We start from the raw sequence: 57,671 nt of genomic DNA, 5'->3' as shown, positions 1-57,671 counted from the left end.
AATACTAGTTTGATGGGGTAACAAACCTTCTTCCATTCCAACCATAAATACAATGGGAAACTCTAGGCCTTTGGAGGCATGAAAGGTCATTAATTGAACCTGATCTGCTTCCTCTTCATCTTCTCCTCGCTCCATCATGTCTCTCAAAATGAAACGATTAACAACTTCCTGAAGACTCATTGGCGGCTCTAATTCGTTGCCTTCTAGCATATCGCTCATCCACCCAAACAAGGTACTGATATTGGCCATAGCCATTTCTGCCGCTTTGGGGCTAGTGCTTGATTCATATAACCACTCTTCATACCCCATAGATTTTATCATTTCACGAATGGTTGCTATTCCATCGCCACGAACCACCCTATCTGATAGCTCAACAATCCAGCGACTAAACTGCTCAACAGCAACTAGGGCCTTTCCTGATAAAACATCTTGTAGGTGGGGAGAAAAAGCAGCTTCAAAAATAGATGTCTTATTGAGATTCGCTAAATTCCCTAGTTTTTCTAGGCTAACCCTGCCAATGCCTCTGGTTGGAGTATTGATCACCCTAAGCAAGGCATTGTCATCATCTTGATTTACCAACAAGCGTAAATAGGCCATGATGTCTTTAATTTCTGTGCGCCCAAAGAAAGACATACCGCCACTTATTTTGTAGGGAATACGGTTATTCGTTAGGGATTTTTCAAATACCCTGGATTGAAAATTCCCACGATACAAGATTGCATAGTCTTTGAAGTTTGTTCTATTCATAAACTTATGAGCCATTAGTTCAGCTACAACGCGTTCTGCTTCATGGTCTTCATTTTTAGCAGTAATAACCTGAATAGGCTCACCATATCCCAACTCCGAAAACAACTTTTTCTCGAATACATGGGGGTTATTTTGAATAAGAATATTGGCGCAATGCAATATACGGCCAGATGAACGGTAGTTTTGTTCTAACTTGATAACTCTCAATTTAGGAAAATCTTTTTGTAGCAATACTAGGTTTTGAGGTCTAGCTCCTCGCCAAGAATAAATAGATTGATCATCATCACCTACCACTGTAAATCTGGCACGTTCCCCTACCAACAAGCGAACCAACTCATACTGACTAGTGTTGGTATCTTGATACTCATCGACTAATAAATAGCGGATTTTACTTTGCCATTTTTGTCTAACCGCTTCATTGGTTTTAAGTAGTAAGGTTGGCAATAAAATTAAATCATCAAAATCCAAGGCGTTATACGCTCGCAGATGATTATGGTAACGCTGATAAAACTCTGCAAACTCCACTTCACCGGGTGACATAGCTTGACGCTTTAAGTGTTCAGGTAAAATTAAATCGTTTTTCCAATTTGAGATACAAGTTTGCAATAAAGACAATTGCTCTTTATCTCCATCTAGTTCTACTTCGGTCAAATCTTTTAGCAAAGACATACTATCTTTGTCATCAAACAAAGAAAAACCTGGCTTAATGCCTAAAGATTTCACTTCAGATTTAATAATCGTTAGCCCTAGTGTGTGAAAAGTAGCTACCTTCAACCCTCTGGCTTCTTTTTTACCCAGAGTTTGGCCCACTCGCTCTTTCATCTCACGGGCCGCTTTATTGGTAAAAGTTACGGCTGCAATATATCTGGCAGGTATTTCACATTGTTGAACTAGGTAGGCAATTTTATTTGTAATGACTCGGGTTTTTCCGCTGCCCGCGCCAGCTAGAACCAAACAAGGTCCAGAAATAAAATTAACGGCTTCATTCTGACCGGGATTAAGTTTCATGCTAAATTAAATGCCTAAAAGAAGGTTTCGAGTTAAAAGATGATGTTTATTTAAAACAAACTGATTAGCGCTTATTATATTGTTTTTTAGACTCGCGCCCCAATTATTTTTATTAATGCACCTATTACTCAACAACAGCAACGAGAATCGCCATGTTAAACCCCAAAAAGTTAGAAGAGCTCGCTAAACAAATTACAGAAGCTGTCCCACCAGGAGTTAAGACCATGGCTGAAGGGGCAGAGTCAAAGGTAAAACAAGTGTTACAAACACAATTAAGTCGCCTTGATTTTGTTAGCAGAGAAGAATTTGATATACAGAGTCAGGTATTAATACGTACCCGTAAAAAGCTGGAAGCCTTAGAAGCTAGAATTACAGCTTTAGAAAAATCAGAATAGGCCTATTCTATTGGCCGTTTATTAGTACCAACACGCCATAATGACAGGGCGCTGAGGCTTTAAGATATCTGCAGGTATCAATCTTAAATACCATAGTGCCCAATAATTCCAAGCGTAATTGCCATTCCCACATAGTTGTTGTGCAAAAACCCTTTAAAGCACAAATTTCTGTCTCTGTGCCTAATAATCCATTGCTGATATCCAAACAGAACTAAAGCTACTCCACAGGCCAAATAAAATGGCCATGTAAACGCTAATGCTTTCGCAACTATCAGCAGCAAGACTAATGTGAGTATCTGTAACAAACCAATTGCAAGCTTATCGTATTTTCCAAAAAAGATAGCCGTAGACTTAATACCTACTTTGACATCATCATTCTTATCAACCATGGCATACTGGGTATCGTAAGCCACTGTCCAACACAAATTTGCAAGGTAAATCCCCCACACTGTCCAAGTTAACGGTTGCTCTGAAGCGACAAACGCCATAGGTATCGACCAGCCAAATGCAGCCCCTAAAACGACTTGTGGAAAATAAGTATAACGCTTCATAAATGGATACAAAGTGGTAAGCAATAAAGCGCCACAGGACATAAACACTGTGTTCCAACTTAAGGTCAATACCAGTATTAAAGCCACTAGCAGCAGCAATACAAACAAAGTTAAAGCTTGTTTACTTGTGACTTCACCTGTCACCAATGGCCTTGTAGATGTACGTGCAACGGCACCATCCACTTTACGGTCAGCGTAATCGTTAATGACGCATCCAGCAGAACGCATCACAACAACACCTAATACAAATACCACGAATAAGTGTAAGCTAGGTAAGCCCTCGGCAGCCATCCATAACGCCCATAAACAAGGCCATAACAATAAATAGATACCAATCGGTTTATCAGCTCGCATCAGTCGCCAATAAGCACTAAATTTAGCCATTGTTAGTTGTGTTCCGTTTTAAATACTCAGGTTATTGAATGATCATAACAAGGGCAGCACCTAGACTGAAGTAAATACCAGCTTATATAACCCTGGATTTTAAAATTTTACTATTATGCTTTCTCTTAAAAGTTGGTAGACTTTGCTTAATATTGTTACCTAAAGAAAACTACATATCATGAAAAAAACATTGCTGTTAATCGCCAGTTTATTAGTTCTTTTGGGTCATCAAAACGCTGTTTTTGCACAAGATCAAGCCCGTAAAACCTATGCTTATTTCAGTTTAGAACCAGATATAGTCACTAACTTTTTAAATGGAGGCTCAGGTTCAAGAAAGCTCGGCTATATCAGAGTATCAATAGAGTTAATGTTAAACGATCCAGAGTACCTAGAAGCCACAGAACACCACTCTCCATTACTAAAGGCAGCTATAATTGATATATTTGGCCGCCAACATGAAGAAAAAGTAAAATCACTGACTGGACGTGAAGACATACGTCGTACTTGTTTAGAAAAGCTAAAAGAATTGATGCTAAAAGAAACAGGCACAGAAATGATAAAAGATGTGATCTTTACTAAATATATTTATCACCAAGGTTAGCGCGAAATACTGTTATTCGCCCTTGAGACTAACAACCAAGCAAACACACATCCACAGATTAAACCAGCGGTGTGGGCTGTGTTTGCCATATTGACCGGTAATACATCCAAATAACCGACCAATAACCAAACTAGTAAAAACCCTACCATAGGTTTAGGCAACGAAATTCCCCAAGAGGGCTTCAACCAGCCTAACCACCAAACACAGCCAACTAAAGCATATACGACCCCGGATAAGCCACCAAAACTAGGCCCAGTAATTAAGAGTTGCGCCACATTAGATATAAGAGCCGAAAACCCAAACAGTAACACTAAGCAGCTAGTCCCAAAGGTATGCTCTAGTTGCTTACCTAACATCCACCACCACAACAAGTTAAAGGCTATATGCATAGCCGAAAAATGTATCAAAGCAGGTCCTAGCAAACGCCACCATTGCCAATTTTTGGCTAAATCTGCTAGTGGTTCGATTTGCAACCAAGAATACGGTCCATTGATACCAATCATGGCTAAACAATAAATAACAATACAGGTTACAAGTATGCCAGCAGTGAAAGGGGTACGTATTAGTGCCAATAAAAAGTTATCAACTGCAAAAGAAGAATCAGAAGCAAGCTGAACACTTTCACCAGAGTCCCAGGCAGCAGATTGATACTTTGCGTTATTAGGGTCCAAAACAAACTCTTCAGCGATTGCTTTAGCTTTTTCTAAATCCGCTGAATCAAATAACATCACCCCATGAGCATAATCGCTTTCAAGTTTACTGTACTCAACTTGAATCCCTTGGGCATTTAAATACAAGCTCAATAATCTAGCTGGCTGCTCTTTAGAAAAAGCGACAAGTTTGGTGTGTGTATTCAAAGAGACTAAGGTTCCTTGGATGTTTCAAATGGTTGCACTTGACGCCAAGCTTCAAAGCCACCGTCCATACTGTAGACCTCTTCAAAACCCTGATGAATCAAAAATTGTGCGGCTTGTTGGCTACTATGGCCATGGTAACAACATACTATTACAGGGGTTTCAAACTCAACATTAGACATAAAGCTATTTAATGAGCCATTGGTTAAATGCACTGAATTTTTTATGTGCCCGGCCGCAAAAGACGCTTCATCTCGTATATCTACACATTCAGCCCCACCATTTGCCAACATCTGTTGCGCGTCTTGCACAGAAATATGAGCGAATTGCTCCATTACCTTTACTCCAATAAATAATAACTTAGGGCGTCTAGCACCCTACCAATTTAAGATCACCTTACCCGAATGCCCTGACCCCATAACATCAAACCCATTTTGAAAATCATCAATAGAAAACTCATGGGTAATAATTGGGGCCAAATTCAAACCACTTTGAATTAGACTTGCCATTTTATACCATGTTTCAAACATTTCACGGCCATAAATACCTTTAATAATTAACCCTTTAAAAATAACTTGTCCCCAATCTATGGCTACATTCTCTGGAGGGATACCGAGTATCGCAATTTTTCCGCCATGATTCATATTTTCTAACATAGCGTGTAAAGCATTAGGTGCACCTGAAATTTCTAAACCAACGTCAAATCCTTCTGTCATACCTAACTCTTTTGTCACCTCTGATAATGACTCAGAAGTTACGTTCACCGCTCTTGTCACCCCCATTTTTTTAGCCAAGTCTAAGCGATAAGGGTTAATATCTGTGATCACAACATTTCGCGCCCCGACATGCCTAGCAACCGCAGCAGCCATAATGCCAATAGGTCCGGCCCCCGTTATTAATACATCTTCACCCACTAAATCAAAAGACAAAGCTGTATGTACGGCGTTTCCAAAGGGGTCAAAAATTGCGGCTAAATCACTGGAGATATTATCTGGAATTTTAAACGCATTAAAAGCAGGAATAGCCAGATACTCGGCAAATGCGCCCTGCCTATTTACCCCAACTCCTGTTGTGTTTCTACATAAATGCCGACGGCCAGCTCTACAATTACGACAGTGGCCACAGGTAATGTGCCCTTCCCCCGACACCCTGTCGCCTACCGCAAACCCTCGTACTTCTTGGCCCATATCGACCACTTCACCCACATATTCATGCCCAACTATCATAGGTAAAGGAATCGTTTTTTGGGACCATTTGTCCCAATTGTAAATATGCATATCGGTACCGCAAATAGCGGTTTTATGAATTTTTATTAATAGGTCGTTATGACCAAAATTAGGGATCTCAGCGTCGGTTAGCCAAATACCTTGTTTTGGATGCAATTTCGCTAAAGCTTTCACGCAATCACTCCTAACTCTTTTCCGACTTTTATAAAGGCTTCTACTGCAAAATCGACTTGCTCTAGCGTGTGAGCCGCAGACATTTGGGTACGGATCCGCGCTTCTCCTTTAGGCACCACAGGGAAAGAAAAACCAACAACATATACGCCTTGCTGAAGCATTTTATCAGCCATTTCACTTGCGAGTTTAGCATCGCCTAACATGACCGGAATGATGGCATGATCTTTACCAGATAAAACAAATCCTGCCTCAGACATTCGCTTTCTAAAATGTTCGCTATTTAGCTGTAATTGCCTACGTAAAGCTTCGCCCTTAGCCATCATTTCGAATACTTTGATTGATGCAGATACAATAGGAGGTGCAACAGAGTTAGAGAACAAATAAGGCCTAGAACGCTGCCTTAGCCATTCGATAACTTCTTTTTTACCAGATGTATAACCACCAGATGCACCGCCGAGAGCCTTTCCTAATGTACCTGTTAGAATATCTACACGCCCCATAACATTACAATATTCATGGCTACCTCTGCCTTGCTCTCCAACAAAACCTGTAGCGTGGCAATCATCTACCATAACTAAAGCTTGATATTTATCAGCCAGATCACAAATTGCACCCAAGTCAGCAATCACCCCATCCATAGAAAAAACACCATCTGTGGCAATGATTTTTGTGCGTACGCCATCATGCTCAGCTTGCTTAAGTTGCTCTTCTAAAGCGGCCATATCATTGTTTGCATAACGGTAGCGTTTTGCTTTTGATAAACGCACTCCATCAATAATACTTGCATGATTAAGGGCATCTGAAATTATTCCGTCATTAGCATCTAGGATTGTTTCAAATAACCCCCCATTTGCGTCAAAGCAAGAAGGATAAAGTATGGTGTCTTCTGTGCCTAAAAAGCTTGATATCTGGGCTTCTAGTTTTTTGTGAATGTCCTGAGTACCACATATAAAACGTACAGATGCCATACCAAACCCATGATCATCTAAGCCCTGTTTTGCAGCCTCGATAAGCTCGGAATTATTAGCAAGGCCAAGGTAGTTATTGGCGCAAAAGTTTAGTACCTCTTGATGGTTAGACACCATTATGTCTGCCTTTTGACTTGAAGTTATAACTCGCTCGCTCTTGTATAACCCCTGCTCTTTAACTTCAGATAATTGCGCAGATAAACGCTGATAAAACTCGGACTTCATGAAACACCTTGAAAACGAAAACAATGAGGCGGCAATAATATATAGTCAGAACTAAAAATGGAATTTCACGACCAAATGAACTCAAATCACATAGCAAAGATTCGTGTACAGAAGAAAGATTACTAAAAGCTTTCGTGATGACGTGGTCGCTACTTAAACGCTAAAGGTAAACTGTTTAATTGATATCTCCTAAGTTGTCCCATACATCGAGCTTTAGCTTATCTGATAGCGATGAATAAACCTCCTTCTCTGGTATGGGGCGTGATATAAAATACCCCTGTCCAATTTCACATTGTAGCTCTCGTAGTAATTTAAATTGTGCAGACGTTTCTATACCTTCTGCTACAACTTGCATGCCTAGCTTCTGTACCATAGCAATGGTTGATGAGACTATTTGCATATCTGCACTGCTATCATTCATGCCAGAAACAAAGCTTCGGTCAATTTTTATAATATCCACAGGCATTTGTCTCAAATAAGCCAAAGACGAATATCCCGTACCAAAGTCATCAATAGAAAAAATGAAACCCATCTCTTTTAGCTGTTTCATAATATCTAAAGTATGGTCAATATCTGCCACCACTGTGCGCTCGGTTATCTCTAGCTCTATTTGTGAAGGGCTACGCCTAAATACTCTTACTTGCTCCCGTAAAAAGGGCAACAAGTCGGGATCTAAAAATTGGCTAGCTGACAAGTTAATCGCGACTTTTAGGCCTGAATGTCCTAATTCATCAAACCTCTCTAAAATTTCAAATGCCTTTTTTAAGCCCCAGTATCCAATTTTCAGCATGTTCTCTGTGTTTTCAATCAAAGGTATAAATTCGTCCGGCGGAACAAAACCTCGCTCTGGGTGAACCCACCTTAGTAAGGCTTCAAAACCTATTAATTTACCTGAATCAATTCGTACCTGAGGTTGTAACGCAAAACTAAACTGGTCTTGCTCCAAGGCGTTACGTACTTCGTTTTCTAACTCGACTTTGCGGATCACGGCAGTCAGCATATTACTGGTGAAAACGCCGTATTGATCCCCACCCTTATCTTTTGATGAATACATGGCAATATCCGATTGCCTAACTAAATCATCCACAGATATGGTGGCATCATTTGTGGTCGTTATTCCTATGCTGCAAGAGGTGTAGAACAAAAGTTCATCTATCGCTATGGGCTCTCTAAAACTATCAATTATTTTAGACGCCAATATAGGGGCACCATCTATTATTGCTTTTTCAACAAACACAACAATGAACTCATCACCACCGAATCGAAACAACATATCGGACTCTCGTAAGCAACTTCTAATTCGTCGTGCAGCTTGAGCTAAAAAGCTATCTCCCATTTGATGACCGTAGCTATCGTTAACTTTTCTGAACTTGTCAAAATCAAGCAGCATCACAGTAATTTTATTACCATCCCGTTTCAATGATGCCAGTTGTTTTTTAAGTTGATGATTTAACATGTTACGGTTAGGTAAACCTGTTAACCTGTCGTACATAGCGATGTTTTCTAACTCTCGAGTATTCAGCTCTATCTTTCGGTCCATTGACTCTAACTCATCTGCCAACAAACAGGCTGAGTCTTGCAATAACTCAATTTCGTCTATGAAAAATCGCGATTTAGCAAACTTGAAAGTACGAAATTGACGGTATTTTTTGCTCGCTAGTAAGGGTAATTGCCCTGCTAGTAACAACAAACGTCTACGAAATTGCATACTCAATAGAATTAAGGTCATAGAGCATAACAACACCACTACAATAGAAATTAAAAAGACTTTATTTTGATACTGAACATGTGCCAAAGATTGCTCACTGATGTCATGGACAAATAAAAGATAAGTTTGATTACCAAGTTCTGGATCAACTGGCATTAAACTCAACAAGTAAACACCTTGCTCATTTTTGAAACGATAACCATTTTCCAACAGCTCTTTTATGGTCAACTCAGCAGGTAGCTGCTCAAGAATGCTCTGCATATATTTTTGATTACTATAGCTAATAGGCATTTTAACTTTAAGGTTTGCTAACCCTTTCGTGTTCTCTATACCGGGGTCTGCACTCAAAATAGCAAGTTTTGCAAAAGTTGAACGATTAAGGGCCGCAAAGGTTTCCATTAATGAGCTACCAATAGATAAGATAAGCATATCCCCATCTTGGGTTAAAATTGGCATGCTAATAAGTTGTTGGCATTCTTGGGCGCAACGAATATGAGAAAACGAAGATTGTGTTTTAGAGGCTTTTATTGCGTCTTCATATATATAATTTGGAGTCTGTGTAGAGGTAGTAAAATAAAGCTTATCTTTTCCATCAAGTAACCATAAATTATTTATATGCCACTCAAATTGTAAATATTCGAATTCTTGCTCCATAAATGCAGCTATGCCGCCAGAGTTTTGCGAATGTTCAGCCTGAAAATGTAAAAAGGACTCAAACCAAGACTCTACCCGGGTACGTAATAAATCCCTTATGAGTTGGAATTGTTGCTGGTCCTTTTCCCTTAACATTTTCTGTTGGAATGCATAGTCTTGATTATTTTCTTCCATCCATAAAGTCGTGAGTGAAATACTCGCAATCAACAGGAAGGCCATAAACAAGCCCATAATTTTAAAGGGTAAACTTAAATATCGACGCATTATTTAAAACCAATACATAGCTTGTACGGCCCAAATATTCCAATACTCACTATTGTTCACGAGTGTATTAGGAGTGAAAATAGGCGCTAACCTTGCGGCACCTTTAACTCTGTGAAACTCCGTTTGTATTTGAAAACTCTTTGAATAATTCCATGATAGCCCTAGGGTAGCTTGATCTGCATACCCAAAATAACTAGGCACAGTACCCTGGCTAGTTGCGTTAAGTAAGTTACCGTTTCTATCTTCTATATCACGATCGTAGACATCTAACCGTGCCATCCAAGTAAACTTATTAGATGAAAAATACCGCCATTGGATAAAGCCGCCTTCACCAAAGGTGTCACTATAAAAGTTTGAAGATAATACATCTTGTATAATGACCCTCTCTCGCATAACTTCAAAAGCCAGCTCATAATTAGACTCTTGATACAGGGTATTGAAGGTAATGCGTTGTGATGTCTCTTGTCCATCGACTAAGGTATCGTTCTCCCCTTGAAAATAACTAAAATCAGCATCTAGCAAAGATACACCAAACTGCAGTCCATTTAAGTTCGGACGCCAATAAACACTGAACTGCTTTTCAAAGTCATGCTTGAGCTTGCCCTTTGCTCCATGACCTAAGAGATTCACTTTTTGTTCGGCGCTAATAGGGGACTTTCCGTAGCTTAAGTTAATATCCCACTCACCCAAGTTATTGTTCCCTTGCCCAATAAGCGCTATACCATCAACACCCAGAGCGACGTCTCTAAACACATCAATGTATAAAGACTGAGGTAAAATAATAGATGGCCTAGTATGGGGCACATCTCTTGTTGCTGAATATAACCAATGATAATTTTTGTTGCGGCCCAATTGAGCTTTAATACTCCATTGATCACTATCGTAAAACTGAGATTCTAGAAACAGATAATCAACCCTGGCTCCCTGCTGGTATCTGTTACCACCATCAAGATATACAAGTTGACCTGCAACCCTAAACTTGGAGTTAAACCGATAAGAAGAATTCAGCCCCACTTCAGTCAACTTAAGTGACAGCCCTCCATCATCTTCTACATAATTAGAATCTTCAGCTTTAATCACTCCCTGAGCCACAAACCCATTGATTTTTATTTCTTGTGCAACTGAAGTACTGCAAAACACACAAGCCATAAGAAAAATAGTTAGTTGTAAAGGTAAGCCATGCATATTCAATTACCCCTTTACAACTTGTAAAATTTTTACGTTGGCAGTATCAATTTCTTCAAAATTCATAAAGTAGCCAATTGCCCCTGGGGTGGAGCTTATCTTTTCGAGCATTTCTTGTTCAGTGCTAACTTTAATAGGTTCTTCTCCTAAGCCTGAATATACTAATTTATTCCAAATTCGATCTAACTGGTAAGGAAACAAGCCTAATACTTGGGTACTAAAAGTAATGTGGGTTTTATGGGTATCTTCCATTACATACACTGTAATAATGGCGTCATCAGGCCAGGAAGCTTGGCGCATAGAAAATATTCTTCTAGCTTGAGCTTGGGTGATATTATGAGTTGCGACAGAAGGGTTAACGATAACTTGCACAAAAGCGTCCTGACTATGTGCCGATGGCATTATCAAAAGGACAAATATATAAAACATACTCAGTGCACAATACTTAAACAAACAACACTCCTTATTCAGGTATGTTTTTTATACTAAGCTACCTTGGCTAAAAGTCTATAGTTTATGAAAAATAAAGACGACTCAAACAGTTAGTCATTGTCTAAATATGGCAGCGAGATGCTTTGCCACTTTATACTGCAGCAAAAGCTGTTAAAATTGACATTGCTTTAAATATTCAAAGTACCACACCATAATGACGCCAATTGCCCCTTTTAACGCTAGACAAAAACTTACTTTGGTTTTTTATTCTTTATTGTGGCTAATACTTACTCCCTTCACATTTATCCACTTTGGCTGGAAGTATCTGACCAGAAAGCCTGGATATAATCGCTCAAGGCTTTCTCGATATGGTTTACTATTTGGCAAAAAAATTCGCAAAGACGGATTACTGCTACATTGCGCTTCAGTTGGTGAAGTGGTGGCAACTCAGACACTGGTTGAGCGCATACTCAAAGCCAACCCAGAACAAGTCATTACTATTTCAACCACTACAACTACTGGTGCTGAGCGAGTAACACTGCTTTTTGCAGACAGGGTAAATCATGTCTACTTTCCTTACGACTTCCCAATATTTATTAACGCTTTTCTAAAGAAGATACGGCCTAATAAAGTGCTTATTAATGAGATGGAGCTTTGGCCAAACTTCTGCAAAGCTTGCTCAACAAGGGGCATTCCTGCGTATTTAATCAATGGCAGAATGAGCGACAAATCCAAGGCAACCTATAAAAAGTTTCCTAATCTATTTTTGCCTATGTTTAACTGCTTTGAAACAATATGTGCCCAAGGGCAAAGAGATTATGATAACTATCTAGAGTTGGGAATCGCCCCAAACAGAGTCATTCTCACCAATAACATCAAGTTTGACTTGAGCTTTAGTGATACAGATTTACACACCGCAAATACAATAAAAGAGACCTTTGATATTGGGAAAAAAGTTATTTTAGTAGGGGCTAGCACCCATGATCCTGAAGAACAATTACTCCTAGACGCTTACTTACAACTATCACAACATTACCCTAATCTTTTGTTAATCCTAGTACCTAGGCACCCACAACGTTTTGAAAAAGTACACCAGCTACTAACAAGCCAAAAAATACAAGTGAACTTGATGAGTGAAGCAAAGGCATGCAGCAACTCCACCCAAGTTCTACTTTGTAACCAAATGGGAAAATTAAGATCTATCTACGCCCTTGCGGATATCGCTTTTGTAGGTGGTAGCTTGGCGGAAAAAGGTGGCCACAATGCATTGGAGCCTGCCGCAGTTGGGGTACCCATCATTATGGGACCCTCTAGATATAATAACCCTGCCATCTGCGCTGCGTTAGAATCTGCTAAGGCTCTGGTCAATGTAGAAGGTTCAGCAGATATAGTAGCGGCCTGTCACGAATGGTTAACGCACCCCAAACAACGAATAGCCGCTGGTAAGGCAGGAGAAAATGTACTTCAAGAAAATGGTGGCGCAATTGATAAGACCCTTGAAATAATCAAGTAAGCACACCCTTTAGGCTCATTGTATGGAGCGAAAGAAGTCCACCAGCCTTTTAGCCTCATCTTCAACACGATAAGCTTGTTCAACTCTCATCCTACCGTTTTTGCCCATCAAGGTGAGTTTATTGAGATCAGACAATAATAAACCCAATTTTTCAGTCACAGCACTTTGATCGTTAACAGGGACTATGTAGCCATCTGTACCAGGTCGAATAATTTCTTCCCACGCCCCTGCCTCTGTAGCCAAAACAGCCGCTTCACAACTCATAGCTTCTAATACGGTTAACCCGAATCCTTCGTTCTCACTCAAGGCGGCCACTAAAGACAAGGCACTAAAAATTTTAGGGATCTCTTCAAAGGGCAATTCACCTGTAAAAGTCACTCTGTCAGACATGCCAGCATCAGCGAGTTTTTGCTTCAGCTCTTCTACAAATGCTGTATTGCTATTAGAAATGGCCCCTACTACCACCCCATTAACATCGGGGTATTTATTAAGTTGTTCAATACAAGCTTGAACAAATAAATGCACACCTTTTTGCTTTCTAACTCGCCCTAAAATGCCAATACCAACTTTGCCACCATACCCTAAGGCCTGCCAGGCTTTTTCTTTATCAGCGGCAGCTTGATAATCGTTAATTTGCACACCATGTGGGCTTATCATAGTGGGAGGGTCTGACAAAAAAGTAGCTGAGCGTTTGCTCATAGCTAGTACCGCATCCATTTTGCGACTTAGCCAAACCGTCGAGCCAGAACGCTTACGCTGTGCTGCAGAGCTAAACACTAATTTAATCTTTGCTCTAAACAGGTATTTTAAAATAACCCCTTGAATCATTTCATCTACTCGCCTGGCATGGAATACACGCCACTTGCCATTTTTAAGGGGCTTACGGCACATCTTAACTGTATCCCAAAATGAAATAGCCAGAGACGGATCAGGCAAAAAGTGCTTCCCCATAACCCTTAAAGAAATTAAATCTTTTTGATAAGACATCACCTGCAACATGGTAGAAGTCACACCTGAAAAGTTCGAATTAGAGTTGGCTATAATCAATTCTATTTCATTGTTCAAAGCGTCATTAGTCATGGAGTCATTCATAATTTATAGCGAGGTTACCTTAGGTCAATTCAAACATAGATGTTGAAACTTTAACTATCTGGGTATACGTATACAATACACCCAATATTCATTTTCTGATTGTAACATGCCAGATATCCAGCTAAACACAAACCACAACCAAACTATACTTTTTGATTGTAGCCATTTTGAAAATCCCAATCAGGACATATTTACCAAAGGCTATTGGCAATCTAAAGATGCTCTTATAGGAAAAGCCTCCGGCCGTGGTACCACTTACTTTTTTAAACACAACAGCAAGAGTTACGTTTTACGCAGATATCGCAGAGGAGGCCTAATAGGTAAGCTTCTGTCTGACCAATACTTTTACACAGGTTTAAAAAATACCAGAGCTTGGTTAGAGTTTTCATTATTACAAAGCATGCATACACAAAACCTTCATTGCCCTGCTCCAATAGCAGCAAGGGTGGTTAAGCACGGGCTATATTACTGTGCCGATATAATTTTAGAGAAAATTCCAGAAGCACAAGACCTGCACCATATTTTGTTGGAGCATTCTCTCCCAAGCGAAACTTGGCAAGATATAGGAAAAACCATAGCTGATTTTCACAACAATCAGGTGTACCACCATGACTTAAACATACGAAACATCATGTTAGATAACACCCGCAAAGCTTGGCTAATTGATTTTGATAAGTGTGCTATAAAAGCCGGCGACAACTGGAAAAAAGCAAATATCGAGAGACTAAAACGCTCTTTCCACAAAGAAGCATCTCTAGCGAACATTCACTGGCAGCCGTCAGACTGGGAGTTACTATTAAATGCCTATTTGCAGCACACCTAACCAAGTCACTTATTCGAAGTGATAATCTAACAAGTCAATATCTTGCTGATAATGCTTAGCTACGGCGTCTACTGAGCGACTATTGTAGTACTCGCGGTAGTCTTTTTTACGATCGTTTGCCTTACGCTTATGGGGGATAGATACATCTTTTAACCCTAAGGTTTTTTTAATGGTCTGAAAGTCATCATGCAAAGTTTCGTACCTACCCACAAAATCGACAATAATGTTACCTTTAAGGTCAATTAGATGCTCAGATTGTAACTTGGTGGCAATATCAAAATGAAAAATGTAGGGTCTGTTTGGATCAAACTTGTATTCTATAAACTCATTAAAATCTTTTATATGGGCCAATAACTCTGGCCTTTCACGTTGAATGTGATGATAAGAAGAAACCTGTAAATCCCAAGGGTTACGTACAAACGCAAACTTGTATAGCTTATTGAAAAATTCATCGGGTAACATTTCTTTTGCAGCGATAACCCCTGCATGACGGGGGAACTTGCTTGCTGTGGTATGCCCACACATATTACTAATTTTATGGCCCGGGAACATTAAATAATACATAGGGCAGCGCCAGCGTAATTTATTCAACACCGAACGAATGCTAGTTCCGCCAGTCTTGGCAATGTGTACGTATAAAAAATTATATTTATGATTTAGTAGCACGACAGCTTTCCCAGACTAAATTTTAAAGTGAGTTTTATCGATTATATTGAAGTGTAATCCAGAGTCGACATTCAGGTGTTAGGATAATTTACAACAAAATCAGTTCCTAATAAGGATGAATCTATCAAAAATTAGGGCCGATAGTAAATTTTATGATGCCAATACCTTACTTTAGTTCCCCAGCTTGATAAACCTGTTGTACATGTAAGCTTTTATCTATTACTAAAAAGTCAGCTTTTGCCCCCTCTTTTAAATGGCCCACATCACTTAAACCAATAAACTCAGCTGGAGTCGCTGATGCACAATATAAAGCGTCTTTTAACTCAACCCCCACGTTTTGATGAAAGCGTCTTACCGCCCCCATCATATCTAAACATGAACCGGCAAGCGTGCCATCAGGTGTACTGAGCTTGTCACCATCACGGGTAATCACTGTATCTAACCAAGGCAACTCATTTAAATCGCTTCCCACATGCGCCATTGCATCGGTCACCAACATAATACCTTTTGCCGACTTTGCATTAAATGCCACTTGGCAGTTGGTCCTATGTACATGGAGTAAGTCCACAATTAAACCTGCGGTAATACGCTCATCTGCAAGCACAGCTCCGATAAGACCAGGAGCTCTAGCTTGTAACCCAGACATGGCATTAAACAAGTGGGTTGCCCCCCTAGCTCCTCCATCAATGGCGGCAGCTACTGTGTCAAAATCGGCATTAGAATGACCCAAAGCCACAATCACCCCATGGTTAACTAAATCTTTTATTACATCTGGGGCTATATTTTCAGGGGCTATGGTAAGTAGTACCTTGCCTAAATCTTTGCGAGTAATAAGTTTGAACTCAGCATCAGACATGGGGCGAACTTGATTAGATGGGTGAATGCCGCGTTTAGCTACACTTAGGTGCGGCCCCTCAAAGTGCACACCCGCTATACCTTGCATGTTTTCGGCTATAGCTTGTGCTATTGCATCAGATGCTTGGCGCATCACGTTTAGATTATCTGTAATTAAAGTAGGCAACATAGTAGTCGTGCCGAATTGGCGATGGGCAATAAAGATTTTTTCTAATGAGCTAAGGCTTGGGGCTTGATTAAACAACACTCCACCTCCGCCATTGACTTGGGTATCTACAAATCCAGGGGTTACCAAACCATCTAAATATACATCGCAACTAGTTGCGCTAGTTGAAACCGCAGTCACTAGGCCATTTTCAACTTTAAAATGATAGTCAGAGTGAAACTGACTGCCATCAAATACTTGCTTTGCAGAAAACCATGTCATACTCAAAATCTCACTATAAGGTTTGCGTCACTTTATTAAGACCCGTTGGCTCATCTGGATTTAGGCCCATTTGCTGGGCAATACTCTCTATATCAAGATAAAAACGCAGCATGATGGCCAATGGTATCAAGCGCTGGTGAATTTGTTCTTGGGGCATATCAAGCCTTACATATTGTAAGCTCAATACTTTACCTCCCCTGCGGATAACCTCATCAACCTGTTTTTTATGATGTTCAAAGGTCTCATCTTCAATTTCGATATTCACTAAAGTAAGCTTTTTGGCGACCAAAGTAATCGGCCCATGTAAAAACTCAGCACTGCTAAACGCTTCAGCATGAATACTACACACTTCTTTTAGCTTAAGGGCTAACTCTCGACTTATTGCGTAACCAAAGCCTCGACCGAGTACTACGCAATGCCTTAAATCTTTAAGATCACCTAACTTTAACTGTGACTCTTGCCCTACGACACTCTCTAACTGCTTAGGTAAAGCTTGTAGACCGTCCCATAACGGCTGAGAGTCAGACCAAACAGCTACCAAAGATGCAATTGCACTTAAGGTACACAAAAAGCTTTTCGTTGCAGCAACCGCTTTTTCAGGGCCTGCCTTTAAAGGTATAACATGGTCAACCAAGTCAGCTAAGGGTGATGACTCATCGTTTACTAAAGCCAAGCACATTGCGCCCACTTGCTTGGCTTGTGTTACTTGATGCAATATATCTGGGCTTCTACCTGACTGAGAGATACATATCACCAAAGCATGCTGTAGCTGCAGCGCTTTCCCAAACAAGGTACTAACTGAAGGTGCTGCAGCACAAACCGGAATACCCAGCTCTGTCTCAATTAAATACTTAGCATAAACACCACTATGGTCTGACGATCCCCTACCAATCAAATACACCATTTTTGGGGCAAAAGCCTTTACTGCTTCAACCACATTTTTAACCCTATCTTGGTTCTCATGCAGCTGGCGTCTGATTTGCTCTGGAGTCTGTAAAGCCTCTTTCGCCATGAGTGATTGTGCCACTATTACTTCCTCTTAATAAAACTGGATTAAATTATTTTTTTCTAGACAAACAAACTAAGGTAGATATCGCAGTGCCTATTACTAACTGCCAAGTAAAGGCCAAATCAAATTGCCAAGCCGCCGGTAAATATATTGATTGAACATAGGGCTGCATTAAAACAGGCACAGCAAACCCTGTTATCAAGGCAGCAACAATAGACGCGGGGTTACCACGATTTGAAAATATCGCCGTAAAATAAACACCTAATAATCCACTATAGGAAAACACCATGACACTAAGGGCGAATGCCAAAAGGGGGGTATCTGAATATTGTTGCCAGTAGTAACAAAGTAAAGCCACGCTAGCGAGTGCAATGGCGACCCCCCCCATGGACCACCGGCCAACTGCCACTAATTTATCCTCACTTAGGGGCACACCTTTTTTTAACCAGCCACGGTAGATATCCTGCACGGCCACAGATGACATAGAGTTCAAACCTGAATTCAAAGTAGACAAGGCCGCAGCGACAATCCCTATGGTAACCACAGCTTTTATGCCACTGGGTAAAGTGGTTAATACGTAGTACATAAAAATGGTAACTGTCTGACCTTTAAACTCAGGAACTGGGGCACCATTTGCAGCTTGAGCCATAATATCCGGCCGTTGGTAGTAAATAAAAAGCAATAGCCCAATACAAATGAAAGCCAAGACAACTGGCACTCCCATCGCTATGGACGACATAAGCGCTTTACTGGCGCTTTTAGCATTTTTACATGTCAACATTCGCTGCGTAATATCTTGGTCTAAACCAAAACCTGCTATGTTCAGCAATACAAAGCCGGTCAAAATTGACCAAATATTAAACACCCCAGCACTGCTAAAATCTAACGAAAAATCAATAAAGGTCAGTTTAGATGCTTCTCCTGGCCCTGGGTTTTGTAACACTTCCAGCATTTCACTGGTACTAAGGGGAATAGCATGAAAAAGGTGCCATAGGACCAATAATGCTGCACTCACATAGACTAAGCATTGCACTACATCTGAGTATATAACGGTGCGGATCCCTCCATACACAGTATAAAAGAAGCCAACACAAGTAATAATTCCAATGGCTATGATGACTGAGCTTGGTGCCACATCGCCAAATAAAATCATTGAAACCGCTATAGCAGCCATGAATAATCTAGCGCCACTGGCAAATAAGCGCCCAAACAAATACACAACCCCAGCTTGGTACTTTGCATTGTCACCAAACCGACTACCAAGTAATTCATATACAGTGAAAGCTTTCAGGGTGTAAAACCTTGGCAATAAAAACTTAGCGACAAATATAGCTGCAATTAAGCCTGCAATATTAGACGCCAGATAGGTAAGGTCTCCACGGTAACCTTGGTCTGGCCCACCTAAAAATGTTGCGGCTGATTGAGACGTAGCCAAAACTGAAATGCTCACAGTCCAGATTGGCATTGTGTTGCCACCTAAAAAGTAGTCATTGGTGGTACGAGCGCGGCGATTAAAGACATAACCTGTTGCCAATAAAATAACAATATACAATGCAAAAACGGCCAAATCTAAGGCCGTATATTGGTCAATCATAAGCGGCCTTCCTCTCCTGATAACAAGCTGTCTAATTCACTTAAGAGGGCCGAATCATCAATGTCTTGGAAACTAGCAGATGCTTTTGAAGCTGCAATTTCAGTTCTAGTGAGTGCTTTTCCTGATAAGGGAGTCAATGCTGGCTCTAGAGCCCATAAGTCCTCGATATTCCCGCTACATTGCAACACTAGATCACAACCAGCATGTAAAGCTTGGGTTGCTTTTTCTGCTGTTGTACCACTAAGTGCATGCATATCTATATCATCTGTCATAATCAAACCATCAAAACCAATTTGGTTTCTAATGACTTCATTTACGACTTTGGGGCTCAAGGTGCCGGGGTAGGTGTTATCAATAGCGGTATATAAAATATGAGCTGTCATTAGCATGGACTGATTTTTGAAATGCTCAAAAGGTAAAAAGTCCCATGCTGCTAGCGTATTTAAATCAGCATCAACAATAGGCAAGGTTTTGTGGCTATCAGTGGTCCCTCTGCCATGGCCGGGTCCATGTTTAATAACAGGCTCAACTCCGCTTAGCTGTAACCCTGCAACAGTAGCTTGTGCCAAGGCAATCACACTCCCGGGTGTATTACCTAAGGCTCTATCAGTTACCACCCTAGAAGCATTAGCCTGAGGAATATCTAACATAGGGGCACAATTCACATTTACGCCAACACGCTTTAAGTCAGCCCCAATTAATTGATAATTTAACTTACACGCGCGCACCGCTGCATCAGGAGATACTTGATATAGCTTTGCAAACTCAGTTGGGCTTGGCGGTATACGCCAATGAGGTGAAGGTAAGCGAGATACTCTGCCGCCTTCTTGGTCAATCAAAATTAACGCATACTGATTATTTGTAATGAGTTTAAACTCATCTACTAGGTCTGCCACCTGCTGAGGTGTGTTGATATTTCGAGCAAATAAAATTAATCCCACAGGCCTCATAGACTGAAACCATGCCTTTTCCTCAACGGTCAATGCAGTTGTTGCACAGCCCACTATTGCATTTGAAGGTACTTGCCCAAAGGTGATTGTTTTATTCATATCACTCCCTAAAAGTAAGGTGGTAGTTTATATGGCGCAGTTAATCAGGAAAGCTCAACTTACCCATAGTAATTTGCGGCATATTGAGTTCAGTTGCCTTTAATTTGGGACCAGTCGCGCACAATGTCTCATTTGCCAAAAGTGCAAATAACACTGCTTCTTTAGCATCTGGGTTAACTGATAACTGGGTTGTGCTTGATATCTTAGTGTGAGGCAGTTTATTACTTAGTCTAATCTGTATACGTCTCATAAGGAGTGGATTATGAAGCCCTCCCCCACTCACGTAGACGCTTAAATCCGGTAGTGATTGACCTAATGTCACTATGCTATCGACTATGCATTTAGCGGTAAAATCACACAAAGTCGCCATTACATCCTCATTTGATAAATCGGTGGCATCTGCTGATTTTTGAGCCGAATGTAAGTACTCTAAATTAAAGACTTCAGGCCCTGTTGTTTTTGGGAATGATTGTGCAAAAAAGTCTGATCTAGCCAGCTCCATTAATAGGCCCTGATGAATACTGCCGGCACTTGCAACTTTAGCCCCATCGTCATAGTGCAACTTGCTTGAGATAGTCTGTATAAAAGCATCCATTATGGTATTGCCAGGCCCAATATCAGAGCTAAATACTTTTGAAATATCACCTTTGCTTGGCAAATAAGTTAAGTTAGCAATGCCACCAATATTGAGCATAATGCGATTTTCTATGGAGCTATGAAATAGCAGATAATCACCATACATAACTAATGGAGCGCCCTGTCCACCAGCTGCAATATGCTTTTGCCTAAAATCGCTTAAGGTAATAATATCGGTAAGCACAGCTATGTGATCACCATCACCGATTTGCAAGGTAGCATTAGGGAAATGCTCGTATTGATGTTGAACCTTTGGACTGTGGTAAATGGTTTGTCCATGGCTTGCAATCAAGTCGATATCCGTATTCTTATAACCAAACCCTTGTATTGCCTGATTAACTAACTTTGCATGATATCTAGCTACCCATGGGTTCAATAAGCATAAGTGCTCAAGACTGCCTTCAGGCTTTGCAAAAATGGCCTTAACATTACGACGGTAATCATCGCAATAATCTACAGTAGTAAAATCAACTAGGTTGCACTCAGTGGAGCTACCTGAACCTGACAACTCACAAAGGGCAATATCTAAACCATCTAAAGAGGTGCCACTCATCAAACCCACTATTAATCGAGTTTTTTTATTCGCAATAGCATGAAGCTTTTCAATATGGGGGTGCATTTTCTACCTAATTGTTATTATATTACTGTATAAAATAGTGCTAGCGGCTAAGTGTCAAACTCTGCCAACTGACACCCCAAAGGATCAATTGCTCTCAAATCAAAGGCTCCCTAATTAATCGGCAACCTAGATCCCACAGCCAATCATAAATCATTTATTATTCTATATACAAAAAATATAGAATAATATATTCTCAACCTTGTCAAACTTTACTTTTATAATTCTTGGGAACTATATTCGTAAATAAAGTGTTTAATTCTACTGTTAGTCATAGTGAATCAAAACTTAAATTAGGTTAATTTTGATAAATCAAATAAAGTACATGCAACTCGAACCATCTAGATACTACAAAGAAAGTGAGACACATTATGGATAATAATCCGCTTTTAGATGAGCTCTACACTATCTTGTCAGAGACCCGTAACAACGGAACGATAGATATTGACTTGCTATCAACTGAAGACATACTCAAAAAAATTAACGAAGAAGATCAAAAAGTTGCTTTGGCAATTAAGCCTGCATTACAAGCCATAGCTAAAGCAGTAGATGCCATTGTGAATAGCTTTAATAATCAAGGGCGACTGGTTTACATAGGAGCAGGTACCAGCGGTCGATTGGGCGTTTTAGATGCAGTTGAGTGCGTACCGACTTTCAGTGTTCCAAAAGATATGGTGATAGGCATAATTGCAGGCGGTGAAAAAGCCATTAAAGACGCCGTTGAAGGAGCAGAAGATAACCAAGACGCTGCCATAGCCGACCTCAAAGCTATTAAATTTAATTCAAAAGATATTCTCGTTGGCATTGCCGCAAGTGGTCGCACTCCCTACGTCATATCTGCTGTTAAGTATGCAAACGCAATAGGTGCCAAGTCAGTAGCAATAAACTGCAACCCAAACTCACCTCTTGGCAGAGAAGCACACATTGATATTTGTGCTCCAGTAGGACCAGAAATACTCACAGGTTCAACCCGATTAAAATCAGGTACCGCCCAAAAACTAGTGCTCAATATGCTGAGCACAGCAAGCATGATTAAAATTGGGAAAACCTATCAAAATCTTATGGTCGACGTAAATGCTAGCAACCAAAAGTTGTATGCACGGGCCGTATTGATAGTCATGCAAGCTACGGATTGTGATGAAAAAACAGCGACCACAGCCTTGCAACAAGCTGATAACGAAGCCAAAGTTGCTATTATGATGATACTAACCAACTCAAGTGCTGCTGAAGCCACATCCTTATTACAAAAAAGCAAAGGCTTTTTAAGAAAAGCTGTTGAGATAAAAGTGGCCTAACTTGAAGTTAGTTGCCTTTTTCTCTTTAATCATAGTTTTATGCTTAAGTGCTTGTACCACTAACATAAATCCAGCTTCTGAAAAAATTCTGGTCGGCGCCTCTCAAAGTAAACGTTATCTACCACTATTAAAGGGTAAACGGGTAGCCTTGGTCGTTAATCAAACCTCCAGAGTCGGCAACTCCCACCTAGTAGACTTTTTATTATCTAAACATATCAACTTGGTTCGTATTTTTGCGCCAGAGCACGGATTTAGAGGAGATCACGATGCAGGGGCACATGTAGAAAATGGCCTAGACAGCAAAACAGGTATTCCCATCACCTCCATATATGGTGACAACAAAAAACCTTCAAAAGACATAATGGACACAATTGATATCGTCATATTTGATATTCAAGATGTTGGCGCTCGCTTTTACACTTATATCAGTTCAATGCATTACATGATGGAGGCTGCCGCTGAATCAAATACGCAATTTTTAGTGTTAGACAGGCCCAACCCAAATGGCAAGTTTGTCGACGGGCCAACCTTAGACTTAGCTTACCAGTCTTTCGTTGGTATGCACCCAATCCCCCTATTACATGGGATGACAATAGCTGAACTAGCACTCATGATTAAAGGCGAAAGCTGGATATCTGATGCAAGTAAACTGCAATTATTTACAATCAGTGTGGCCAACTATAACCGTAATATGCATTATGATTTGCCCGTAGCGCCCAGTCCCAACCTACCTAATAGTCAGGCAGTGCAACTATATCCTTCTTTATGCTTTTTTGAAGCCACGCCACTGAGCGTTGGTCGCGGCACAGACTTTCCATTTCAAGTGATAGGTCACAATCTAGTATCATTAGGGGAGTTTGCTTTTACACCAATAAGTAAACCAGGTGCAGCCTTACACCCTAAGTTAGAGAATCAAGCCCTTTTAGGGATCAATCTCCAACAAAGCACACAGCATGGCCTAGACCTAACACTATTTATCGAAGCGTATCGGCAGTTTCAACAAGCAGGGATAACCTTCTTCGAGCATAGCAGCTTTATGGACAAGTTAGCGGGCACCAACAAACTTCGCATAGCTATTGAAAACGGGAATAGTCTTCAACAAATTCAAACAAGCTGGGAAGCAGACTTACAGGCATTCAAGCAACAACGAAAACCCTATTTACTTTACCCAGAGTAAATGTAGGCGCAATGAGCTCCTAGGATAAACGTCTATAATCACTCACAACAGCATTGGTCTTTTCTAATATCTGACGACCTTGACGAGAGGATTGAGTAATCGCAATAAACAAAATATCTATAATAAATTCTTGGGCGGTTCTCGCTAAAATAGAAGATAAACGCGCTGACTCTTCGTCAGCAACCGAATAAAGCTTTACCTCTGCCAAATCAGAAATAGGCGTAGTGCCAAAGCGCGTTAAGGAGATAATCTTAGCTTTATTCTGTTTTGCTTCCGATACCACATTAATCATTTCCTTGGTGTTACCCGATTCGCTAATGGCGAACACTAGGTCGTTTTCACCTAAAGTAGCAGCAAATGCCAATTGAGCATGGGCGTCTGCTTCTTCTATCGCCAATATCCCTAACTTCTGCAACTTGTATGAAAAGTCTTTACCCACCAAAGCAGAGCCGCCTAAACCACAAATGAGTATCCGCTTTGACGATTTCAAAAGCTCAACCGCTGCTACCAAAGACTTTTCGTCATTGAGGTTTCGCGTTTCATTTAATACCGCCACTTTACTGCTGAGTAATTTATCAGACATTTGTGCAAAACCATCATTAACAGTGATCTTACCGTGCAGGTTATTGTTGGCAGTAGAAGCATTTAAAGCGTCAATAATTCCCATTTTAAATGCAGGATACCCTTTGTAGCCTAACTTTTGAGAAAACTTGACCACACTAGATTGACTGACGCCTACTACATTTGCCAGCTCTTGAGATGATAATTCACGGATAGCATTAGATGAATCAAGAGCAAATTTAGCTAGTTTTAACTCACTGCTCGACAACGAATCTTTTATCGCTTTAATTTTGGTAAATGTTGACATTCTTACTCATAAATATTTTATTTATCAATTGCGAATAATTGTATCTAAAAAGGTTCAATTATTTAACTTGTTTTTACTTAAAAACCAAATAAATACATATAGTTATAACGTAACAAATAAAATTATTCCTATAGTAATATTTTATTCTACAGGTAGCGCCTTTCTTGATGAATAAGTAAATGTTGAACAACAAAAGACACACTGGGCTTAATAGAGTATTAAGATAACCCAATGAAATAAAAACAAAAATCCCCGCACTAGGCGAGGATTTTGAGGTTTTGCTTACTAGCTAAATTTAGAATGCTAGGTTGACAGAAAGTTGAACTCTCCGTGGATTGATAAGCTTTCTAGCTTGGCCAAAGGTTGTATTAGACACATACGGGTCGTAGTCATAACCTGTTTGTTTATCAAATACGTTGAAAACGTCGGCTCTAAACTTCAACTCTAAATCTTCACTTAAAGTAAAGCTCTGAGCGTAATTTAAGTCCAACTGCCAATGGCTTGCTTCACGGTGGCTACCAGCTGTTTCAGCATAACGAATAGTCGAGCTAGAGTAGCCGTATAGCGAACCATCCCATGCTTCCCATACATCACCTGATTGGAACACAAAGTTAAAGCCAATATCAGCATTCCAGTCTGTGGTGTAGTAACCCAAAGCTTTTAACACATGAGGTCTATCACCATTTAAAGTACCGTACTTACCGTCCCACAACTGGCGTCCAATACCATCAGCTAAGTTAGATGAACCAACGAACAAGTTACCATCCGCATCGGCACTGGTATTGTCTTGGTCGTAGTTACCAAAGTAGTGACTCCAAACATAAGACATATTCAAGTAGAAGTTCTCACCTGTGTAGTCACCTTCAATACTCCACTCATAGTAGGTATTTTCAGAGCCGTCTAACTCGGCAATAACGTAAGTAGAACCGCTACCTATTTGCTCAATCCATGCATCTAGGTCTTCAATATATAAACCTTTAGCAGCGATATTATCTGGTACTCCACCAAATGGACCATCATAGTCATAATTACGTGAGCCATTCCATGTATCTTCCCATGCATGAAACGCCTTTTTCTGACGCACGTGGGTACGCATAAAGAACTCGTTAGAAAAATACTTAGTCATACCAATCGTAATTTCGTCAGTACGTCTAGCTTCTAAATCATCTTCAAAAAACTTACCAGACGATCCATTTGCTTCAGTGTTACCTAAGTACTGACCTGCACTATCAAAATAAACGACCTGGGTAGATTGGTTGTTACGATCCCAAGAAGCTGCTCGTGCTAAAGACGTAGTATCTGGGTTATAACTGGCAAAGTTAGCAAAAATAGTATCGTTTTCGTTATATGCCCAAGTAATGCCCAAACGCGGCTGGATCATATCCAAAAAGTCTAACTCGTACATTTTATACTTCTCACCCGGTGCGGCTTCCCAACCAGATATGGTACTTGAGTTTTTCCTTAAGCCTTGGCCATACAAGGTGTCATTGCTGAACATAACACCAATGTTATAAGTAAAATCACCGTGCTCAATGGTATCGTTAATTTCGATATTTATGGTTTCAGAAGAAGAAGTAAGAGGGTTCAATTCTTCCGAGCTTAAACTGTTTGAGTAAACAGAAGCACTGTAATAAATAGGTGAGTCTACTTCAAAATCTGTATCTGGATTTAGTCCCCCTAGGTAACTAATTGCTCCCCAACCATTTGAAAGGCGAGTTAATACTTCTTTACTTTCCTTCCACTGCACACCTAAATGGATATTATGATAGGTATTCCCAATCTCTGTTTCATGATCGAGTTTTACTTCAAAGCTTTCTCGGAAAAAGTCTTGGTTATTAAAAGAAGATGCAGCCCCAACGTTGCCACCCCCTGTCAATACGCCATCATTTTCATAACCATAAGCATCAATTAATGCTTGTGCGGTTACGTTGTCATAGCCTTCGTCGGTTTTCAAAACAGGAACAAAGAAGTTACCTTGAGTATCTAAATTTGCAATATCAAGTGAGCCACCAATGGAAGCTGTAACATCAGAGAAGATAGTATCTGGACGTCCAGAGTTTTTGTTCTCAAAGTCACCATATTGGAAAGATAAAACCGTACTATCATTTATGATGTAAGAGCCATCAAAGGTAAGAATATCTTGCGTCACTTTACTACCTTCAGAAGTAGAATCAGCCCCCGCATTCCCAATAGAGTCACCTTTCACTTCTTTATCTGATGTACGGTAACTTAGGTTAAAAAGTAAATCATCGGTTGGTGCCCAAGTTAACTTACCAAAGTACTCATCACGTTCTTCGTTGTAGTCTTTTACCGTTCCATAAGCATTTTCATTATTATCGTAGGTCACTTCTGGACCAAAGTATGAACCATAAAAGAACAACTCATCTTCAATCAATGCGCCACTTACATTAGCACTAAACCATGTTTTATCTTCTTCAAAAGTAGTAGGTGAAGCGTCAGTTACTTTTTTGCTACCAGCTAAACTAGAAGGTTCTATTCGATACTCAATGCTTGCATGAAAATCATTTGTACCAGATTTAGACAAGGTATTAATGGCTAAGCCACCAGCTCGGTTAAAGCCAACGGCTTTTGCGCCGCCTCGTTCAATAGATACAAAGGCAATATCTTGTGTAGAAGGCTCAGAAGCCAAGTTCCCATACATAGGTAAAGAAACATCTACACCATCATAACCATATTTGTTATCACGGCCAGAGCCACCTGCTGAAGGGCCTAAGGTAGCGTTTTCAGAATATTGTACACCAGGAATAATTGCTAATAATGAGCGATAGTTCTGTCCAATAGGTGTTTTTGCTAGTACGTCTGACCCTAGAGCATTATTAATAGACGAATCACCGTCGCGGCTAACACGGGTTCCTACTATTTGAATCACCTCAACACTATCAGTAGGAGCTGCTTCAAAGATTACGTCAATATTTGCGGTTTGGTCGAGTAACACATCAACAGTTGTTTGACGTACTGAACCATCAGCAGAGGTAAACGTTAGGGTATATTTTCCGGGTTTAAGAGCGGGTAACACATAACTGCCATCTTCTTGGGTTAAAACCGTTCTTGGTTTTGGCATCACATTACTAGTTGCTGTAACTGTGATCCCAGATACTGAAATATTTGCAGCATCTGTTTCTACACTACCTTTAATCCCACCCGCTTGCTGTGCCATAACAGGTGAGCTCATAAGTGCCCCCGTTAGCATAAGAGCAGAGATAGATGTGACTGGTGTCCTTAATGTTTTACTAACAGCTTGGTGCAGACGCTGCTTTAAGAAGTTTTTATGTTGTTTTGACATGTGTTTCACCTTTTTTATGAATTTTGTAAGTGACCTTGCTACAGAAATCCCGAGACCAACTCTTTTGTTATGGCTGTTACTGAAGGAAAACTGATTGTTATTTAACAAATATTAACCAACAAGGTCAAGAATAATTTTTTCCAACCATTACCATTTATAGTAATAATTTATATTTACCAATAGAATAAAAATTCCCTCATTAAAAACCACAGCACAAAGCTTGTTCTGGATATGGATTTAAAAATCGTGGTAGAAATCACTAAAAGCTACTTTCAAATAAATATTTATGTATAAATCGTTTATTATTGAGTCAAAAATATGTGTAGAATAATTATTCCAAATTATTAAACATATGATAATTATTTATTCTCAAGGCGGAAATTTACTATGCAGTTAGGCATTAAGTCCCCAAAAACAACAGCAAACAAAGGGTCATTGCCAAATAGAAACTGGCTTATTGCAGGGCTGACCTTATTTATTGTGAGTTGCACATCTTTGCCTCTGTCTCACATGCAGTCTAAGAACTACAGCCAACGTATTAAGTTTTTAGTGATGCATTACACCGCCATAGATTATCAAGAGTCTGTTACCGCTTTGGTTGATGAAGGAGGCTTGAGTGCTCACTATCTTATTCCAGAAAGTAACGATCCTAGTTATCAAGACAAAGAACTAAAAGTCATTCAGCTAGTAGATGAAACAGGAAGAGCATGGCATGCAGGGCGTAGTTACTGGCAAGGAAGAAAAGATCTTAATGACCACTCTTTGGGTATAGAAATAGTTAACGTACCAGAATGTATGCGTGACACATCAATTGGTGAACAAACAACGAGAGAAAATGACACCAGCCGATTATGTGTTTTCCCCGACTATGACTCTAAGCAAATTGAACTATTAATATCATTATCTAAAGATATTCTGGCCAGAAACCCAGACATATCACCAACGGCAGTAGTAGGTCACTCTGATATATCCCCTACCCGTAAGAATGACCCAGGCCCCCGCTTTCCTTGGTACCAACTTTATCAGCATGGTATTGGTGCTTGGTACGACAATGATACTCTCAAAAAATATTGGGAAATGTTTAATTCCTATCCAGCGAGTGTAGGTTTAGTACAACAGGCTTTAGGTATTTATGGTTATGGAATTGTAGAAACGGGAGTAATTGACGGCGCGACTATTGATACTTTATCAGCGTTTCAGATGCACTTTTTACCTTGGTCAGTAAACGGCAAGCTTGACAGTAAAACAGCTGGAACATTATTTGCCCTCATCGACAAATACTTTCCTAAACGCGTAGAAGCACTACTGGAGCGATACGAACAAGAAAAACAACCCGCAGCTGTGGCAAAAGCCTTAGGGTATTACCAAGTGAATGATGTATTTCCAAATACACAGCGTAGCACCAGAGAATGGGTAAACGACCGCACTATTTTTAAAAGCTATGCAAATCAAGGGCAAATCATTATTGATAATGTTAACGCCACAAGCGCTGACATTTATGTAAACGGCCAAAAACTCAATATCGAAAAGATATTTAAACCTTATCATAGCTATCAGTACTCCTTAGCCAAGCGTACTAAAAATGGTGAGAACACCTTAAGGGTTGAAAATGTTTTACCCGAGGGCAGCACCATTAGAGTGATGATCCCTTACCCCGAATTAACCCTACCCAGCGCTATCAATAGTGTGCAGTTTTCTAAAGTCGACCAACTCATTAACAATGATATTGATGCAGGGTTTCCTGGGGCTGTTCTTTTAGTGTTAAAAGACGGCAAGATCATTAAAAAGACTGCTTATGGCTATGCTCGTAAGTTTGCAGACGGTGGCGATAAGCTCCCCCACCCAATTGAGATGCAACCCAATCAGATATTTGATTTAGCCTCTAATACAAAAATGTTTGCCACTAATTTAGCCCTTATGAAATTAGTATCTGAAGGTAAAATAGATGTTACTCGTCCTATCAATGATTATTTACCAGAGTACCAAGGACAAGGGCGCGAGAGCCGCTTAGTCAGAGATTTACTGACCCACTCTGCAGGCTATTCTCCACAGGTACGTTTTTTTACTAAAGACAATGCACTAGGTCCGCAATTTTTCTCTCAAAATAAAAAGCAAACCGAGCACTTACTATTGTCTCGCGTCCCTTTTGAGACTGGTCGCCAAACCAAAACCGTATACAGTGATACTGACTATATGTTGTTGAGTTTGTTGATTGAGCGCATCACAAAAGAGCCGTTAGACTTATATGTCGAACAACAGATTTACCACCCCCTTGGATTAGATCACACTTTGTTTAACCCGCTACAAAAGGGATTTACTAAGAGTCAGTTTGCAGCCACCGAAATTATGGGAAACACCCGCGGTGGTACAGTTAGTTTTGACAATGTACGCAGCTATGTTTTGCAAGGGGAAGTTCATGATGAAAAAGCTTTCCATTCTTTTGCCGGAGTAGCAGGACACGCCGGTTTATTTTCAACCGTAGATGATCTGGCCGTATTAGCTCAAACCCTTTTAAACGGCGGTGGTTACGGCAAAACCAAAATACTCGAACAAAGTGTGCTTGATGAATTTATTAAACCAGAAGAAGGTGAGGCTAGTTTTGGACTAGGCTGGCGCCGAGCCGCTCATGGTGAACAAAAATGGCATTTTGGCCCCTATGCTAGTGCATCTGCCTATGGACATACTGGGTGGACTGGCACAGTGACAGTTATTGATCCTGAGTATGACCTTGCAGTTATTCTTCTCACCAACGCTCGTCATAGTGAGATCGTAGAGCGAGAAAACGACAAAGGGCCGGAATTCAAAGGTAAGTTATTTGAAACAGGCAAATATGGCAGTGTGGTTAGTTTAGTATACGAAGCTGTATTAGATAATCAGTAAGGTTTTAGTTATGTCAAAGTTAGCCCTTAAACTTATTCTATTTTGTTTACTAATTAATGGAGCCGCTGTGGTTGTAAGTGCAAAGCCATTACCTTTGAATGAGCAAGAAATTCAGAAAATCATGGAACAATTTCACATTCCTGGAGCCGCAATTGGAGTGGTTCAAAACGGGAAAGTCATTGCTGCGAAAGGCTTTGGTGTTAAAACCCTAGGTAGTGATGATCCTGTTGATGAGAATAGTATTTTCAAAATTGCCTCTAACACCAAAGCATTTACCGCAGCGGCATTGGCCATTTTAGTAGATGAAAAGAAAATAAGCTGGGAAGGTAAAGTACAAACTTATCTTACCGACTTTACGCTTCATGACCCTTGGGTAACCAAAGAGTTTAACCTAATTGACTTATTAACCCACCGCAGTGGTTTAGGACTAGGAGCTGGCGATTTAATGTTGTGGCCAGAACCTTCTAGTTTTACCCGAGCAGAGGTTTTACATAACTTACGCCACCTAAAACCCACAGGTGAATTTAGGTCGGACTACGCCTACGACAACCTACTTTACATAGTAGCCGGTGAAATTATTCCAGCGGTGACTCACACCAGTTGGGAAAACTTTGTAGAGCAAAGAATAATGCAGCCCTTAGGCATGGAGCATTGTTTTGCCGGTAAGGTACCTGCTGAAAAGCTAGCTAATGTCGCCACTCCACACGGTATGGTTAACGGTAAACTGCAAACCATTATTCGCCCTATTGATCCAGACAAACCAAGTGTATCTGCTCCTGCTGGCGGCATACAATGTAGCCTTAATGACATGCTAACCTGGGTGAAAGTACAGCTAAATCAGGGAAAGACCGCTTCTGGTGACAGCTTGTTCTCAGCAGTTCAACACAAAATGATGTGGACACCACACACGATTATGCCGGTGTCGTGGCGCAGCAAACAATTTGATAATACCCACTTTAGTGCCTATGGATTAGGGTGGCGCATTAATGACATGAACGGATATCTGCAAGTGCACCACACAGGCAGCTTGGCCGGCATGTATTCATTTGTCAGTCTATTTCCTGAATTAGACTTAGGCTTTGTGGTACTCACTAACCAACAATCAAGTGCTGCCCGCAGCGCCTTAATGTACACAAGTATGAAGCCCTATCTAGGGGATACTAAAACCGACTGGCTTCAAAAGTTTAGCCCTTCTAACAAGTCAGCTGTTAGCTCCAAGTCGCCTGCCAACAAACCAAGCTATGAGCTAATCAAGGCAAATCACACGAGCGCACCAGCCTATATTGGAACATATGAAGATCCTTGGTTAGGTCAGTTTATTATTGAAGAAGGCAGCAGCGATAAAGGTTCATTTTTACAAATCAGAGCGCTGCGAATAGAAAAATTCGTAGGTAAGCTCTACCAATTAAACCATGGAGGCCAAGTATTAATTCGTTGGAATGACCGCAGTTTAGAAGCTGACGCGTTAATTACCTTTAAACAGGACGAACAAGGCAGAGTAACGGGTATGACACTTGCCCCCGCCTCAGAAGATGTTGATTTTAGTTATGATTTTCAAGATTTAAACTTTACTAAACTCTAATGATTACAGAAATAATTATTCCCATGATAATCTTAGAAACGAATATAATATTGGATGCAAGTGGTAATGAATAATATACAACCTCTTTATGTAGGAATTGATGGTGGCGGAACAAAATGTAGTGCCCATCTATTCAATAGACATGGAAAGGTTTTAGGTGCAGGACTAAGTGGTTCTGCCAATGCCGCTCGAAACTTACCAGAAACATTAGACTCTATTTTGAAGTCTGTGCATATGGCACTTTTAGATGCAAGCCTAGATACAAAGCACATGCCTTTACTCAAAGTTGCCGCTGGCTTAGCGGGAGCAACCGTCCCTAGTGTTAAAGAAAAGCTACTTGAATGGCAGCACCCATTTGCAGAGTTTAAAGTAGAGAGCGACTTAGCCACCAGCAGTTATGGTGCACATGGAGGCAAAGATGGCGCCTTACTAATAGTGGGAACAGGCTCATCTGCAGCCCAATTACAAAGGGGTATCATTACTCAGTTTGGCGGTCATGGCTTTCTTTTAGGAGACAAAGGAAGCGGTGCTTGGCTGGGTCATTCTGCCGTCGCTTCAACCCTAGACGCCTTAGATGGCGTAACCAAGGTAACAGCTTTACACCAGCAAATTTTGAACAAGTTAAATGTAAGCTCAGCTGCTGATCTAGCACAAAAGATGATGGAAGCGACACCAAGTCAATTTGCAGCCTTAGCCCCAGAAGTGGTTAGACTGGCCGCAGAAGATATACACGCATCATCATTAGTGAACAGGGCTACAGAGTACTTAGAAAAGTTATGCCACAGCACCTTAAAAAACACTGATCTACCCTTAGCTCTCACCGGCGGCCTAGCACCATTTTTCAAAACTAAATTTAGTCCTGCACTACAAAAACGCGTGGTCAGCCCTAAAGCTGGCCCAGAAAAAGGCGCACTTTATTTATTAGATCAATCCTTATTACTTAATTGAGCTATGACTATGTTGATGAACACCAAACCAAATTGTAAAAGCACCCCATGGATAAAGGACTATCTGCGTCCCATTATTGTTTTAATTACCTTGAGTACTTATTGCACCCAAACCTTTAGTAGCAACGTACCAGATATTACCAGCGAGCAATTAAATGCCCAGTATTGGCAATCTAAATTAGGAAGTAACAAGGTTATAGACATGACAAGTGAAGATATTGAAAAGTTTAATCAGCAGCTGTTTGCAACCAATCCCCACTTAGTTGATCCTTTAAGCACTTCAGAAGTATTAACTAAGGCAGAGTTAGTTTCCAAGATAAACAAAATTAGTAGTGTACCCAGCAGCGCTAGATTCTATGCCGATGGCACTAAGCTGACAGAACAAGATTTCAATAAATACCAAGCCAATTTAAATATTGAAGGTATCGCTAAACACAATCCAGTTAAGTTTGGGCTAGTCAGTAAGCGCTCTGCGTTACGCACTTTTCCAACCTTGGATAGAGTCTTTAATAAAGGCATGGACTTAGATTTAGACCGTTTCCAAGAAACCGCAGTGTTTCCAGGTGAAGCTGTGTCTATTTTACATCGCAGTAAAGATGGCAATTGGTTACTCGTCCAAAATTACAACTATTTAGCTTGGGTACAACAAAGTGATATTGCTATTGGTGACAAAAGTGAAATTGCAAACTATTTAGCTGAAAAAGAATTTTTAGTGGTAACAGGTTCAAAAATACAAACTAATTACCTACCTAATCATGCCCACCTATCTGAAGTGCAATTAGACATGGGAGTAAAGCTACCACTGGTTAGCACCTCTGAACAGAATGACGAGCTATATGGGCAAAGTACCGCAGCTAGTTATCAAGTAAAACTCCCCACCCGCAAACCAGACGGTAGCCTAAGCATTGAAACAGCGCTAATTGGTAGAACTCAAGACGTGCACCTTGGGTATTTAGCCTACACACCGCAAAACATTATTAGCCAAGGGTTTAAATTTTTAGGAGAGCGTTACGGCTGGGGTCATGATTATAATGCAAGAGATTGCACCGGCTTTATAGGTGAAATATATAAAACGTTTGGGATCTTGATGCCCCGTAATTCTGGGCAGCAGGGCAAAGGAAAATACGGTACAAACTTTCGGTTTAACAAAGGCAGCACCACTATTAGTAAATTAACTGTCATCAACGATATGCAGGTGGGAGATCTGATTTACATTCCTGGACACGTTATGATGTACTTAGGTGAAGAAGAAGGCCAACCAACAGTGATACATGACGTAAAAGGCTTAGCTTATTGGACGCCAGAAGGTGAGTTTTATCAAGGCACCTTAAATGCAGTATCGGTGACACCGCTCATTAAGTTGCACTTAAACAAGACCACTTCTTATGTTGACCGTATTTACAATATTAAACGTCTCACTGTCGACAGTGTTGAAGGACTATAAAATCATATGAAAATAACCGCTATTCGTTTTGCTAAGTTAGAAGTACCGCTAATCACCCCATTTAAAACAGCTGTACGCACAGTACAAAGCATCACAGACTTGGTGGTCATAGTTGAAACAGATAAAGGTGTATTAGGTTATGGCTCAGCGCCAGCAACACCGGTAATAACAGGAGATACTCACGGTTCCATTTGCTACGCCATAAGTACGATAATTGGACCTCATATCATAGGTATGGATATTGAGGATTTAAATAGTATTTGCCACAAAATTCAACATTCCATTGTCGCTAATACTAGCGCCAAGGCAGCTTTAGAAATCGCTATATATGACCTTTGGGCTAAGGGTTTTGAAGCGCCTTTATATAAAATGCTAGGGGGTGGCATACCACAATTAAAAACCGATGTTACCATTAGTGTTGATCATATAGACAAGATGTTAGCTGATGCCAACCTCGCCATATCTCAGGGTTTCGATATTCTAAAAATAAAGATTGGTACCCATATTGAAAATGATATTTCCCGAATACACGAGATATACAAAGACGTATCTAAACGGGCCATTATAAGATTAGATGTAAATCAAGGCTGGACCGCAAAACAAACAGTTTACGCCATACAAAAACTTGAAAAGCTAGGGGTTGAGTTAGAGCTTATCGAGCAGCCTGTTAAAAGTAATGATATTGATGGGTTACGCTACATTAGTGAACGCATAACCACCCCTATAATGGCCGACGAAAGCGCATGTTCACCCCAGCAGGTTTTAACCTTAGTCCGCAGTGGTGCAGCAGATATTATCAACATTAAATTGATGAAATGCGCTGGATTAAGCCAAGCCATTAAAATTGCAGATTTAGCTGAACTACATGGCATACCTTGCATGGTAGGTTGCATGTTAGAAGGCAGCATTAGTGTAGCCGCTGCCGCGCACCTAGCCTCAGCAAAGGCATCCAGTATTTCACTAATAGACTTAGATGGGCCGGTGCTAGGCCAATACGACCCTGTAGTTGGCGGCGTAGACTTTACGCTATCCAATGTGCAATTAGGTAATGGAGCTGGTCTCGGCATCGAAAGTATCAACGATTTACAGGAGTTCACATGGTCACTTTAACTTCACGCAACCTTTTGATTGGCATAGTTATGGTATTTACAGGATTGCTCAATGCTTGCTCCTCGCACACAGAACAAGCACAGCCACTATTACAAACACTCGATACCAAGCAACTTGTAGTGGTGGTGTCAGATAATTGGGAAGCCACCACAGCGACATTACAGAAATTCGAATGGCGAGATGGTACATGGCAAAGTGTTGACCAAGCATACCCAGTTAACTTGGGCCGCAAGGGCTTAGCATGGGGAATAGGCTTACACCCAGAACAAGATGGCGATTACAAAGTAGAAGGAGATGGCAAAGCTACTGCCGGAATATTTAACCTAAGCAGCACCTTTGGGTACTTGCCAAGCGCTCAAACGAAAATGCCTTACCAGGCTATGTCTGGCAATCACTACTGTATGGATGTCAATGCCTCGCCCTTGTACAACCAAATAGTAGATGAAGCTGATGTAGGTAAAGATGCAGTTGCAGGCTCTACAGAGCCTATGCGCAGAGATATTCATAAAGAAGGACAAACCATCTATAAAAAAGGCATAGTACTTGATCATAACCCCGAAAATATAAACACCAAAGGAAGCTGTATTTTCCTACATTTATGGTTTGGGCCAGACGTACCAACTGCAGGGTGCACTTCAATGGAAGAACCACAAATGGATAAACTGTTAGCTTGGTTAGACCCGACCCAAAACCCACGCTACCTAGCATTACCCAAAGATGAGTACCAGAAAAAACAACAGGATTGGGGGTTACCGAGTCTATAAACCAACTAAGGTCGCTTTACTTTAGAGAGCGACCTAAAGCTTTGTAAAAAAAGCGGAAAACTTGAGGGCTATAAGCCTCTAAAAATTATGAGTCAAAGGAGTAACCAAAATTATGGATGTCTTTTGCATACATTTTGGCTATCAGCTCACATAGTTCATCATCAAAATATTCTCGGTAATCCTTTTTAACACGTTTTTTGTCACCACTGAAAAAATGCCTAAGCTTTCTTAATGCAGCTCTTCGTGGGCTATATGAAGAGTTTTTATGGGGTAAGCTTGCGCCACTTAAACCTAATTTTTCACAGACAAATGAAAAATCTGCTTCTAAGTTTTCAAAACGGCCAATAAAGTCCACATTTTGATTACCTTGGGCATCAAATAGAAAGTCAGATTGAGGAATGATATGCCGATAAGCATCACTAAACTCATCTTCTTGTGGCAAGCCATTTAAAATAAACTCTTTCAATGACATGCGGCTATCTATTTTTTTATGGAGATATTCAGACACTAAGCGCTGCCAAGGGTTACGTACAAAACCAAAGGTAAAATAGTCTTGATAGGTTTGTGCATCCATATGTCCACAAGTTACATATTCATCACTACGCATATGAGCTAGCCTTTGGGGCCCTTTGGTAGGATCTTCATTTTTTGTCAGTAAAAGTTCTTCGCTATATTTATCTTTAACACCATGTTGCTCTTTGAAAAACTGTTCAATACTTTGACCTGCTGTTTTGGGTACATGTACAAACACACATTTAAACTTGTGGGAAATCATACTGACTTTTTACCTTAATAGTTTTCGTAGAAGAGCGTAAAACGAATGAGAAACGGGCCGAATTGTACACCAAACTCACCTCTAGATAACATGTAAAACACTTGCTTTTGCCTTAAATATAAAATGTTCACCATAACCTATAAAAATAAAGTTTAGGTAGCAATTTAAGTTTCATTTGAGTTAGCCTTAACCCAAACAAAGTAAAGTTAATCACTATGCACAGTAAAGCAATATATCCAGGTACATTTGATCCTGTTACAAATGGCCATGCTGACCTAATTGTTAGAGCGGCCAATATGTTCACTGACGTTATCGTTGGTGTTGCCTTTAACCCCAATAAAAAGCCATTATTCTCACTTGAAGAGCGGGTAGAGCTAATCAAACACGTTACCGCGGATCTAGACAACGTAACTGTTATAGGGTTCAAAGGTTTGTTAGCTGATTTCGCTGCAGATCAAGGAGCAACGGTTTTGATACGAGGTTTAAGAGCGGTGTCAGACTTTGAATATGAGTTTCAGCTTGCCAATATGAATCGAAGACTCAACCCCAATTTAGAAAGTGTATTTATGACGCCCGCAGAAGAAAACTCGTTTATATCCTCTACCTTAGTTAAAGAAGTGGCCTTACACAGAGGGCGAGTAAATGAATTTTGCCACCCAGCGGTGATAGATGCCTTACAGCATAAATTACACGGTAAGAATTAACTATTAGCCCTGCTGCTAGCGCTGGCAAGTGTCACAAAAAAATGTATTCCGCTGACCAATATTCACAGATTTGATTGGCGTTTTACATACATCGCAGCCTTCTCCTGCTCGTCCATATACAAGGAGTTGCTGGGCAAAATAACCTGGCTTTCCATCTGCTTGAGCAAAATCTTTTAAGGTTGTCCCGCCCTGCTCAATAGCACTTTGCAGCACTTTTTTAATAATTTCAGCTAGCTGAAGATAACGTTTTTTGGTCACTTTAGCAGCAGGTTTTCTTGGGTCAATGCCTGCTATAAATAAAGATTCATTCGCATATATATTACCGACACCAACAACCACTTTGTTGTCCATAATAAATTTTTTCACTGCCACAGATTTACCCCGAGACATGTCGAAAAGCCGTTCACCATTAAAATTATCTGTAAGAGGTTCTGGGCCTAAAGAAGTAAGCAGTTTCAACTCAGGTTCGTCTATACCTTGCCATAAGCATGAACCAAAACGCCTAGCATCATTGAAGCGCAGACATTTCCCATTTCCTAGCACTATGTCTAGGTGATCATGCTTTTTAACCTCAGCATCACTATCAAGTACGCAAAGCTTTCCAGACATACCAAGATGCAAAACAATACTGCCAGCAGAGGTGTTCAACAGTAAATACTTTGCACGCCTGTGAATAGAGGTTATCACCAAGCCTTCTGCCAAATGAACCTCTTGAGGAATAGGCCAGCGCAATTGCCGCTGACGTACTATGATGTGCTCAATGGTTTGATTTTCAAGGTGAGGGGTTATCCCCAAACGGCTCACTTCAACTTCTGGTAATTCAGGCATGATTTACTCTGTAGGAACTAACATTTGATAATTCACATTAACTAATTGATAGGTTTGGCTAGCTATTTTAACGAGTGTTTTATCTGCTAATGGCAAGAACTGATATTCTGTAGGCTCAGCTTGCCCAATAAACCATACTGTTACACTAGGATACGAGTCTTCCCACTGAACACTCTGTTCAAATAGACTCACCCGTGTGGTTTGCCAAAGCTCGACTAAACGTCCAAGGTCTGTAGTTATCGCCTGCTCCGTTTCAACACGCCAACCTTGACCTACCCGTTCAACCTTAGCGTTCGCAAACTCTATTGTGCTGATTAGCAAGCCTTCTGAAACTAAGTTAGTAACTTCGGCACTGGTATCATCATTCAAAAAATTGTTACTTAAATTAAATAGCATGATCAGAGACAACATGCTGACAATTAAAACATTATTCCAAGCGCGCTGAGATAATTTAACCATACAATAGATACGCAGAAAGAAAACAGATAAGAATTATGCCACAAAGGATTATGCAGCTTTACGGTAAACGCAAAAAACCCGACATAAGTCGGGTTTCTTCTGGAGACAAAACCAAAGAATTTATTTGATTTTAGCTTCCTTAAACAAAACGTGCTGGCGAACTTTAGGATCAAACTTTTTGATCTCCATTTTGCCAGGCATATTACGTTTGTTCTTATCAGTAGTGTAGTAGTAACCAGTACCAGCAGTAGACACTAACTTAATTTTATCACGCATAATCTGATTCCTTAAATTTTAACACCGTCAGCACGCAAATCGGCTAACACGGTATCAATACCTTTCTTATCGATGATACGCATACCTTTAGCAGATAAACGTAATTTCACGAAACGGTTTTCACTTTCAACCCAAAAACGGTGAGAATGAAGGTTTGGCAAAAAACGACGACGAGTCGAATTTTTAGCGTGAGAACGGTTGTTTCCTACCGCTGGACGCTTGCCAGTAACTTGACATACTTTGGCCATGGCCTTTGTCTCCAAACAATCTAAAAATTTAGGTTTAATCAGTCATTTGTATATATGACGATTAACGCTATTAACAAGAGGGCGCATTTTATACAGCAAACCTAACAGGAGTTCAAGAATAATGTGTAGAAAAAGCGCTAATTCAGTATTTCAAGCCTTCAACCTATCAAATAAGCCCCCTTTGCGCGAATGATACGACTTCCCCATCCCCTATTACAATATGGTCTAATACCTTAATATCCATCAAGCTAAACGCCTTAATAATTGTTTCAGTAATGTGTTTATCTGCTTGGCTAGGCTCGGCAACACCTGATGGATGGTTGTGAGCCAAAATCACGGCAGCCGCATTGTCTTTTAAGGCTTGCTGTACTAACACTCTCGGGTAGACACTTGCGCTATCTATAGTGCCATAAAACATAGGCCTAAATTTTAGTAAGCGATACTGACTATCTAGCATCAATACAGCAAATACTTCGTGAGGCTGATCTCTCAATTTACTCATGAGATAATTTTGCGTGCTCTCAACAGAATTACACACATCAAGTTTTTCGAGCTTCTCAGCCATATAACGACGGCTCATTTCTAAACAAGCTTGCAATTGTACATACTTGGCTTGCCCTAACCCTTTGGCTTCACAAAACTCTTGCTCTGATGCGCTGAATAGTTTTCTTAAGCTGCCAAACTCACTTAATAAATTACGAGCAAGGTCAACGGCACTAGAGCCACGTATTCCTGTTCTTAAAAAAATCGCGAGTAATTCTGAGTCGTTGAGGGAGCTTGAACCACAAGCCAATAGTTTTTCTCTGGGCCTTTCTTGCTCAGGCCAATCTGTAATTTTCATGCGTCCATGCTCTTAAAATGTATTCGCAAATAAAAAGCGATTTAAACGATAGGCTACAACCTTAAAAAATAAGCCTAGCAAATGAAGACTATTCCAGCCAATAATGTCAATATTAGCTAAAAAAGAACGACCCAAGATTTATCATGCATTTAAAAGACACAAACATTTTATTAGGTGTAACTGGCGGAATTGCCGCTTATAAAGCACCAGACTTAGTTAGAAAACTTACTGCCAAAGGGGCAAATGTTCGAGTTGTACTGACAGACTCTGCAACAGAATTTGTCAGCCCATTATCCCTTCAAGCAGTATCTGGCCACTCGGTTTCAAATGACTTACTAGATAAAGATGCAGAAGCAGCAATGGGGCACATAGAATTAGCTAAATGGGCTGATAAACTGCTTATCGCTCCTGCAACGGCAAACTTTATCGCTAAACTCACCCACGGCCTTGCTGATGACCTTTTGTCAACTTTATGCCTTGCAACAGATGCTCCTATTTACTTAGCTCCAGCAATGAATCAACAAATGTGGCATGCAAAAGCAACGCAAGCTAACTTAGCGACGCTAGCCAAGCGTGATGTAACACTGCTTGGCCCTGCTCAGGGAGAACAAGCATGCGGTGATGTAGGCCCGGGGCGTATGTTAGAACCACAGGAATTAGCTGATTTACTCGCTACCCCATCTAGCCCACAGCTGCTAAAAGGTGAAAAAATAACCATAACCGCAGGCCCAACTCGTGAAGAAATTGATCCTGTTCGCTATATAAGTAATCACAGCTCTGGGAAAATGGGATATGCCTTGGCACAAGCTGCTAAAGACTTGGGTGCTGAAGTAACCTTAGTCAGCGGCCCAGTCAATTTACCTACACCAGAGAATATAAATGTCATTAAAGTAACCAGTGCTGAGCAAATGTTAAATGCTGTAATGAAGAACATTCAAGACTGCAATATATTCATTGGTTGTGCTGCAGTTGCCGACTATAGAGTGCAACAAAAGGTTGATCAAAAAATCAAAAAGTCAGATGATGAGTTAACACTTACTTTTGTTAAAAACCCTGATATTCTTAAAGAAGTTGCAAATTTAAGTGTTCCACCATTTACCGTTGGTTTTGCAGCTGAAACGCAAAATTTGAAAGAATATGCGTTAGGAAAACTACAACGTAAAAAACTAAATATGATTGCTGCTAATGATGTATCTGATACTAAAATTGGATTTAACAGCGAACAAAATGCACTCACAGTTTTTTGGCCAAAAGGTGAATTAAAACTGGAAGTTGCCGATAAGCAATTATTAGCTAAGCAGCTTATGCTTTTAGTTGAACAAAGATACACTGAACAAAAATAAAACACCCTACTGTCTTTTAGGAACCATAATGCCAGCTACAAAACGCCCAAACCGTCGTGCACAAATACTTCAAGCCCTTGCCAGTATGCTTCAGACTAACCCAGGCCAACGTATCACTACGGCAAAATTAGCAGCTCATGTGGGAGTATCAGAAGCCGCCTTATACAGACACTTCCCTAGCAAGGCGAGAATGTTTGAAGGACTAATTGAGTTTATCGAAGAAACGCTTTTTTCTCGCATAAATAAAATTATCAACGAAGAGAAAGACACAGCAACCCGCTGCCAATTAATTTTACATTTGATCTTAGGTTTTGCTGAAAAAAATCCAGGGATAACACGGATCCTAAATGGTGACGCCTTGATGGGCGAACAAGATAGATTACGTGAACGAATTACTCAATTATTCGAACGTTTAGAAACCCAGTTAAAACAAGTATTAAGAGAGCGTAAACTTAGAGAAGGTAAGACCTTACCTGCTGAAGAATACGTTATTGCTAATATGCTAATTTGCTTTGCAGATGGTCGCATTAACCAGTTTATTCGTAGTGAATTTACGAGGCGCCCAACCGAAGGTTTTAATGAACAATGGCAATTTATTAGCAAACAGTTTTTTAACTAAATAATGAGCATCTAACCTACACCAAACGACAAGAGTCTGGTGTAGGTTAATTATTTACCAAGGCTAATTTGAAAAAGTATCTCCAAAAAAGTCACCTTCATTCCAACTAGAACGCTTAGCCTGATCCGCCAAGGTCAGACCAATATGGTAATTCACCTCTGCGAATTTAGTCGCTGCTTTCCAATTAAACACTTGATTAAAATCATCCCCTGGCTTGTGATAATTCGTTTTCAAAAACTCTCTAAACTGTTTACCGCCATCCACCTCAGGGTCTGCAGACTGAAACCCTGGCACTAAAAACACCGAAGGCACCCCTTGTTTCACAAAGCTATAATGATCTGAGCGAGTAAATAAAGCTTGGTCTGGTAATGGATCCGGGCTTAGTGTTAAACCTATTTTTTCAGCGGCATTTGCCACAGACTCTTTCAAATCACTATGATCAGCACCAAAGGCAATCACATCAGCAAATTCGTAGGTTAAAATCGGCATATCCAAATTGACATTGGCAACTAAAGATTCACTTGGAACTGTGGGATTTTGAGCAAAATAATCTGAACCTAACAAGCCTTTCTCTTCACCCGTTACCGCAACAAACAATAAAGAACGCTTAGGCTTGACCTCAAGTAGACTAAACAACCTAGCGGTTTCTAATAACACGGCAGTACCTGTTGCGTTATCCATAGCACCATTATTTATTTTGTCTTTTTTAACTGTTTTGGCAAAACCAATATGATCTGAATGGGCAGAGTATACTATGTATTCAGACTTCAGCTCAGGGTCTGAACCTTCTACAATAGCCGCCACATTGGGACTAGAAATAGTCTTGTGATTACTTGTTGATGCAAGTGTCACCTCTACTTCTAAATCAAAACCTTTAGGTGACTCATCATTCTCTAACATGCTATAAATTTGCTCTAGACTTAGCTCTGCATTTTCGAACAATATTGCAGCAGCCTCTTTGCTGAAGTAAGCAGTTCCTTTGATTTCTGGGTATACCCCAGACACTTGGCCATTCACATCCAACCACTTTACCCGAGGTGTGTGTATGTAATTCAAAAGGTTTTGATATGGCCTAACCGTTTCGGCTGTTGGTGTACTTATGCTTATGTAGCCAACAGCACCATTTTCAGAGGCATGACGAAGTTTTTCGCTTGTAGAACCAAAGTGCGCCCCTTCTTCACTTGGAAAAGACTTAGGTTTACCTGAAAGTACGACTACAACCTTACCTTTTACATCAACACCTTGATAATCATCATGCTGCAGTTCAGGTGCAACAATACCATAGCCTACAAATACTAGTTTTCCAGCCATATTGGTATGGGTTTGCTCAGGATTGGCATAAGTTAAAAACTGCTTCGGGTAACTAAGTTTAGTCTCGCCATTTACACCTTTTAAAGACAGTTCAACTGAAGATTGATCTAGATTTGCTTGCACAAAATTTATACGTTGCAGATAACTATCATTATCACCTGCTGGGGTCAGACCATATTTCTCAAACTCTGCCGCTATATATAAAGAAGCAATCTCATGGCCTCTAGAACCAGTATCACGCCCCTCTAACAAATCATCAGCCAAAAACCTTATATGAGACTTAATACGCTGCGCATCTGCAACTTTTACATCGTTATCACTTTTTTCTGATTTAGCTTTTTCTGAATTACACCCAGAAATTAATACAATAGCTAACAAAAGCCCAGTGCAACTGAGCAGTTTACTTTTCATTTTTATCTCCAACTTTACAAAATAAATCAGCAGGTTATATCAAAAACCTGGCGACCATAAGCTTGACAGATAACTTAACTCAGCTAATCTGAAAAGAATACACATACTGTCTAACCATTTTTATCATGCCGCGCAAACCCCAATACAATCTGGATACCGTTTTAGACCAAGCCGTCGATGTATTTTTAGAGCATGGCTATCATGGCGCAATTATGGATGAAATAATTATTAGAACAGGGTTCAACCGCAGAGGATTTTATTTAGAGTTTGGTAGCAAGCAAGCTTTTTTGTACCAAGTTCTTAATCACTATCAAAACAAGTACCTAAGCGAACAACAGAAACACCTTGAATCTAATCAAGGTTTAGATTCAATCAACTCTTTTTTCGCTCATTATGTTAAGCACGTAAAAGGCAGAGGCTGCTTACTAATTAACTGTATTACTGAGCTAGGTTTTGACGATGAAACAGTAAGAGAGCTTGGTCGACATTATTTAGACAAGTTACAAATTTCATTTATTGGATGTTTAGAAAAAGCTCAAAATTTAGGACAAGTACATACCCAAATTAACATTGAGGCAACGGCATTACAGCTGACCAGTTATGTTCAAGGGTTTGCAGTAAACGCTGTACTTGCTGGAGGTACAGACGAGTTACAACTAGCAACCCAAGCCCTTCTAGGCCCATTGGCTACCAAACAATAAAAGATTCAGAGTAACCAAAGTTGTAATTTTTAGTAAACCGTTAATGTGGCAACTGTATCTGACTTTATTTTATGTATTAAAGTAAGTAACACCGTATATCTAGATGGTAATGTTACTCTGCTCTTCTTAATCTATAATCAGTCTGAGTATTAAAACTCCAATTTCCATTTACAACTGTTACGAAATTTTAATTTATATATTTAGGTCCAACTTAGTAAAGCTACGCTTAATGAATAAAATACTCTCTGCTTCACTGATGATAATTATGGGTTTAACGTCTCAACTTTCTCTTGCACAAACGAATAGTCTTAGCATGTTAAAAGAAAACACTCGATGGTCAATCGACTTTTCATCAAGAGCAACTCGTAATTTAGAGATAGACCGTACTAGCTTTACCAATGTTGTTGGGTTAGATGTACATAAAGTATTCAGCAGTAGCACATCTGATATAGGTACCTTAATTTTTCAACCTTACCTAGTTAAGTTGAATAATGAATCAAACCCCAATTTAACTTTTGATCATGCCAATGACGCCAAAGTAATTTGGCGGATGGTTAATTTTAATTATACAGCTTTAAGCCAAGGTAAACTTAATATCAGGATAGGACATTTTGAAGTTCCTTATGGACTCGAATATCTGGTTGATACTAATGGTACTTTACGTCAATTAACATTTACTGATAGAGGCATTAAAGGCGATTGGGGCGTTTCAATAAATGGCATCATGCCAAAATTTGAATACGAAGTAGCGTTAACTAGGGGAACTAATCAGGATATAACTAGCAGCGATAATCCGTATATATTCTCAGGGCGGTTAGGTACATTATCCAATAAAAATTTTGTTACTGGTTTATCATGGTTCACTGGAGACGTTTTAGGTAACAATGGACTAACAAATATTAAAAAACTTGGCATAGACGCCTCGTATTATTATTACCAATGGGAGTTTATAGCAGAGTCTTCTATAGGGAAAACAGCACAAAACGATACTGTAAACACCTTTGTCGAAGCTTTATGGAAAACTCCTAACGAAGAATTCGTTGCTTACCTACAATTAGGTTACCAACAAACGGAAGTAGCCAGCTTGGAGAGCAACAGAGTAGACTCTTCTAGCTACTGGGTGGTAGGAGTTCAATGGCTGAATAGTCAAGGTATAGATCTGAGTGCCCAATACAAAAATAAACTAAACGATGCATCTACAGTTGAAGTAGCTCCTACTTTAAGTATTCAACTTAGATACAGGATTTAACTAAGGAATAATGAAATGAAAAAATACAAGATATTATCCTTATTAATTGTTTTAGAATTGTTAACTATATCAATTACAAACGCGGCTTTTTGCTCTTTACGAGACCCTGTGTCAGCCATCCAAATGCTTTACAACCAAAATTACGAATACCGTTCTCTAGTAACCACCATAACAGAAGAAGATCGTATATCTGTAAAAGCAAATTTGCCATTTACACTTCATCAAGGAGAAGTTGGCAAGCACACCTTATATGTGATTTACAAAGATGGAGAGCATGATGGTTTTTTGCAAGCTCGTTCTGAATGGGCTAAGTGGGGATTAATTGAAATTGCCTGGGCAATTAATGCAGATAAAACCCTAAGAGGTTTTTATTTTCAGCGCTGTCGTAGCCCTGAATGTAACGATAGCGTGGTACAAAGCATTGAAAAACAAATTAAAAACAAAACCTTTAATCAATTAAAACCTTTTCTAAGTAGTGATGGTGAGTCACTTTCTGCAGCTGGGAAAAAAGCCTTTCCCACGGCCCAAACTATAGCTCTACTTACACTTCGCTCCGCTCTAAAAACATTAGCAATAACGAATATCAGTTGGGAAAAAAACCTTCTACTTACTTCAAATCAAGCTAACTAAAGACTATTCATGAGAATTAGAAGCTACTTAGCCATACTCGTTTTAAGTTGCTTGCTCGGCGCATATATGTTGGAGCAAGTATTAAATTATCATTTTGAGCATGTGCAAGCTTCTGCTAGTAAACACACTAAAAGTCTATTATGGGCAAAGGACTTAGAAAGAATAGACAATAGCGCATCTCAATACCTAGTTACAACGGATCTTGTTGTAGCCTCCGGTAATACCTACCTAATTTTTGGTGCAAAGAATATGGGGGATTACCTAACCGCTGAACTGGCAAAATTACAAAGCCAAAGCCCATTTGTATCAATTAATAATAAAATCGAAAATGCCATTATTAACATTAATGAGATTAATGGTTACTTAGATATTATAGGCAGAACGCCTGAAGATGATTTGCCAATGCAATTACGGGATTTATTAGCTGTTTATGATCCTGCGAGTTTAGCTTTATTCCAAAATCTAGAATTTATTTCAAAAGAGGTTACAGCAAGTATTCAAAAAGATGCTAAATACCTTGAGCAAGAAAAAGCTCTTATGGAGCAAGTAGGATGGATAGCTCGCATAATTTTTTTGTTATTAATCATTGCATTATGGTGGTGGGCAAATAGAAAAATATGCAAACCTTTAAATGGCTTAATTGCATCATCCCATAAAGCATTAAAGGGAAGTGATTTTCAGTCTACCAATAATGCCCCTTCTGAAATTATTGAGTTGAGTAATGATTTTAAGCTATTAACCCAAACACTTTTTCACCAAGCTTCTCACGATCCACTTACAGAGTTACATAATAGAAGAGTATTCGAACGTAATTTAAGCGACATTATTGACGATCAAAAACACAGCTACTTTCTTTGCTTCATAGACTTAGACTACTTTAAAACCATAAATGATACCTGCGGCCACGCAGCAGGAGATGAAATACTGGTGAGTGTAGCTCGAATACTCAAAGAAAATGTTCGCCCCCAAGATACGGTAGCAAGGTTAGGAGGGGATGAATTTGCAATATTACTAAAGGATTATTCTGTAAGTAGTGCTCTGCTCGTTGCAAACTCCATAAAAGATAGTATCCGTGACTTAACATACCACTGGGAAGACGAAACCTTTCAGCTAAGTGCTAGTATTGGTTTAGCTCCCAAACTTTCAGAAAGTACTACAACTAACTTACTAAACTCTGCCGATATCGCATGTAGCTTATCGAAGAATGCCGGAAGAAATACCGTACATTTATATGATGCAAGTAACCAAAGCTCCGCGGAAAAACAACAAGAAATGTTATCGGTTCATCAGATTAATAATGCCATCAACAACGATCTATTTATTTTGTATAAACAAGATATCGTGCCACTCCAACAGCAGAAGTCGGGTAAGCATTTCGAAATTTTGTTAAGAATGCTTGATAGCAATGACAATATTGTAAGCCCTGCTAACTTTTTTCCAATTGCTGAACGATACAAATTAAGCAGTAAAATAGATCGATGGGTGCTCAATGCGGTTTGCGAGCATTTTGAAAAACACATTAACCAAGTAGATAATATGGATACCGTTTCTATAAACTTATCAGGTCACTCACTAACAGATAACGACCTAGAAAAGTTCATTATCGATAAAATAAAACACAGTAGGCTCCCTCCAGCAAAAATTTGTTTTGAAATTACTGAAACAGCAGCTATTACCAACACAAAGCGCGCTCGAGACTTCATACATAATATCAACAACTTAGGCTGTAAGTTTGCCTTAGATGATTTTGGAAGTGGGCACTCTTCGTATGCTCACATAAAAGAATTTCCAACCAACAAAATTAAAATAGATGGTACTTTCATCGCCAACATGATGGGTAACCCATTAGACTACACAGCAGTAAAGTCTATCTGTGAAATTGCTAAAACAGCCGGGCAAGAGGTCATAGCAGAATTCGTAGAAGAAGCTGATGTGGTTGAAGCATTAACTAAGCTTGGGGTTGATTATGCACAAGGTTATTACTTCTCAAAGCCAGAACCTTTAGCCCCCACTAGCTAACTTTTCATAATTGGGAATAGCCTATTGCCATGTTAGAATCAAACAAATATCCCTAATTAATAGCTGTTTTAAAATTTATGTCTAAAAACACCCACTTATTTCGAGTTCAATTCATTAGCAATGGCGAAAAATACGAGCTTTATGTTCGGGAAGTAAGCCAAGGAAGTATGTTTGGATTTATTGAAATTGGGGATTTTGTATGGGACACCCACACTAGCCTAGTAGTTGATCCAAGCCATGAGAAACTAAAGGATGAGTTTGCCGACGTTACACAAACATACATTCCTATGCATAGTGTGTTGCGAATTGATGAGGTCAAAAAGCAAGGCACCTCTAAAATCACTCAACTTTCAGACAAGGTGACGACTTTTCCTAGTCCTATTTATACCCCTAAAAATTAACCACTAGATTTCAATCTCTTATAAAAACCATTAAGCTGATATTGCTTAAAAGAAATAAGAGAATCGAATGAAAACTAACGTGAATTGGATAGCTGCCTGTTTTTTACTATGTGCTATATCGGTAACTAAAGTGTCAGCTAGCTCACCACAGCTCACCACCTTACTAGACGATATTTGGCAGTATGAGTTAACAACTAATCCAATTATGGCTACTCGTCTTGGCGTACACGATTATGACGACCAATTATCAGACATAAGCCCAGAGAGCTTACAACGCCAAAATCAACAGTTCAGAAGCTTTTTAGACACACTCGATAATCTAGATAAAACAAGCCTTAGCCAGTCTGAGAAAATCAGTGTCATTATGCAGAAATATAGGCTGCAAAATTATGTTGACCAATACAATTTTAATAGCCATTACATGCCGCTTACTTCTGAGTCTAGCTTTCATAGTAGCCTAGCCTTTTTACCTCGTTCAATCCGCTTTAACAGCCCCAAAGATTATGAAAACTACCTCTCTAGGTTGTCAAAATTCCCCTCATATTTTTCACAACAAATCGCATGGATGAAAAAAGGTATTGAAACCGGATTTGTGCAGCCAAAATCTGTACTTGTTGGATTTGAAAATTCAGTTAAAGCCTTTGTTCATGATGCTCCCAGCGATAGCTTATATTATACCCCTTTCAAAGACCTTTCAGACTCACCTTTAACCAAGGAGCAACAAGTTAGCCTTAAGCAGCAAGCTAAAACAATAATAAGCACTAAAGTGTTTCCCGCATACCAAGCTTTTTATGATTTTCTTGTTAAAGACTATATCCCTAATAGTAAGCAAGAAGTAGGCGCAAACTCTTGGAAAGATGGCTTAGCCTATTATCAAAACCGCAGTAATTACTACACAACTACTAGTATGTCGGTTGAGGATATTCATCAATTAGGCCTAGAAGAAGTAGCGCGGATCCGTGATGAAATGCAACTAGTGCTAAACACGCTTGATTTTGATGGTGATATTAATGAGTTTATTCATTTCTTAAGAACCGACCCTCAGTTTTATGCCAAAACACCAGAAGAGCTAATTAAAGAGGCTTCTTATATTGCTAAACAAATGGATGCTAAATTACCTTTATTATTCAATAAATTACCTAGGACGCCCTATGGAGTAGAAGCAGTACCAGACAATATTGCGCCTAAGTACACCACAGGAAGGTACATAGGCCCGACTCGTGACAATCAGCCAGGGTTTTATTGGGTTAATACCTATGCCTTAGATAAACGCCCCTTGTATGCACTAACAGCCTTAACTCTTCATGAGGCAGTACCAGGGCATCATTTGCAGATATCTTTATCAAGAGAGCTACAAGAGCTACCAGAGGTGCGCAGGTATACATATATATCAGCATTTGGAGAGGGCTGGGGTTTATACTCAGAGTTTTTAGGTAAAGAAGTGGGGATGTATGAAAACCCCTATCATGAATTTGGTCGCCTAAGTTATGAAATGTGGCGAGCGTGTCGATTGGTGGTTGATACGGGCATGCACGTAAAAGGCTGGTCCCGACAGCAGGCGATAGATTACATGTTAGAGAACACTGCTTTGTCGGAACATAATGTAAGGACAGAAGTAGACCGCTATATTTCTTGGCCTGCTCAAGCCCTCTCATACAAGATAGGAGAGTTGACCATTAAGCAGTTGCGACAACAAGCCAAAAGTCAATTAGGTGATAGATTTGATTTAAGGGCTTTTCATAATGCAGTACTTGAACATGGCTCTATTCCTTTATCTGTATTGAAAATAAATGTAGAGAAATTTATCCAACAAAATTAAGCTTGATGTTCAGTATAAAAATTATGAGTGGTTAAATGTTTATAGCTTTTGGTGTGATTGTTTTTTTAGTATTGGTTTTGGCATATGTTGTTAATCGTAACCAAGGCATTCAACGGGCAGTTAAACAAGCTCAAAGTGCCCATAAGTCTCTAACATCACAGAATAAACACACAACCAATATCATGTTGATTGTCACCACTCAATTACAGCATTCTTTGCAAACTCAATTACACTCACTTAAAAAGCATGCCTTGATTAACCAAGCAGATTTTAATGTGGTAAGCGGCCTTATTGAAAACTTCAGAACGATTATCATGTCATGTAGCCAGGGCAGTGAAACCATAGAAACAGCTTTACAGAAAGCACTACAAGAGAGTGATCTATCCATGGACTCTATTCGAGAATTTATTGTCCGCCAACCCTCAGAAGTACGACTCCCTTGGAGTCAAAATTCAATAGAGGGCTTTGTAGCTGCTTGCCAGAACATGACAGCTCCGCAGACACCTTAGTTTGTTGTTTGGCAACAACTTAGCAGTAAATCAAATTCGGTTTTTATAACTGGCATAACTGATAAGCGGCCTCCTTTTTTTACAAGACCAATTTCATTGATGTCGGCCATCTCTTTAATGGTTTTAAGAGGTAATAAAGTGGCAAATTTTTGCTTAAATTTAATATCTACCATGTACCAACGAGGGTTGTCTGGTGATGATTTAAGATCATAATATTTAGCTTCTGGGTTAAATTGAGTGTGATCAGGGTAACCTTCTTTAACCACCTCTGCTAAACCCACTATACCTACATCTTTGCAGCTAGAGTGATAAATAAAGACTTGGTCTCCTTGTTTAATCTGGTCTCGCATAAAATTACGTGCTTGATAGTTGCGAATACCATCCCAATGCTCCGTTTGATTTGGCATATTAGCCAAGTCATCAATACTAAAAGCATCCGGCTCCGTTTTAAATAACCAATATTGCATGACTCACCTTTCAATTTAATAAACCAAATCAACTTATACCCTTGGTTACTAGTTTTCAAGTTGAAGCGCCATTAACTTATGACTTTGATTTATAATAGGTATTTAATTACCACACCAGTATTTTTATTTAATTGTAAATCATGACTTCACACTCACAGAACAACATAAACAGTGTTAAGCCAATCATAATAAGATTTTTGTAACAATATTGGCTGAGCTTTCACTCAGCCAGCTAAAGCTAGTCGTAAAATGGCGATCTTAATTGATTAAGATCGATTAGGTTAACCGGCTTTTGAAGCATCTGGCCACCATCGCGCCCAATTGGCACCCAAGGAATTTTCCCTCGACCTTTGGCAGGCTTTAAGACAAATAAGTCAAAGGGTATTGAAATATAAAAGCCTTTTGTAAAACTCCCTTCGCCATATTCTTCAGCAGTAACATTTGTAATTGCTGCATAGGCGCCAACAATAATTCCGCTGTCAAAGCGCTTAGCAAAATCAATATTCACACCTTTATCTTTTGCTAAGAACTGGCCTGCACTAACAATAATTTGGGTGTCTGGCAAAAAGTCAGGACGCCAATACATACTTGCATGACCGGTAAATGCTTTATAATCGAAGAAATCAAAATTATTTTCATAAGATCTTTGTTGTACATAATTTAAGTCAATGCCAAATGACAAATTACTATCAACAGGACTATAAAGCAGCTCGGTACCAACTCCTCCAAACATAGTCTCTAAATACCCACCATATGCTTGAGCAAACAAATTAGGGGCAACTCTATCTGTCCAATGCAAAAATGCTGTTTCGAGGGTCACTTTACTTCGAGTAACATATTCCCTTACTTGGGTTCTGACTCGCGGTAAGCTTGAGTCTTGTCTATCAATAGTAAAATTAAACTTATCGAAGTTTTCAATTAAGGTAGCTTTCACTCCCCCTGAAATCGAAAAGTTCTCGTTAAACCCATAGCCACCACTAAGAATTGCACCGCCTTGATATAGATAAAATGATTCTGGACCGCCAAATGTTTGTATCCAAAAACTATTCACCGCATGAAATAAACCAGAAGTATTGTCTGGTTGATAGTTAGCTAAAGTTTCTACAGATGGCTCTTGGCGATGATACGACCTTGCTAAGTCAGACTCTAAAGATTCATATCGTGCAGCTTCTTTAAATGCCTCTGCGTCAATTTCTGTCTCAACCATAGGTAATAGCACAGCATTATCCACTATTTTATAGGTTTTAATTGATTCAGGTAGCTCTGAGGCTAATATTCTTCCCACCCTCTCAATGGCTTCATCATTATCTCGATAAGCAAACTGATTGCCGTAGATAGTCATCTGGTCGTCAGTTTGATGGGTGTACTTAATTAGAAAACTACCTTCAGAATATAAATCTGTATATAGACGCTTTCTATTAAGGTTTTTCATATCCGTAGCTGGGGTTGCTCCTTGTATAGATCGCGGAGGCTTATCAAACTTCACTTGTTTTGCAGTGTGCAAATTTAAGTTATAGGTCACGCCAAAACCTATTGTATTTCCCCTTTGATAATTAAGGGAAAAATCAAAGTCATTCCACTTATAAACTAAGCCAAAATTCCAAGGAGAGTCTTGTTCTAACTCTCCGGCTCGGTCATTTATATAATCATTCCCTTCATATTCGAGTTTTAACCCAAGGTTTTTAATGGGGGTTTGGTATTCTATTCCACCGAAAATAGAAGCTGGGCCTTTAAAAAAGTGTCCAAATTCTATTTTTCCACCACTACCTGAAAAACCTCCGGGCCGTTCACAGAAACTATCAGCTAGTTCGCAGAATGGATTGCTAGTATTTCCCCCTGCACCCAGATAACCCCAGCCAATACCAAGGTGAAGATCTAGTGGACCAACCCTTTTACTTAAGTTAACAAATTCGCTTTCAAAGAAACCAGTACCTCCAAAATCACGAAAGCCTACAGCAAGCTGTGGTAAGTAGTAATCTTCTTCTAGTAAGCGAAATTTTACATCTATTCCTTTGTCTTTTAATGTTTGATTACCACTAAAACTAGCGACATTACTATATAACTGGGTTCTCACATCAGTATATCTTACCGTTGCTTCCATCCATGGGAATAACTGCAAACTACTAGACCAAAATCTATATTGGTCATTGTCTGTATAATTAATCGTTTGAGACCCTTCTGGCATCATTCTGGCTGTAGGGGTCTGCCATAAGCCAACGCCTCCCTGCACCATCTGTGACGGAGTAACCGACTTACTCTCTTGGCCTTTAACATAAGGCTGAATAAACATTAGAGCTAAAGTAAAAGCGCCCTTTAGAAACTTAAAACGAGTTTTCATTTATAAACCCTGTTCGTCGCTAACTTTGCTATTTTCATATTTAAGGTACTAATTTGGGAAATAAATTGACTCTCTGAGATAGGAATAAATAGTTGAGAACCTGGCATAACTTGGTCGTAGTTATTGTTCCAATAAGCGATGCCAGACTTACTTATTTGACCGTCGTTTTGAATGATATAAATTAGACTTTTATCAGACAGGTCCGTTCTATTTATTTTAGATACGTAGTCTTTCACTGTGACATTGTCTTGATAATCAATAGCAGTAGGGTTTGTAATCATTCCTAATACAGAAATTGTTGTGGGCCTTTCTTTTAACAGCAACAGATATTCACCATCATCAAACTTAGGATTGAACTTAGGCTGCACTCTAGACAAATCATAGTCTATTGGAATAAACACTCTTGGAGCTAAACGCCAGCTCTTAATATCTATTATTAAGTCGCTAATTATTTTTGAATCGCCTTTTGAACTTATCAACTCATTAAGCTGCTCAATCACCAAGGACCTATCTTGCTCTAGGCTCCCTTTGTCTAAACGAAACAAAGCCGCTGCTTGCCAGTACCAAGGCCGCTGAAGAGCAACGACCTCTAGCACCTCTGATAATCTAGGGTTAGTATCATAAGTATAGGTAGTATCATTAATCGTGACTTTAACTGCCGCAAAATTAAAACTCGCCCAACTTAGGGTAAAAACAAATAAAAGTATTTTCACACCTAGTCCTCAATATTCAGTATTGGCGCTAAAGGTAAACGAGCAATTCGACTCACATAGGTGAGCTCGTATTTGTCTGAATCTGGTGATATTTTCTGCTTGCTCTTTAGTAACTGTTTAGTTTCACTATCGAACCAATAATAATTAGTCCAAGTGTCTGGTTTTTCATTAACGCCGTAAAATGTCACAACTTCTTTTAACAAACTAGCTTTAGCAAGATTACCGTCTATCATAAGTTCTGAATTAGCCACATACTCAAAAAGCGAACGTACAGAAGCATTTTGGTTGTTACCATAATCAACAAAGCGATTCCAGGTAGCATGATTGCTAATATCGTTAAGAGTACTTAAAGGATCATTTTCAATGTTAGTTACATAGTTAAAATGGTCAATCATACCGACGGTTCTTATAATCCTGCCGCCTTTCTCAACTAACATGGCATTGTCACCACTTACCCATTTGTAATTTGAGTTTTCAATATAAGCTAGTGCTAGAACCGCTCTAGGTTTATCGTTAAGACGAATGTAAAGAAGATCTACAGGAGAGCTTTGTATTTCCGCAAGAGTTAAAGTGGGGTCAGAGCTAGATTGAAAGGCTAGTTTCATTGTTTGTAAATAAGCTTTATGGGTTGAAGAGCAACCAACAAAAACTGTAAAACCCAGAAATAGAAAAATTGCTCTATATAAATTCACATTGCCACCACAAAAAATCGACACAAAAAAAGCCGCCATTAAGGCGGCTTTTGCTAAATAATAAACTTATTGAAGTGTTGGAGCATAAGTAAATGTTACAGGAACAGTTACTGTACTAGTCATAGTGCCAGTACCAGTCTGAGTAACTGTAACAGTTGTACCAATACAAACACCATCAGCTAAGGCATCATCGCCACTACATGTCTCTTCAGGAACCACTGGATCAGGGTCTTCTACTTGTGCAGTACCGTTTGAGTTAGCTACCAAAGCACCTGCAATAGCAACGGCTGTAGCTGCTGCTGCAACAGTACCCGCTGCTACACCACCAATAGTTGCACCTGTGGCAGAAGCACCGCCAGGTTGTTCTTGAGCATTAGCAGAAGCTATCGATGCCGCTGCAACCAAAGTTACTAATAATTTTTTCATTGCCAATCCCTCTATGAATTATGATCACTGCTTGGATAGTAATTGATCCGCCACTAAAGCACAATCAATTAATATGCCTATTCACACATAAATCTGTAAAAATCCTACCGTAAATATTCATTAAGAATATGTAAAACAAGGGCTGCTATATACGTATTACTAACATCTTCACGCATAAGAAATCCTATCAAGCAAATTGTATAGTTCTGTAACAACTTTTAATGGGTGAACTTAGTAACGGCATAATTAAGAAAACGAAGTTCCATTCCGCTTTTGAACGAGTCAAGGATGACGAGTTTGGGGGAGTATCATCATGGGACAATACCATCTTGTGACGAGCAATGCAGGAGCAATTTGCCGAGATGTAATATTTGGGTGAGTATCATCAGGGATGTGCACACTGAGACGTTGAGGTGTTCAATCCCCAGAAACGCAAAAAGCCCCCTCAATGAAGTGGCTTAGTACTTAAATAGGAGGCTGCAGGGCTGGCTTTCCAGTAGTGTACTACTCTCGCATGGGGGTGAAGGTGGTTTGCTTTTAGCTGCGAAGCAGCGTAACCGCCTGAACGACATGAGCTCTGCGACTGTCCGGGAATCCACTTCGTGATAGTTGACCGCGGGATAGCATGTCACATCTGTTCAGATGAAAGGTCACCTGCCTCCAAGCCAATCGGGATGACATACTGGCTAAATTTTAGATAAAAAAAAGGCCACCTTATGCAGGTGGCCTTTCTTATGAATAGGAGTCTGGCAGTGTGCTACTCTCGCATGGGGAAACCCCAAACTACCATCGCCGCTAATGCGTTTCACTTCTGAGTTCGGAATGGGATCAGGTGGGACCGCATCGCTATGGCCGCCAGACAAAA

52 protein-coding genes and 1 rRNA gene (1 of these 53 running past the window's edge) are annotated in these 57,671 nt (G+C 39.8%); 22 read left to right on the top strand and 31 right to left on the bottom strand.

Annotated features, from left to right (window positions below; all coding sequences use genetic code 11):
- Positions 1 to 1,755: the 5' portion of a DNA helicase Rep gene (gene rep, locus ACMUMK_RS00265; protein ID WP_414699131.1), read on the bottom strand. The gene continues 261 nt to the left of window position 1, outside the view; 1,755 of the gene's 2,016 nt are visible here — the first part of the coding sequence; its start codon is at positions 1,753 to 1,755; its stop codon lies off the left edge, out of view.
- Positions 1,756 to 1,907: 152 nt separating this feature from the next.
- Between rep and ubiK the strand changes: the two genes are divergently transcribed.
- On the top strand, positions 1,908 to 2,150 hold the full coding sequence (gene ubiK / locus ACMUMK_RS00260) for a ubiquinone biosynthesis accessory factor UbiK (RefSeq protein ID WP_414699130.1): 243 nt from the start codon (positions 1,908 to 1,910) through the stop codon (positions 2,148 to 2,150).
- An 83-nt stretch (positions 2,151 to 2,233) separates the two neighbouring features.
- Here ubiK and ubiA read toward each other — a convergent pair whose 3' ends face one another.
- Complete coding sequence (gene ubiA, locus ACMUMK_RS00255; protein ID WP_414699129.1) at positions 2,234 to 3,085, bottom strand: 4-hydroxybenzoate octaprenyltransferase; 852 nt, start codon at positions 3,083 to 3,085, stop codon at positions 2,234 to 2,236.
- 178 nt (positions 3,086 to 3,263) lie between these two features.
- On the opposite strand from ubiA, the gene ACMUMK_RS00250 reads away from it, so the two are divergent.
- On the top strand, positions 3,264 to 3,686 hold the full coding sequence (locus ACMUMK_RS00250; protein WP_414699128.1) for a flagellar basal body-associated protein FliL: 423 nt from the start codon (positions 3,264 to 3,266) through the stop codon (positions 3,684 to 3,686).
- On the opposite strand, the gene glpG is transcribed toward ACMUMK_RS00250, so the two are convergent.
- The 7 genes from glpG to ACMUMK_RS00215 all read right to left on the bottom strand — a co-directional run bounded on the left by glpG (position 3,683) and on the right by ACMUMK_RS00215 (position 11,316).
- A complete protein-coding gene (glpG, locus tag ACMUMK_RS00245; RefSeq protein ID WP_414699127.1) occupies positions 3,683 to 4,543 on the bottom strand; it encodes a rhomboid family intramembrane serine protease GlpG in 861 nt (286 codons plus the stop codon). The genes ACMUMK_RS00250 and glpG overlap by 4 nt on opposite strands.
- 5 nt (positions 4,544 to 4,548) lie before the next feature.
- On the bottom strand, positions 4,549 to 4,875 hold the full coding sequence (glpE, locus tag ACMUMK_RS00240) for a thiosulfate sulfurtransferase GlpE (protein ID WP_414699126.1): 327 nt from the start codon (positions 4,873 to 4,875) through the stop codon (positions 4,549 to 4,551).
- A 42-nt stretch (positions 4,876 to 4,917) separates the two neighbouring features.
- Positions 4,918 to 5,940, bottom strand: coding sequence for an L-threonine 3-dehydrogenase (gene tdh, locus ACMUMK_RS00235; protein ID WP_414699125.1), 1,023 nt, complete (start codon positions 5,938 to 5,940; stop codon positions 4,918 to 4,920).
- Positions 5,937 to 7,133, bottom strand: coding sequence for a glycine C-acetyltransferase (locus ACMUMK_RS00230; RefSeq protein ID WP_414699124.1), 1,197 nt, complete (start codon positions 7,131 to 7,133; stop codon positions 5,937 to 5,939). The genes tdh and ACMUMK_RS00230 overlap by 4 nt, the downstream gene beginning before the upstream one ends.
- 175 nt (positions 7,134 to 7,308) lie before the next feature.
- On the bottom strand, positions 7,309 to 9,759 hold the full coding sequence (locus tag ACMUMK_RS00225) for a putative bifunctional diguanylate cyclase/phosphodiesterase (RefSeq protein WP_414699123.1): 2,451 nt from the start codon (positions 9,757 to 9,759) through the stop codon (positions 7,309 to 7,311).
- 3 nt (positions 9,760 to 9,762) lie between these two features.
- Entirely contained in the window at positions 9,763 to 10,944 is a 1,182-nt protein-coding gene (locus ACMUMK_RS00220) for a TonB-dependent receptor (protein ID WP_414699122.1), read from the bottom strand.
- Positions 10,945 to 10,950: 6 nt separating this feature from the next.
- Entirely contained in the window at positions 10,951 to 11,316 is a 366-nt protein-coding gene (locus ACMUMK_RS00215; protein ID WP_414699121.1) for a hypothetical protein, read from the bottom strand.
- A 274-nt stretch (positions 11,317 to 11,590) separates the two neighbouring features.
- On the opposite strand from ACMUMK_RS00215, the gene ACMUMK_RS00210 reads away from it, so the two are divergent.
- On the top strand, positions 11,591 to 12,889 hold the full coding sequence (locus tag ACMUMK_RS00210) for a 3-deoxy-D-manno-octulosonic acid transferase (protein ID WP_414699120.1): 1,299 nt from the start codon (positions 11,591 to 11,593) through the stop codon (positions 12,887 to 12,889).
- A gap of 15 nt (positions 12,890 to 12,904) precedes the next feature.
- Here ACMUMK_RS00210 and ACMUMK_RS00205 read toward each other — a convergent pair whose 3' ends face one another.
- A complete protein-coding gene (locus ACMUMK_RS00205; RefSeq protein WP_414699119.1) occupies positions 12,905 to 13,969 on the bottom strand; it encodes a glycosyltransferase family 4 protein in 1,065 nt (354 codons plus the stop codon).
- Positions 13,970 to 14,087: 118 nt separating this feature from the next.
- Between ACMUMK_RS00205 and ACMUMK_RS00200 the strand changes: the two genes are divergently transcribed.
- On the top strand, positions 14,088 to 14,804 hold the full coding sequence (locus ACMUMK_RS00200; protein WP_414699118.1) for a 3-deoxy-D-manno-octulosonic acid kinase: 717 nt from the start codon (positions 14,088 to 14,090) through the stop codon (positions 14,802 to 14,804).
- Between the two features lie 9 nt (positions 14,805 to 14,813).
- On the opposite strand, the gene ACMUMK_RS00195 is transcribed toward ACMUMK_RS00200, so the two are convergent.
- The 6 genes from ACMUMK_RS00195 to ACMUMK_RS00170 form a co-directional block, all read right to left on the bottom strand.
- Entirely contained in the window at positions 14,814 to 15,470 is a 657-nt protein-coding gene (locus ACMUMK_RS00195; protein ID WP_414699117.1) for a sulfotransferase family 2 domain-containing protein, read from the bottom strand.
- 166 nt (positions 15,471 to 15,636) lie between these two features.
- Positions 15,637 to 16,752 (bottom strand): N-acetylglucosamine-6-phosphate deacetylase, encoded by a 1,116-nt coding sequence (nagA, locus tag ACMUMK_RS00190; RefSeq protein WP_414699116.1) that lies wholly within the window; start codon positions 16,750 to 16,752, stop codon positions 15,637 to 15,639.
- Between the two features lie 13 nt (positions 16,753 to 16,765).
- Positions 16,766 to 17,779 (bottom strand): glucosamine-6-phosphate deaminase NagB-II, encoded by a 1,014-nt coding sequence (nagB-II, locus tag ACMUMK_RS00185; RefSeq protein WP_414699115.1) that lies wholly within the window; start codon positions 17,777 to 17,779, stop codon positions 16,766 to 16,768.
- A 31-nt stretch (positions 17,780 to 17,810) separates the two neighbouring features.
- The gene (locus ACMUMK_RS00180; RefSeq protein WP_414699114.1) at positions 17,811 to 19,355 is read right to left on the bottom strand and encodes a sodium:solute symporter; all 1,545 of its coding nucleotides are present in this window, start codon (positions 19,353 to 19,355) and stop codon (positions 17,811 to 17,813) included.
- The gene (nagZ, locus tag ACMUMK_RS00175) at positions 19,352 to 20,404 is read right to left on the bottom strand and encodes a beta-N-acetylhexosaminidase (RefSeq protein WP_414699113.1); all 1,053 of its coding nucleotides are present in this window, start codon (positions 20,402 to 20,404) and stop codon (positions 19,352 to 19,354) included. The genes ACMUMK_RS00180 and nagZ overlap by 4 nt, the downstream gene beginning before the upstream one ends.
- A 40-nt stretch (positions 20,405 to 20,444) precedes the next feature.
- Positions 20,445 to 21,659, bottom strand: a complete 1,215-nt coding sequence (locus ACMUMK_RS00170; protein ID WP_414699112.1) for an anhydro-N-acetylmuramic acid kinase — start codon at positions 21,657 to 21,659, stop codon at positions 20,445 to 20,447.
- A gap of 368 nt (positions 21,660 to 22,027) precedes the next feature.
- On the opposite strand from ACMUMK_RS00170, the gene murQ reads away from it, so the two are divergent.
- Together murQ and ACMUMK_RS00160 are read left to right on the top strand one after the other, a co-directional pair.
- Positions 22,028 to 22,951 carry an N-acetylmuramic acid 6-phosphate etherase gene (murQ, locus tag ACMUMK_RS00165; RefSeq protein ID WP_414699111.1) on the top strand — a complete coding sequence of 308 codons (924 nt, stop codon included), beginning with the start codon at positions 22,028 to 22,030 and terminating at the stop codon, positions 22,949 to 22,951.
- Between the two features lies 1 nt (position 22,952).
- A complete protein-coding gene (locus ACMUMK_RS00160) occupies positions 22,953 to 24,128 on the top strand; it encodes an exo-beta-N-acetylmuramidase NamZ domain-containing protein (protein WP_414699110.1) in 1,176 nt (391 codons plus the stop codon).
- 19 nt (positions 24,129 to 24,147) lie between these two features.
- Here ACMUMK_RS00160 and ACMUMK_RS00155 read toward each other — a convergent pair whose 3' ends face one another.
- Positions 24,148 to 24,996 (bottom strand): MurR/RpiR family transcriptional regulator, encoded by an 849-nt coding sequence (locus tag ACMUMK_RS00155; RefSeq protein WP_414699109.1) that lies wholly within the window; start codon positions 24,994 to 24,996, stop codon positions 24,148 to 24,150.
- A 295-nt stretch (positions 24,997 to 25,291) separates the two neighbouring features.
- Positions 25,292 to 28,300 (bottom strand): carboxypeptidase regulatory-like domain-containing protein, encoded by a 3,009-nt coding sequence (locus ACMUMK_RS00150; RefSeq protein WP_414699108.1) that lies wholly within the window; start codon positions 28,298 to 28,300, stop codon positions 25,292 to 25,294.
- A gap of 387 nt (positions 28,301 to 28,687) precedes the next feature.
- Here ACMUMK_RS00150 and pbp4b point away from each other — a divergent pair, with 387 nt between their 5' ends.
- From pbp4b to ACMUMK_RS00120, 6 genes are all read left to right on the top strand, one after another.
- The gene (pbp4b, locus tag ACMUMK_RS00145; protein WP_414699107.1) at positions 28,688 to 31,180 is read left to right on the top strand and encodes a penicillin binding protein PBP4B; all 2,493 of its coding nucleotides are present in this window, start codon (positions 28,688 to 28,690) and stop codon (positions 31,178 to 31,180) included.
- Between the two features lie 10 nt (positions 31,181 to 31,190).
- Positions 31,191 to 32,762, top strand: a complete 1,572-nt coding sequence (locus ACMUMK_RS00140; RefSeq protein WP_414699106.1) for a serine hydrolase — start codon at positions 31,191 to 31,193, stop codon at positions 32,760 to 32,762.
- Between the two features lie 66 nt (positions 32,763 to 32,828).
- Positions 32,829 to 33,710: a BadF/BadG/BcrA/BcrD ATPase family protein gene (locus tag ACMUMK_RS00135; RefSeq protein WP_414699105.1), complete on the top strand. Its 882-nt coding sequence runs from the start codon at positions 32,829 to 32,831 to the stop codon at positions 33,708 to 33,710.
- 9 nt (positions 33,711 to 33,719) lie between these two features.
- Complete coding sequence (locus ACMUMK_RS00130) at positions 33,720 to 35,153, top strand: SH3 domain-containing protein (protein ID WP_414699104.1); 1,434 nt, start codon at positions 33,720 to 33,722, stop codon at positions 35,151 to 35,153.
- A 6-nt stretch (positions 35,154 to 35,159) separates the two neighbouring features.
- A complete protein-coding gene (locus tag ACMUMK_RS00125; protein ID WP_414699103.1) occupies positions 35,160 to 36,263 on the top strand; it encodes a dipeptide epimerase in 1,104 nt (367 codons plus the stop codon).
- Positions 36,251 to 37,027: a L,D-transpeptidase family protein gene (locus ACMUMK_RS00120; RefSeq protein ID WP_414699102.1), complete on the top strand. Its 777-nt coding sequence runs from the start codon at positions 36,251 to 36,253 to the stop codon at positions 37,025 to 37,027. Before ACMUMK_RS00125 ends, ACMUMK_RS00120 begins: the two co-directional genes overlap by 13 nt.
- A gap of 85 nt (positions 37,028 to 37,112) precedes the next feature.
- Here the strand turns inward: ACMUMK_RS00120 and ACMUMK_RS00115 are convergent, their stop codons facing one another.
- Positions 37,113 to 37,802 carry a sulfotransferase family protein gene (locus tag ACMUMK_RS00115; protein ID WP_414699101.1) on the bottom strand — a complete coding sequence of 230 codons (690 nt, stop codon included), beginning with the start codon at positions 37,800 to 37,802 and terminating at the stop codon, positions 37,113 to 37,115.
- 215 nt (positions 37,803 to 38,017) lie between these two features.
- Here ACMUMK_RS00115 and coaD point away from each other — a divergent pair, with 215 nt between their 5' ends.
- Entirely contained in the window at positions 38,018 to 38,506 is a 489-nt protein-coding gene (gene coaD, locus ACMUMK_RS00110) for a pantetheine-phosphate adenylyltransferase (RefSeq protein WP_414699100.1), read from the top strand.
- A 15-nt stretch (positions 38,507 to 38,521) separates the two neighbouring features.
- Here the strand turns inward: coaD and mutM are convergent, their stop codons facing one another.
- The 5 genes from mutM to radC all read right to left on the bottom strand — a co-directional run bounded on the left by mutM (position 38,522) and on the right by radC (position 41,158).
- Positions 38,522 to 39,334 (bottom strand): bifunctional DNA-formamidopyrimidine glycosylase/DNA-(apurinic or apyrimidinic site) lyase, encoded by an 813-nt coding sequence (gene mutM / locus ACMUMK_RS00105; protein ID WP_414699099.1) that lies wholly within the window; start codon positions 39,332 to 39,334, stop codon positions 38,522 to 38,524.
- A gap of 3 nt (positions 39,335 to 39,337) precedes the next feature.
- Positions 39,338 to 39,793 (bottom strand): hypothetical protein, encoded by a 456-nt coding sequence (locus ACMUMK_RS00100; RefSeq protein ID WP_414699098.1) that lies wholly within the window; start codon positions 39,791 to 39,793, stop codon positions 39,338 to 39,340.
- A gap of 120 nt (positions 39,794 to 39,913) precedes the next feature.
- The gene (gene rpmG, locus ACMUMK_RS00095; RefSeq protein ID WP_133468220.1) at positions 39,914 to 40,069 is read right to left on the bottom strand and encodes a 50S ribosomal protein L33; all 156 of its coding nucleotides are present in this window, start codon (positions 40,067 to 40,069) and stop codon (positions 39,914 to 39,916) included.
- Between the two features lie 11 nt (positions 40,070 to 40,080).
- Positions 40,081 to 40,317 (bottom strand): 50S ribosomal protein L28, encoded by a 237-nt coding sequence (gene rpmB, locus ACMUMK_RS00090; protein WP_414699097.1) that lies wholly within the window; start codon positions 40,315 to 40,317, stop codon positions 40,081 to 40,083.
- Positions 40,318 to 40,483: 166 nt separating this feature from the next.
- Entirely contained in the window at positions 40,484 to 41,158 is a 675-nt protein-coding gene (gene radC / locus ACMUMK_RS00085) for a RadC family protein (protein ID WP_414699096.1), read from the bottom strand.
- 143 nt (positions 41,159 to 41,301) lie between these two features.
- On the opposite strand from radC, the gene coaBC reads away from it, so the two are divergent.
- Both coaBC and slmA read left to right on the top strand, forming a co-directional pair.
- On the top strand, positions 41,302 to 42,501 hold the full coding sequence (gene coaBC / locus ACMUMK_RS00080; RefSeq protein ID WP_414699095.1) for a bifunctional phosphopantothenoylcysteine decarboxylase/phosphopantothenate--cysteine ligase CoaBC: 1,200 nt from the start codon (positions 41,302 to 41,304) through the stop codon (positions 42,499 to 42,501).
- 28 nt (positions 42,502 to 42,529) lie between these two features.
- Positions 42,530 to 43,120, top strand: a complete 591-nt coding sequence (slmA, locus tag ACMUMK_RS00075) for a nucleoid occlusion factor SlmA (protein ID WP_414699094.1) — start codon at positions 42,530 to 42,532, stop codon at positions 43,118 to 43,120.
- Between the two features lie 63 nt (positions 43,121 to 43,183).
- Here slmA and ACMUMK_RS00070 read toward each other — a convergent pair whose 3' ends face one another.
- Entirely contained in the window at positions 43,184 to 44,842 is a 1,659-nt protein-coding gene (locus tag ACMUMK_RS00070; RefSeq protein ID WP_414699093.1) for a M28 family metallopeptidase, read from the bottom strand.
- Positions 44,843 to 44,967: 125 nt separating this feature from the next.
- On the opposite strand from ACMUMK_RS00070, the gene ACMUMK_RS00065 reads away from it, so the two are divergent.
- The 7 genes from ACMUMK_RS00065 (at position 44,968) to ACMUMK_RS00035 (ending at position 52,170) form a co-directional block, all read left to right on the top strand.
- On the top strand, positions 44,968 to 45,543 hold the full coding sequence (locus tag ACMUMK_RS00065; RefSeq protein ID WP_414699092.1) for a TetR/AcrR family transcriptional regulator: 576 nt from the start codon (positions 44,968 to 44,970) through the stop codon (positions 45,541 to 45,543).
- Between the two features lie 229 nt (positions 45,544 to 45,772).
- Entirely contained in the window at positions 45,773 to 46,792 is a 1,020-nt protein-coding gene (locus tag ACMUMK_RS00060; RefSeq protein WP_414699091.1) for a hypothetical protein, read from the top strand.
- A 15-nt stretch (positions 46,793 to 46,807) separates the two neighbouring features.
- Positions 46,808 to 47,422 (top strand): hypothetical protein, encoded by a 615-nt coding sequence (locus ACMUMK_RS00055; RefSeq protein WP_414699090.1) that lies wholly within the window; start codon positions 46,808 to 46,810, stop codon positions 47,420 to 47,422.
- Between the two features lie 9 nt (positions 47,423 to 47,431).
- Entirely contained in the window at positions 47,432 to 49,441 is a 2,010-nt protein-coding gene (locus tag ACMUMK_RS00050; protein ID WP_414699089.1) for a putative bifunctional diguanylate cyclase/phosphodiesterase, read from the top strand.
- A gap of 77 nt (positions 49,442 to 49,518) precedes the next feature.
- The gene (locus ACMUMK_RS00045; protein WP_414699088.1) at positions 49,519 to 49,842 is read left to right on the top strand and encodes a DUF1820 family protein; all 324 of its coding nucleotides are present in this window, start codon (positions 49,519 to 49,521) and stop codon (positions 49,840 to 49,842) included.
- 67 nt (positions 49,843 to 49,909) lie between these two features.
- Complete coding sequence (locus ACMUMK_RS00040; RefSeq protein WP_414699087.1) at positions 49,910 to 51,661, top strand: DUF885 domain-containing protein; 1,752 nt, start codon at positions 49,910 to 49,912, stop codon at positions 51,659 to 51,661.
- Positions 51,662 to 51,696: 35 nt separating this feature from the next.
- On the top strand, positions 51,697 to 52,170 hold the full coding sequence (locus ACMUMK_RS00035) for a hypothetical protein (protein WP_414699086.1): 474 nt from the start codon (positions 51,697 to 51,699) through the stop codon (positions 52,168 to 52,170).
- Here the strand turns inward: ACMUMK_RS00035 and ACMUMK_RS00030 are convergent.
- From ACMUMK_RS00030 to rrf, 6 genes are all read right to left on the bottom strand, one after another.
- Positions 52,167 to 52,637, bottom strand: coding sequence for an EVE domain-containing protein (locus tag ACMUMK_RS00030; protein ID WP_414699085.1), 471 nt, complete (start codon positions 52,635 to 52,637; stop codon positions 52,167 to 52,169). The two genes, ACMUMK_RS00035 and ACMUMK_RS00030, sit on opposite strands and share 4 nt — an antisense overlap.
- 238 nt (positions 52,638 to 52,875) lie before the next feature.
- Positions 52,876 to 54,927, bottom strand: a complete 2,052-nt coding sequence (locus ACMUMK_RS00025) for a YjbH domain-containing protein (protein WP_414700303.1) — start codon at positions 54,925 to 54,927, stop codon at positions 52,876 to 52,878.
- Between the two features lie 44 nt (positions 54,928 to 54,971).
- On the bottom strand, positions 54,972 to 55,688 hold the full coding sequence (locus tag ACMUMK_RS00020) for a capsule biosynthesis GfcC family protein (protein WP_414699084.1): 717 nt from the start codon (positions 55,686 to 55,688) through the stop codon (positions 54,972 to 54,974).
- 2 nt (positions 55,689 to 55,690) lie between these two features.
- Positions 55,691 to 56,419 (bottom strand): YjbF family lipoprotein, encoded by a 729-nt coding sequence (locus tag ACMUMK_RS00015; protein ID WP_414699083.1) that lies wholly within the window; start codon positions 56,417 to 56,419, stop codon positions 55,691 to 55,693.
- Between the two features lie 27 nt (positions 56,420 to 56,446).
- Positions 56,447 to 56,806, bottom strand: coding sequence for a hypothetical protein (locus tag ACMUMK_RS00010; protein WP_414699082.1), 360 nt, complete (start codon positions 56,804 to 56,806; stop codon positions 56,447 to 56,449).
- 744 nt (positions 56,807 to 57,550) lie between these two features.
- Positions 57,551 to 57,666 (bottom strand): 5S ribosomal RNA (rrf, locus tag ACMUMK_RS00005).
- Positions 57,667 to 57,671: the final 5 nt, after the last annotated feature.

The organism is Paraglaciecola sp. 2405UD69-4 (assembly GCF_047525415.1).
GTDB lineage: Bacteria > Pseudomonadota > Gammaproteobacteria > Enterobacterales > Alteromonadaceae > Paraglaciecola.
Note: the sequence above shows the minus strand (reverse complement) of the source record. Positions and strands in the feature narration are given on the sequence as shown.

Bases quoted from the DNA above. Each gene is read 5' to 3' on its own strand.
- ubiK (WP_414699130.1), top strand. From the start codon at position 1,908: ATGTTAAACCCCAAAAAGTTAGAAGAGCTCGCTAAACAAATTACAGAA.
- ubiA (WP_414699129.1), bottom strand. From the start codon at position 3,085: ATGGCTAAATTTAGTGCTTATTGGCGACTGATGCGAGCTGATAAACCG.
- ACMUMK_RS00250 (WP_414699128.1), top strand. From the start codon at position 3,264: ATGAAAAAAACATTGCTGTTAATCGCCAGTTTATTAGTTCTTTTGGGT.
- glpE (WP_414699126.1), bottom strand. From the start codon at position 4,875: ATGGAGCAATTCGCTCATATTTCTGTGCAAGACGCGCAACAGATGTTG.
- ACMUMK_RS00230 (WP_414699124.1), bottom strand. From the start codon at position 7,133: ATGAAGTCCGAGTTTTATCAGCGTTTATCTGCGCAATTATCTGAAGTT.
- ACMUMK_RS00225 (WP_414699123.1), bottom strand. From the start codon at position 9,759: ATGCGTCGATATTTAAGTTTACCCTTTAAAATTATGGGCTTGTTTATG.
- ACMUMK_RS00220 (WP_414699122.1), bottom strand. From the start codon at position 10,944: ATGCATGGCTTACCTTTACAACTAACTATTTTTCTTATGGCTTGTGTG.
- ACMUMK_RS00210 (WP_414699120.1), top strand. From the start codon at position 11,591: ATGACGCCAATTGCCCCTTTTAACGCTAGACAAAAACTTACTTTGGTT.
- ACMUMK_RS00205 (WP_414699119.1), bottom strand. From the start codon at position 13,969: ATGACTAATGACGCTTTGAACAATGAAATAGAATTGATTATAGCCAAC.
- ACMUMK_RS00200 (WP_414699118.1), top strand. From the start codon at position 14,088: ATGCCAGATATCCAGCTAAACACAAACCACAACCAAACTATACTTTTT.
- nagA (WP_414699116.1), bottom strand. From the start codon at position 16,752: ATGACATGGTTTTCTGCAAAGCAAGTATTTGATGGCAGTCAGTTTCAC.
- ACMUMK_RS00180 (WP_414699114.1), bottom strand. From the start codon at position 19,355: ATGATTGACCAATATACGGCCTTAGATTTGGCCGTTTTTGCATTGTAT.
- nagZ (WP_414699113.1), bottom strand. From the start codon at position 20,404: ATGAATAAAACAATCACCTTTGGGCAAGTACCTTCAAATGCAATAGTG.
- ACMUMK_RS00170 (WP_414699112.1), bottom strand. From the start codon at position 21,659: ATGCACCCCCATATTGAAAAGCTTCATGCTATTGCGAATAAAAAAACT.
- murQ (WP_414699111.1), top strand. From the start codon at position 22,028: ATGGATAATAATCCGCTTTTAGATGAGCTCTACACTATCTTGTCAGAG.
- ACMUMK_RS00155 (WP_414699109.1), bottom strand. From the start codon at position 24,996: ATGTCAACATTTACCAAAATTAAAGCGATAAAAGATTCGTTGTCGAGC.
- ACMUMK_RS00150 (WP_414699108.1), bottom strand. From the start codon at position 28,300: ATGTCAAAACAACATAAAAACTTCTTAAAGCAGCGTCTGCACCAAGCT.
- pbp4b (WP_414699107.1), top strand. From the start codon at position 28,688: ATGCAGTTAGGCATTAAGTCCCCAAAAACAACAGCAAACAAAGGGTCA.
- ACMUMK_RS00140 (WP_414699106.1), top strand. From the start codon at position 31,191: ATGTCAAAGTTAGCCCTTAAACTTATTCTATTTTGTTTACTAATTAAT.
- ACMUMK_RS00135 (WP_414699105.1), top strand. From the start codon at position 32,829: ATGAATAATATACAACCTCTTTATGTAGGAATTGATGGTGGCGGAACA.
- ACMUMK_RS00130 (WP_414699104.1), top strand. From the start codon at position 33,720: ATGTTGATGAACACCAAACCAAATTGTAAAAGCACCCCATGGATAAAG.
- ACMUMK_RS00125 (WP_414699103.1), top strand. From the start codon at position 35,160: ATGAAAATAACCGCTATTCGTTTTGCTAAGTTAGAAGTACCGCTAATC.
- ACMUMK_RS00120 (WP_414699102.1), top strand. From the start codon at position 36,251: ATGGTCACTTTAACTTCACGCAACCTTTTGATTGGCATAGTTATGGTA.
- ACMUMK_RS00115 (WP_414699101.1), bottom strand. From the start codon at position 37,802: ATGATTTCCCACAAGTTTAAATGTGTGTTTGTACATGTACCCAAAACA.
- coaD (WP_414699100.1), top strand. From the start codon at position 38,018: ATGCACAGTAAAGCAATATATCCAGGTACATTTGATCCTGTTACAAAT.
- mutM (WP_414699099.1), bottom strand. From the start codon at position 39,334: ATGCCTGAATTACCAGAAGTTGAAGTGAGCCGTTTGGGGATAACCCCT.
- ACMUMK_RS00100 (WP_414699098.1), bottom strand. From the start codon at position 39,793: ATGGTTAAATTATCTCAGCGCGCTTGGAATAATGTTTTAATTGTCAGC.
- rpmG (WP_133468220.1), bottom strand. From the start codon at position 40,069: ATGCGTGATAAAATTAAGTTAGTGTCTACTGCTGGTACTGGTTACTAC.
- rpmB (WP_414699097.1), bottom strand. From the start codon at position 40,317: ATGGCCAAAGTATGTCAAGTTACTGGCAAGCGTCCAGCGGTAGGAAAC.
- radC (WP_414699096.1), bottom strand. From the start codon at position 41,158: ATGAAAATTACAGATTGGCCTGAGCAAGAAAGGCCCAGAGAAAAACTA.
- coaBC (WP_414699095.1), top strand. From the start codon at position 41,302: ATGCATTTAAAAGACACAAACATTTTATTAGGTGTAACTGGCGGAATT.
- slmA (WP_414699094.1), top strand. From the start codon at position 42,530: ATGCCAGCTACAAAACGCCCAAACCGTCGTGCACAAATACTTCAAGCC.
- ACMUMK_RS00070 (WP_414699093.1), bottom strand. From the start codon at position 44,842: ATGAAAAGTAAACTGCTCAGTTGCACTGGGCTTTTGTTAGCTATTGTA.
- ACMUMK_RS00065 (WP_414699092.1), top strand. From the start codon at position 44,968: ATGCCGCGCAAACCCCAATACAATCTGGATACCGTTTTAGACCAAGCC.
- ACMUMK_RS00060 (WP_414699091.1), top strand. From the start codon at position 45,773: ATGAATAAAATACTCTCTGCTTCACTGATGATAATTATGGGTTTAACG.
- ACMUMK_RS00055 (WP_414699090.1), top strand. From the start codon at position 46,808: ATGAAAAAATACAAGATATTATCCTTATTAATTGTTTTAGAATTGTTA.
- ACMUMK_RS00050 (WP_414699089.1), top strand. From the start codon at position 47,432: ATGAGAATTAGAAGCTACTTAGCCATACTCGTTTTAAGTTGCTTGCTC.
- ACMUMK_RS00045 (WP_414699088.1), top strand. From the start codon at position 49,519: ATGTCTAAAAACACCCACTTATTTCGAGTTCAATTCATTAGCAATGGC.
- ACMUMK_RS00040 (WP_414699087.1), top strand. From the start codon at position 49,910: ATGAAAACTAACGTGAATTGGATAGCTGCCTGTTTTTTACTATGTGCT.
- ACMUMK_RS00035 (WP_414699086.1), top strand. From the start codon at position 51,697: ATGTTTATAGCTTTTGGTGTGATTGTTTTTTTAGTATTGGTTTTGGCA.
- ACMUMK_RS00030 (WP_414699085.1), bottom strand. From the start codon at position 52,637: ATGCAATATTGGTTATTTAAAACGGAGCCGGATGCTTTTAGTATTGAT.
- ACMUMK_RS00025 (WP_414700303.1), bottom strand. From the start codon at position 54,927: ATGTTTATTCAGCCTTATGTTAAAGGCCAAGAGAGTAAGTCGGTTACT.
- ACMUMK_RS00015 (WP_414699083.1), bottom strand. From the start codon at position 56,419: ATGGCGGCTTTTTTTGTGTCGATTTTTTGTGGTGGCAATGTGAATTTA.
- ACMUMK_RS00010 (WP_414699082.1), bottom strand. From the start codon at position 56,806: ATGAAAAAATTATTAGTAACTTTGGTTGCAGCGGCATCGATAGCTTCT.